Annotated in this window: 54 protein-coding genes and 1 other RNA gene (1 of these 55 cut by a window edge); 32 read left to right on the forward strand and 23 right to left on the reverse strand. The window is 60.7% G+C overall.

What is annotated here, in order from left to right; genetic code table 11:
- Both BLP82_RS17170 and BLP82_RS17175 read right to left on the reverse strand, forming a co-directional pair.
- The coding region (locus tag BLP82_RS17170) for a transposase (protein ID WP_139197872.1) at nt 1-220 on the reverse strand (220 nt) is incomplete at its 3' end.
- 460 nt (nt 221-680) lie between these two features.
- Nucleotides 681-1,658 (reverse strand): NADPH:quinone oxidoreductase family protein, encoded by a 978-nt coding sequence (locus BLP82_RS17175; protein WP_092170494.1) that lies wholly within the window; start codon nt 1,656-1,658, stop codon nt 681-683.
- 150 nt (nt 1,659-1,808) lie between these two features.
- Here BLP82_RS17175 and BLP82_RS17180 point away from each other — a divergent pair, with 150 nt between their 5' ends.
- Nucleotides 1,809-2,225, forward strand: a complete 417-nt coding sequence (locus BLP82_RS17180) for a flagellar basal body-associated protein FliL (protein WP_060743112.1) — start codon at nt 1,809-1,811, stop codon at nt 2,223-2,225.
- Between the two features lie 60 nt (nt 2,226-2,285).
- On the opposite strand, the gene BLP82_RS17185 is transcribed toward BLP82_RS17180, so the two are convergent.
- The 4 genes from BLP82_RS17185 to BLP82_RS17200 all read right to left on the reverse strand — a co-directional run bounded on the left by BLP82_RS17185 (nt 2,286) and on the right by BLP82_RS17200 (nt 7,616).
- Nucleotides 2,286-3,401 (reverse strand): ABC transporter permease, encoded by a 1,116-nt coding sequence (locus BLP82_RS17185; protein ID WP_092170497.1) that lies wholly within the window; start codon nt 3,399-3,401, stop codon nt 2,286-2,288.
- On the reverse strand, nt 3,401-6,124 hold the full coding sequence (rbbA, locus tag BLP82_RS17190) for a ribosome-associated ATPase/putative transporter RbbA (protein ID WP_092170501.1): 2,724 nt from the start codon (nt 6,122-6,124) through the stop codon (nt 3,401-3,403). The genes BLP82_RS17185 and rbbA overlap by 1 nt, the downstream gene beginning before the upstream one ends.
- Nucleotides 6,121-7,086, reverse strand: a complete 966-nt coding sequence (locus BLP82_RS17195; protein WP_060740131.1) for an HlyD family secretion protein — start codon at nt 7,084-7,086, stop codon at nt 6,121-6,123. The genes rbbA and BLP82_RS17195 overlap by 4 nt, the downstream gene beginning before the upstream one ends.
- An 80-nt stretch (nt 7,087-7,166) precedes the next feature.
- Nucleotides 7,167-7,616 carry an EVE domain-containing protein gene (locus tag BLP82_RS17200; RefSeq protein ID WP_092170504.1) on the reverse strand — a complete coding sequence of 150 codons (450 nt, stop codon included), beginning with the start codon at nt 7,614-7,616 and terminating at the stop codon, nt 7,167-7,169.
- A 195-nt stretch (nt 7,617-7,811) separates the two neighbouring features.
- On the opposite strand from BLP82_RS17200, the gene BLP82_RS31190 reads away from it, so the two are divergent.
- The gene (locus BLP82_RS31190) at nt 7,812-7,958 is read left to right on the forward strand and encodes a hypothetical protein (protein ID WP_092170509.1); all 147 of its coding nucleotides are present in this window, start codon (nt 7,812-7,814) and stop codon (nt 7,956-7,958) included.
- Between the two features lie 23 nt (nt 7,959-7,981).
- On the opposite strand, the gene BLP82_RS17210 is transcribed toward BLP82_RS31190, so the two are convergent.
- The 4 genes from BLP82_RS17210 to BLP82_RS17225 form a co-directional block, all read right to left on the reverse strand.
- Nucleotides 7,982-8,599 (reverse strand): 5-formyltetrahydrofolate cyclo-ligase, encoded by a 618-nt coding sequence (locus BLP82_RS17210; RefSeq protein ID WP_092170514.1) that lies wholly within the window; start codon nt 8,597-8,599, stop codon nt 7,982-7,984.
- A 117-nt stretch (nt 8,600-8,716) separates the two neighbouring features.
- A non-coding RNA gene (gene ssrS, locus BLP82_RS17215) (6S RNA) lies at nt 8,717-8,896 on the reverse strand.
- A 30-nt stretch (nt 8,897-8,926) separates the two neighbouring features.
- Complete coding sequence (locus tag BLP82_RS17220; RefSeq protein WP_039590276.1) at nt 8,927-9,244, reverse strand: cell division protein ZapA; 318 nt, start codon at nt 9,242-9,244, stop codon at nt 8,927-8,929.
- A complete protein-coding gene (locus tag BLP82_RS17225) occupies nt 9,241-9,450 on the reverse strand; it encodes a TIGR02449 family protein (protein ID WP_003177365.1) in 210 nt (69 codons plus the stop codon). Before BLP82_RS17225 ends, BLP82_RS17220 begins: the two co-directional genes overlap by 4 nt.
- A 130-nt stretch (nt 9,451-9,580) precedes the next feature.
- Between BLP82_RS17225 and BLP82_RS17230 the strand changes: the two genes are divergently transcribed.
- The 8 genes from BLP82_RS17230 (at nt 9,581) to gcvH (ending at nt 18,706) form a co-directional block, all read left to right on the forward strand.
- Nucleotides 9,581-10,135, forward strand: a complete 555-nt coding sequence (locus tag BLP82_RS17230; RefSeq protein ID WP_092170518.1) for a YecA/YgfB family protein — start codon at nt 9,581-9,583, stop codon at nt 10,133-10,135.
- 24 nt (nt 10,136-10,159) lie between these two features.
- Nucleotides 10,160-11,494, forward strand: coding sequence for a Xaa-Pro aminopeptidase (pepP, locus tag BLP82_RS17235; RefSeq protein ID WP_092170523.1), 1,335 nt, complete (start codon nt 10,160-10,162; stop codon nt 11,492-11,494).
- The gene (ubiH, locus tag BLP82_RS17240) at nt 11,491-12,678 is read left to right on the forward strand and encodes a 2-octaprenyl-6-methoxyphenyl hydroxylase (protein WP_092170527.1); all 1,188 of its coding nucleotides are present in this window, start codon (nt 11,491-11,493) and stop codon (nt 12,676-12,678) included. The genes pepP and ubiH overlap by 4 nt, the downstream gene beginning before the upstream one ends.
- 67 nt (nt 12,679-12,745) lie before the next feature.
- Nucleotides 12,746-13,963 (forward strand): 2-octaprenyl-3-methyl-6-methoxy-1,4-benzoquinol hydroxylase, encoded by a 1,218-nt coding sequence (locus BLP82_RS17245; protein WP_170842334.1) that lies wholly within the window; start codon nt 12,746-12,748, stop codon nt 13,961-13,963.
- 218 nt (nt 13,964-14,181) lie between these two features.
- Nucleotides 14,182-15,186 (forward strand): extracellular solute-binding protein, encoded by a 1,005-nt coding sequence (locus tag BLP82_RS17250; protein WP_092170535.1) that lies wholly within the window; start codon nt 14,182-14,184, stop codon nt 15,184-15,186.
- 229 nt (nt 15,187-15,415) lie between these two features.
- Nucleotides 15,416-17,032 carry an ABC transporter permease gene (locus BLP82_RS17255; RefSeq protein WP_092170540.1) on the forward strand — a complete coding sequence of 539 codons (1,617 nt, stop codon included), beginning with the start codon at nt 15,416-15,418 and terminating at the stop codon, nt 17,030-17,032.
- 155 nt (nt 17,033-17,187) lie between these two features.
- Nucleotides 17,188-18,270 (forward strand): glycine cleavage system aminomethyltransferase GcvT, encoded by a 1,083-nt coding sequence (gcvT, locus tag BLP82_RS17260; RefSeq protein WP_092170545.1) that lies wholly within the window; start codon nt 17,188-17,190, stop codon nt 18,268-18,270.
- A gap of 52 nt (nt 18,271-18,322) precedes the next feature.
- Nucleotides 18,323-18,706 carry a glycine cleavage system protein GcvH gene (gcvH, locus tag BLP82_RS17265; protein WP_092170549.1) on the forward strand — a complete coding sequence of 128 codons (384 nt, stop codon included), beginning with the start codon at nt 18,323-18,325 and terminating at the stop codon, nt 18,704-18,706.
- A 297-nt stretch (nt 18,707-19,003) separates the two neighbouring features.
- Here gcvH and BLP82_RS17270 read toward each other — a convergent pair whose 3' ends face one another.
- The 5 genes from BLP82_RS17270 to BLP82_RS17290 all read right to left on the reverse strand — a co-directional run bounded on the left by BLP82_RS17270 (nt 19,004) and on the right by BLP82_RS17290 (nt 23,163).
- Nucleotides 19,004-19,321 carry a DUF2388 domain-containing protein gene (locus tag BLP82_RS17270; protein ID WP_092170554.1) on the reverse strand — a complete coding sequence of 106 codons (318 nt, stop codon included), beginning with the start codon at nt 19,319-19,321 and terminating at the stop codon, nt 19,004-19,006.
- A 68-nt stretch (nt 19,322-19,389) separates the two neighbouring features.
- Nucleotides 19,390-19,839, reverse strand: a complete 450-nt coding sequence (locus BLP82_RS17275; protein ID WP_092170557.1) for an NfeD family protein — start codon at nt 19,837-19,839, stop codon at nt 19,390-19,392.
- Nucleotides 19,840-19,848: 9 nt separating this feature from the next.
- Complete coding sequence (locus BLP82_RS17280) at nt 19,849-20,769, reverse strand: SPFH domain-containing protein (RefSeq protein ID WP_014340768.1); 921 nt, start codon at nt 20,767-20,769, stop codon at nt 19,849-19,851.
- 125 nt (nt 20,770-20,894) lie between these two features.
- On the reverse strand, nt 20,895-22,679 hold the full coding sequence (locus BLP82_RS17285) for a type IV pilus assembly ATPase TfpB (protein ID WP_092170561.1): 1,785 nt from the start codon (nt 22,677-22,679) through the stop codon (nt 20,895-20,897).
- Between the two features lie 145 nt (nt 22,680-22,824).
- On the reverse strand, nt 22,825-23,163 hold the full coding sequence (locus BLP82_RS17290; RefSeq protein ID WP_060740145.1) for a hypothetical protein: 339 nt from the start codon (nt 23,161-23,163) through the stop codon (nt 22,825-22,827).
- A 126-nt stretch (nt 23,164-23,289) separates the two neighbouring features.
- On the opposite strand from BLP82_RS17290, the gene BLP82_RS17295 reads away from it, so the two are divergent.
- A complete protein-coding gene (locus BLP82_RS17295; RefSeq protein WP_060743113.1) occupies nt 23,290-23,760 on the forward strand; it encodes an Lrp/AsnC family transcriptional regulator in 471 nt (156 codons plus the stop codon).
- 128 nt (nt 23,761-23,888) lie between these two features.
- Here BLP82_RS17295 and BLP82_RS17300 read toward each other — a convergent pair whose 3' ends face one another.
- A complete protein-coding gene (locus tag BLP82_RS17300) occupies nt 23,889-25,256 on the reverse strand; it encodes a CYTH domain-containing protein (RefSeq protein ID WP_053189063.1) in 1,368 nt (455 codons plus the stop codon).
- Nucleotides 25,257-25,415: 159 nt separating this feature from the next.
- On the opposite strand from BLP82_RS17300, the gene argE reads away from it, so the two are divergent.
- The 3 genes from argE to BLP82_RS17315 all read left to right on the forward strand — a co-directional run bounded on the left by argE (nt 25,416) and on the right by BLP82_RS17315 (nt 29,797).
- Nucleotides 25,416-26,573 carry an acetylornithine deacetylase gene (gene argE, locus BLP82_RS17305; protein WP_072405960.1) on the forward strand — a complete coding sequence of 386 codons (1,158 nt, stop codon included), beginning with the start codon at nt 25,416-25,418 and terminating at the stop codon, nt 26,571-26,573.
- Between the two features lie 137 nt (nt 26,574-26,710).
- Entirely contained in the window at nt 26,711-28,009 is a 1,299-nt protein-coding gene (gene argA, locus BLP82_RS17310; RefSeq protein WP_053126389.1) for an amino-acid N-acetyltransferase, read from the forward strand.
- A 465-nt stretch (nt 28,010-28,474) separates the two neighbouring features.
- A complete protein-coding gene (locus BLP82_RS17315) occupies nt 28,475-29,797 on the forward strand; it encodes an OprD family porin (protein ID WP_092170566.1) in 1,323 nt (440 codons plus the stop codon).
- A 91-nt stretch (nt 29,798-29,888) separates the two neighbouring features.
- On the opposite strand, the gene BLP82_RS17320 is transcribed toward BLP82_RS17315, so the two are convergent.
- Both BLP82_RS17320 and BLP82_RS17325 read right to left on the reverse strand, forming a co-directional pair.
- Entirely contained in the window at nt 29,889-30,317 is a 429-nt protein-coding gene (locus BLP82_RS17320; RefSeq protein WP_092170570.1) for a type VII toxin-antitoxin system HepT family RNase toxin, read from the reverse strand.
- Nucleotides 30,307-30,702 (reverse strand): type VII toxin-antitoxin system MntA family adenylyltransferase antitoxin, encoded by a 396-nt coding sequence (locus BLP82_RS17325; RefSeq protein WP_092170576.1) that lies wholly within the window; start codon nt 30,700-30,702, stop codon nt 30,307-30,309. Before BLP82_RS17325 ends, BLP82_RS17320 begins: the two co-directional genes overlap by 11 nt.
- Nucleotides 30,703-31,037: 335 nt before the next feature.
- On the opposite strand from BLP82_RS17325, the gene BLP82_RS17330 reads away from it, so the two are divergent.
- From BLP82_RS17330 to BLP82_RS17360, 7 genes are all read left to right on the forward strand, one after another.
- Nucleotides 31,038-31,676 carry a peroxiredoxin gene (locus BLP82_RS17330; protein WP_024617266.1) on the forward strand — a complete coding sequence of 213 codons (639 nt, stop codon included), beginning with the start codon at nt 31,038-31,040 and terminating at the stop codon, nt 31,674-31,676.
- 329 nt (nt 31,677-32,005) lie between these two features.
- Nucleotides 32,006-32,599: an NADPH-dependent FMN reductase gene (gene ssuE / locus BLP82_RS17335; RefSeq protein WP_092170580.1), complete on the forward strand. Its 594-nt coding sequence runs from the start codon at nt 32,006-32,008 to the stop codon at nt 32,597-32,599.
- Nucleotides 32,600-32,689: 90 nt separating this feature from the next.
- Nucleotides 32,690-33,655, forward strand: a complete 966-nt coding sequence (locus BLP82_RS17340; protein WP_092170584.1) for a sulfonate ABC transporter substrate-binding protein — start codon at nt 32,690-32,692, stop codon at nt 33,653-33,655.
- Between the two features lie 25 nt (nt 33,656-33,680).
- Nucleotides 33,681-34,829 (forward strand): FMNH2-dependent alkanesulfonate monooxygenase, encoded by a 1,149-nt coding sequence (gene ssuD, locus BLP82_RS17345; protein ID WP_060740150.1) that lies wholly within the window; start codon nt 33,681-33,683, stop codon nt 34,827-34,829.
- 7 nt (nt 34,830-34,836) lie between these two features.
- Nucleotides 34,837-35,619, forward strand: coding sequence for an aliphatic sulfonate ABC transporter permease SsuC (ssuC, locus tag BLP82_RS17350; RefSeq protein ID WP_072405955.1), 783 nt, complete (start codon nt 34,837-34,839; stop codon nt 35,617-35,619).
- Nucleotides 35,616-36,422: an aliphatic sulfonates ABC transporter ATP-binding protein gene (gene ssuB / locus BLP82_RS17355; protein ID WP_092170588.1), complete on the forward strand. Its 807-nt coding sequence runs from the start codon at nt 35,616-35,618 to the stop codon at nt 36,420-36,422. Before ssuC ends, ssuB begins: the two co-directional genes overlap by 4 nt.
- 105 nt (nt 36,423-36,527) lie before the next feature.
- The gene (locus tag BLP82_RS17360) at nt 36,528-36,743 is read left to right on the forward strand and encodes a TOBE domain-containing protein (protein ID WP_003177394.1); all 216 of its coding nucleotides are present in this window, start codon (nt 36,528-36,530) and stop codon (nt 36,741-36,743) included.
- 186 nt (nt 36,744-36,929) lie between these two features.
- Here BLP82_RS17360 and BLP82_RS17365 read toward each other — a convergent pair whose 3' ends face one another.
- Nucleotides 36,930-37,562 (reverse strand): TetR/AcrR family transcriptional regulator, encoded by a 633-nt coding sequence (locus BLP82_RS17365; protein WP_092170591.1) that lies wholly within the window; start codon nt 37,560-37,562, stop codon nt 36,930-36,932.
- Nucleotides 37,563-37,844: 282 nt separating this feature from the next.
- Nucleotides 37,845-39,221 (reverse strand): glutamine synthetase family protein, encoded by a 1,377-nt coding sequence (locus BLP82_RS17370; RefSeq protein WP_025216023.1) that lies wholly within the window; start codon nt 39,219-39,221, stop codon nt 37,845-37,847.
- A gap of 278 nt (nt 39,222-39,499) precedes the next feature.
- On the opposite strand from BLP82_RS17370, the gene BLP82_RS17375 reads away from it, so the two are divergent.
- The 8 genes from BLP82_RS17375 (at nt 39,500) to BLP82_RS17410 (ending at nt 48,662) form a co-directional block, all read left to right on the forward strand.
- Nucleotides 39,500-40,276, forward strand: a complete 777-nt coding sequence (locus BLP82_RS17375; RefSeq protein ID WP_092170595.1) for a gamma-glutamyl-gamma-aminobutyrate hydrolase family protein — start codon at nt 39,500-39,502, stop codon at nt 40,274-40,276.
- 40 nt (nt 40,277-40,316) lie between these two features.
- Entirely contained in the window at nt 40,317-41,675 is a 1,359-nt protein-coding gene (locus BLP82_RS17380) for a glutamine synthetase family protein (RefSeq protein ID WP_060740155.1), read from the forward strand.
- Between the two features lie 58 nt (nt 41,676-41,733).
- The gene (locus tag BLP82_RS17385) at nt 41,734-43,098 is read left to right on the forward strand and encodes an aspartate aminotransferase family protein (RefSeq protein ID WP_092170600.1); all 1,365 of its coding nucleotides are present in this window, start codon (nt 41,734-41,736) and stop codon (nt 43,096-43,098) included.
- Between the two features lie 181 nt (nt 43,099-43,279).
- A complete protein-coding gene (locus tag BLP82_RS17390; protein ID WP_092170604.1) occupies nt 43,280-44,377 on the forward strand; it encodes a polyamine ABC transporter substrate-binding protein in 1,098 nt (365 codons plus the stop codon).
- A gap of 184 nt (nt 44,378-44,561) precedes the next feature.
- Nucleotides 44,562-45,659, forward strand: coding sequence for a polyamine ABC transporter substrate-binding protein (locus BLP82_RS17395; protein ID WP_072405949.1), 1,098 nt, complete (start codon nt 44,562-44,564; stop codon nt 45,657-45,659).
- Between the two features lie 59 nt (nt 45,660-45,718).
- Nucleotides 45,719-46,861 (forward strand): ABC transporter ATP-binding protein, encoded by a 1,143-nt coding sequence (locus BLP82_RS17400; RefSeq protein ID WP_060740159.1) that lies wholly within the window; start codon nt 45,719-45,721, stop codon nt 46,859-46,861.
- Nucleotides 46,858-47,778: an ABC transporter permease subunit gene (locus BLP82_RS17405; protein WP_092170607.1), complete on the forward strand. Its 921-nt coding sequence runs from the start codon at nt 46,858-46,860 to the stop codon at nt 47,776-47,778. The genes BLP82_RS17400 and BLP82_RS17405 overlap by 4 nt, the downstream gene beginning before the upstream one ends.
- Complete coding sequence (locus BLP82_RS17410; RefSeq protein ID WP_060740161.1) at nt 47,775-48,662, forward strand: ABC transporter permease subunit; 888 nt, start codon at nt 47,775-47,777, stop codon at nt 48,660-48,662. The genes BLP82_RS17405 and BLP82_RS17410 overlap by 4 nt, the downstream gene beginning before the upstream one ends.
- Nucleotides 48,663-48,881: 219 nt before the next feature.
- Here BLP82_RS17410 and BLP82_RS17415 read toward each other — a convergent pair whose 3' ends face one another.
- Together BLP82_RS17415 and BLP82_RS17420 are read right to left on the reverse strand one after the other, a co-directional pair.
- A complete protein-coding gene (locus BLP82_RS17415; protein ID WP_014340738.1) occupies nt 48,882-49,223 on the reverse strand; it encodes a carboxymuconolactone decarboxylase family protein in 342 nt (113 codons plus the stop codon).
- A 104-nt stretch (nt 49,224-49,327) separates the two neighbouring features.
- Nucleotides 49,328-51,733 carry a penicillin acylase family protein gene (locus tag BLP82_RS17420; RefSeq protein WP_092170611.1) on the reverse strand — a complete coding sequence of 802 codons (2,406 nt, stop codon included), beginning with the start codon at nt 51,731-51,733 and terminating at the stop codon, nt 49,328-49,330.
- 252 nt (nt 51,734-51,985) lie between these two features.
- Between BLP82_RS17420 and BLP82_RS17425 the strand changes: the two genes are divergently transcribed.
- From BLP82_RS17425 to BLP82_RS17435, 3 genes are all read left to right on the forward strand, one after another.
- A complete protein-coding gene (locus BLP82_RS17425; RefSeq protein WP_092170616.1) occupies nt 51,986-52,705 on the forward strand; it encodes a hypothetical protein in 720 nt (239 codons plus the stop codon).
- Nucleotides 52,695-53,684, forward strand: a complete 990-nt coding sequence (locus tag BLP82_RS17430) for a KpsF/GutQ family sugar-phosphate isomerase (protein WP_092170620.1) — start codon at nt 52,695-52,697, stop codon at nt 53,682-53,684. Before BLP82_RS17425 ends, BLP82_RS17430 begins: the two co-directional genes overlap by 11 nt.
- A gap of 78 nt (nt 53,685-53,762) precedes the next feature.
- Entirely contained in the window at nt 53,763-54,734 is a 972-nt protein-coding gene (locus BLP82_RS17435) for an AEC family transporter (RefSeq protein ID WP_092170623.1), read from the forward strand.
- Between the two features lie 108 nt (nt 54,735-54,842).
- Here BLP82_RS17435 and BLP82_RS17440 read toward each other — a convergent pair whose 3' ends face one another.
- On the reverse strand, nt 54,843-55,210 hold the 3' portion of the coding sequence (locus tag BLP82_RS17440) for a DUF6436 domain-containing protein (protein ID WP_092170628.1). It continues 208 nt past the right edge of the window; the window shows 368 of its 576 coding nt (coding positions 209-576); the start codon falls outside the window, past its right edge; its stop codon occupies nt 54,843-54,845.

The raw sequence follows: 55,210 nt of genomic DNA on the forward strand, positions 1-55,210 counted from the left end.
TTCCCTGATTTCGCCAGCCGCGAAACCGTTGATACACCGTTGACCATGGACCGAAGCGCTCCGGCATGTCTCGCCACGCAGCACCTGAGCAAAGCACCCAGAGCACACCATCGAGCATCAGGCGGTCGCTCAGGCGCGGCCGCCCTCGGCCATGAGTTTCGATGAAGAGGTCGGAGACCACACCCCAGGCCTCATCCGAGAGTTCGTAACGCTTTGCCATCACAGAATTCCTTTCCGTCGATGGCGGAGGACTCTACAAAATCTCAGCGTTTGAGGGGCGGCAATTGGGTTTCTCGGGATTTCGTACAGAACCTAGGAGGCCCCTCGTACGGACCCCAAGCGCCTTGGAAATATACCTCGGTAGAATTTTTACCTTTGATCGATATAGGACCTATCTCGTATGAGCCAGGCCCCAATTGTTTGTGAGGTCCTAAATAAGTATTCGCATCGCACATATGACTTATCCATGTCGGCTTGTCCGTAACTGAATGGCTCCCCGCTGCTATGGGGTGCTGTTGTGTACGAAGAAGGTTTGCGTATTTTTTCGGCGAGGGTGCGGTATATATCTACCGCCAAATCGGTATTTATTGACGGTTGCTGAGAATTCCAGTGCAGGGTAATAAGAAAGAAAAAGCCAGAACCACCTCATCAGTGGTTCTGGCCTTTCTGTCCGCTTGGTTTCAACGCACCTGCACAACCACCTTACCCACCGCCTTGCGTTGGCCAAGATCATTGATGGCTTGTGCCGCGTTGCTCAGCGGGTACACCTGCGACACCAGCGGCTTGAGCTTGCCCTCGGCGAACCAGCCGAACAATTGCTGGAAGTTGGCGGCGTTGTCCTGGGGGTGGCGTTGGGCGAAGGAGCCCCAGAATACGCCCACCACGGCGGCGCCCTTGAGCAGGGCCAGGTTCACCGGCAGTTCGGGAATGCGCCCGCTGGCAAAGCCCACCACCAGCAGCCGGCCGTTCCAGGCGATGGCGCGGATGGCCTGGTCGAACAGGTCGCCACCCACCGGGTCGTAGATCACATCGGCGCCTTGGCCGTCGGTGAGGCGCTTGATTTCATCCTTCAGGCTGGTTTCGCTGTAGTTGATCAGTTCGTCGGCGCCGGCTGCCTTGGCCACGGCAAGTTTTTCCGCGCTGCTGGCGGCGGCGATGACCCGGGCGCCCATGGCCTTGCCGATTTCCACGGCCGCCAGGCCAACGCCACCGGAGGCACCGAGCACCAGCAAGGTTTCTCCGGGTTGGAGGTTGGCCCGTTGCTTGAGGGCGTGCATCGAGGTGCCATACGTCATGCTGAAGGCGGCGGCGGTGTTGAAGTCCATGGACGCGGGAATCGGCAACACGTTGTAGCCCGGCACCGCCACTTGTTCGGCAAAGCTGCCCCAGCCGGTCAGCGCCATCACCCGGTCGCCGACCTTCAAGTGGCTGACCTTCTCACCCACCTCGCTGACCACGCCCGCCGCTTCGCCACCGGGGGAAAACGGGAAGGGGGGCTTGAATTGATATTTGCCCTCGATGATCAGCGTGTCAGGGAAATTCACCCCGGCGGCGTGCACGTCCAGCAGCACTTCGTTCTTCTTGGCGACGGGGCTGGCGACGTCTTCCAGCACCAGCGATTCGGCGGGGCCGAATTCTTTGCACAGCACGGCTTTCATCAGGGCTATTCCTTTGGGAGTGATGGCCGATAAGTGTAGGTGTGAGAGACAACGGGTCAACGAGCATGCCCCGCCCTGATAGCCGGCCATAAGCTTGTGCTTGAACGGTGGGGCGGTATGCTGGGCCGCAAACCGGATGAGGAGTCAATTGTGAAAGCGCGGATCATGTTGATGCTGGCCCTGTCGTTGCCTGTGGCGGCAATGGCCGAAGAGGCCAAGGAAGCGAAAGAGGGCGAGGCACCGAAAGTCAGTTACATCACCCTCAGCCCGCCATTCGTGGGCAACTATGGCTTGGATGGCACGGCGAAGCTGAAGGTCTACAAGGCCGATGTGGCCCTGCGCGTGACCGGTGACGCCGCCGCTGCGGCGGTCAAGGCCAACGAGCCGCTGATTCGTAACCAATTGGTGGCGTTGTTCGCCCAGCAGACCACCGAGACGATGAACAACCTCGAAGCCAAGGAAAAGCTGCGCCAGGAAGCCTTGAAGCAGACCCAGCAGGTCATGAACGACGAGACCGGCAAGCCGATGGTGGACGATCTGTTGTTCAACAACCTGATCATTCAATAAGCGCCGGCACCCAGCCTCGGGCAGGGCCTGGGTTTCCAGGGCCTGCCCGAGGCTTTTCTATCAAGAGGCCAGGCTTTTACGGAACCGCCCCAGGGCGATAGCGAAGAACGACAGCCCGATGGCCGCCAGTGCCAACAAGTCCGGCCAGACCACGCCAACCCCTGCGTCACGGAACAGGATCGCCGCGCTGAGGCTGACGAAATGGGTCGACGGCGAGCCTTGCATCACCCATTGCAACCATTGCGGCATGCTGTCCAGCGGAGTGCTGCCGCCAGACAACAGCAGCATCGGGATGATCACCGGGATCGACAGCAAGCCGAACTGCGGCGTCGAGCGCGCCAGGGTGGCGAGAAAGATACCCAGGGCGGTACTGGCGAACAGGTAGAGCGCCGTCACCAGCAGGAACAGCAGCATGGAGCCGGCGAGCGGCACGCCCAGGGCGAACTTGACGATGATTTCCAGCGACGCCCAGGTGCACAGCACGACCACCAGCATGTTGCTCCAGATTTTCGCCAGCATGATTTCCAGGGCCGTCAGTGGCAGCACCAACAGATGATCGAGGGTGCCGTGCTCGCGCTCGCGCAGCAGTGCGGTTCCCGTCAGGATGATGGCCAGGATTGTGATGTTGTTGACGATCTGGATCACCGCCAGAAACCATCCCCCCTCAAGGTTGGTGTTGAACAGCGCACGGGTGGTCAGCCTGATGGGCGTTTGCTCGCTCGCTTGCGCCTGGCCGCTGTAGGTCAGCAACTGTTGGAAAATCCGTCCGATGTAGCCGGCCCCCATGAACGCCTGGCTCATGGCCGTGGCATCGACGTTCAGTTGTAACGCCGGTTCGCGTCCGGCAAGCAGGTCGGCCTGGAAGTTGGCGGGCACGTTGATCACGAAGGTGTAGCGGCCACTGTCCATGACCTTGTCCAGTTCGGCATAGGGCAGCGCCATCGGGGTCTGGAACTCCGGTGGTTGCAGGGCCTGGGCCAGTTGGCGCGAGAGGAGGCTCTGGTCTTCATCCACCACCGCCACGCTGGCGTTGTGAACGCCAATCACCGAGCCTGCGGCCGGCATATAGATCGCCACGGTGAAGGCGTAAGCCAAAAACAGCAGCAGGACCGAGTCGTACCGCAAGCTGGTCAGTTCCTTGAGGCCCAGGCGCCAGATGTGTGAAAGGGTGCGCATCAGGCCTCCTGCTTCTTCAGCATGACCAGGCTGAGCCCGGTGAACCCCAGGAAGAACCCGAACAACGCCAGGCATTGCGGCCATAGCTGGCGCAGATCCAGGGCCTTGGTGAAGGTGCCGACGGCGATGTCCAGGAAATGGCCGGCGGGGAACAGTTGGCCCATCACCGATGCTGCGCCTTCCAGGGACGAGCGCGGCACGATCAGCCCGGAGAACTGGATGGTCGGCAGGCTGGTGATGATCATGGTGCCGAGGATCGCTGCGATCTGGGTGCGGGTGAACGCCGAGATCAACAAGCCCATGCTGGTGGTCGCCAGCACGTAGAGCAGGCCGCCCAGTGCCAGCGTCAGGCCGCTGCCCTTGAACGGCACGCCGAACAGCCAGCGATTCATGGCCGTCAGCAGGGCCAGGTTGACCAGGCTGATGACCAGGTAGGGGGCTTGTTTGCCCAACAGGAACTCCAGGCGGGTCAGCGGTGTGGCGTAGAAGTTGGTGATCGAGCCCAGTTCCTTCTCCCGCACGATGCCCAGGGCCGTCAACATGGCGGGAATGAACGCGAGGATCAGTGCCATGACCCCCGGTCCGATGGCATTCACACTGACCACGTCCTGGTTGTAGCGAAACCGGGTTTCCAGCTTGGCCGCGGTGTGCGGGGGGCGCGCCGGGCTGCTCTGTTCGGCCCATTGTTCGAGGTTGGCCAGGTGCACGGCCTCGACGTAGTTGCGACTGGTCTCGGCGCGGAACGGCATGCCGCCGTCCAGCCAGGCGCCGACGGTGGGTTGCCGGCCGGCGTACAGGTCGCGACCGAAACCGGGCGGTATTTCCAGGGCCAGCTTGATTTCCGAGCGTTGCAGGCGCCGATGCAGTTCGTTGGCGTCGCGGATAGCCGGTTGCTCCTCGAAATAGCGCGAGCTGCGAAAAGCTTCCAGGTAGGTGCGACTTTGGGGGCTCTGATCCTGGTCGAACACGGCGAAAGCGAGCTTTTCCACGTCCAGGGAGATGCCGTAGCCGAAGATCACCATCATGAACAAGGCACCGAGCAGGGCGAATGCCATTCGCACTTTGTCCCGCAGCAGTTCCTTGCCTTCCCGGCTGGCGACGGCCAACAGGCGACCGAGGCTGAGGCCGTGCCGGTCCCGTGGGGTGTCGGCCTGGTCGAGGGCCACGGGGGTGGAGTCTTGCTGCGCCTCGCCCTGGGCCTGTTCCAGGCAGGTGACGAACGCGGCTTCCAGGGTCTGGCCGTTGAACTGCGCCTGCAGGGCCGCTGGCGTGTCGCAGGCCAGGACCTTGCCGGCGTGCATCAGCGAAATACGGTCGCAGCGCTGGGCTTCGTTCATGAAGTGCGTGGAGAGGAAAATCGTCACGCCCTGTTCGCGAGACAACTCGATCAGCAGGCGCCAGAAGTCATCCCGGGCGGCGGGATCGACGCCGGAGGTCGGTTCGTCGAGGATCAGCACTTCCGGGCGATGCAGCACTGCCACCGCCAGGGACAAACGCTGGCGCAGGCCCAGGGGCAATGCCCCGGAAGGCTGGTCGGCGAGGTCCTGCAACTTGAAACGTTGGATCAAGTCTTCGATGCGGCTGGTGCTTTCGGTCTTGGGCAGGTCGAACAGTTTCGCGTGCAAGGTCAGGTTCTGGCGCACGCTCAGCTCGCCGTACAGCGAGAAACTCTGGGACATGAAACCCACCCGTTTGCGAGTGGCGAGGTCCTTGGCGTTGACCGGATTGCCCAGCAGGCGTGCGCTGCCTTCACTGGCAGGCATCAGCCCGGTCAGCACTTTCATGGTGGTGGTCTTGCCGCAACCGTTGGAGCCCAGGAAACCGAAAATCTCACCACGACCAATCGCGAAGCTGACGTGATCGACCGCAGTGAAATCACCGAAGCGCAAGGTGAGGTCATGGGCTTCGATGGCGATGTCGGCGGTGCTTTCGCCCCTGGGTGGGATCGTCAGCGGCTCGGCGTCGTGGCCGCTGTCGCCTTGGAAATGGGTGAAAGCCGAGTCGAGCTTGCCGTCTGGCGTGACAACGGCCAGGTCCGCGCTCAATCCCTGGGCGATCAAGCGACCGTTATCGAGCATCAGGCAATGCTCGAATTGTTCGGCTTCTTCCATGTAGGCCGTGGCGACCAGCAGGGTCAGTTGCGGTCGTTGGCGGCGCACGTCTTCTATCAGTTCCCAGAAGCGTCGCCGCGACAGCGGGTCCACGCCAGTGGTGGGTTCGTCGAGAATCAGCAGGTCCGGCTCGTGGATCAGAGCGCAACACAGGCCAAGCTTCTGTTTCATGCCACCGGACAACTTGCCCGCCGGGCGGTCGGCAAAACGCTGCAGGTCGGTCGCCAGCAGCAGCGTACCCATGCGTTGTTCGCATTCCGCCCGCGATAGTCCGAACAGCGTGCCGAAAAACCGGATGTTCTCGCGTATCGACAGATCAGGATAAAGGTTGCCCCCCAGTCCTTGAGGCATGAAGGCGATACGTCGGTAGAGCGTGTTGCGATGATGCCGGTCCTCGATCGATGCACCCAGTACGTCCAGTTCGCCGTGCTGGAGTTTTTTCACTCCGGCAATCAATCCCAGCAGGCTCGACTTGCCGGCCCCGTCCGGGCCGATCAGGCCGCAGCGAGTGCCGGCGGGCAGATGGAAAGCGATGTCGTCCAAGGCGACATGGGCGCCGTAGCGGTGCTTGAGGCCCGAGGCACGCAGCGCCGGTTCGCCACCGGTGCTCATTGCAGGTTGGCCGGCCAGTCGATGGGGGCGATGCGCAGGTAGCCGGCACCCGGCATGCCGGGTTTGGCCTGGGGCACCTCGCCGGGCCGGGTCAGGCGTACCTTGACGCGGAACACCAGCTTCTGGCGTTCGTCACGGGTTTCGACTTCCTTGGGGGTGAACTGGGATTTTGCCGCGACGAAGCTGATCGTGGCCGGCAGCGGTCGCTCGGGCAGGGCGTCGAGCAGCACTCGTGCTTCGTCGCCTACCGCCAGTTTCCCGGCCACGGAGGCCGGCAGGTAGAGGTTCATGTACTGGTCGTTCGGATCGATCATCAGCAGCACCCGTCCGCCAGCACCCAGCACTTCGCCCGGCTCGGCCAGGCGCAGTTGGATCACGCCGTCGATGGGCGCGCGCAAGCGGCTGTCGTCGATTTCGCTGGTCAGTTGCGCCACCTGGGCGAGGGTCGCGCCGATGGCGGCGTTTGCCGCCGATACCTGGGCCCGGGCCGCATTGACCGCGGCGTTGGCAGTGTCCATGCGGGCCTGCTGTTGGTCGATGACCTGGCCGCTGGCAAAACCACGCTTGAACAGTTCCCGGGTCCGCTGGAGTTCCTGGTGGGCGAGCAATTGTTCGCTCTGGCGCAGATGGACATTGGCCTCGGTGGCTGCGAGGTTTTCCCGGGCCCGCAGTACTTCGGCTTCGGCCTGGTTACGCTGGGCTTCCAGGGTTCGGGTGTCCATGCGCGCCAGTAACTGGCCTTTGACGACCTTGTCGCCCTCATTGGCAAGCACTTCGGCCAGGCGACCGGGGGTCTTGCTGGCGATCTGGACTTCGGTGGCCTCGAGGCGGCCGTTGCCCATGCTCAGGCCTTCCGGCAAACGGTCATGTCGGGACTTCCAGTAGCCGAACCCGCCGGCGGCCAACAAGACGGCCAGCAGGGCGAGGGCGAAGAAACGAGAGGTATGAGGGGGCGTCGACATGTCCGGCATCCTGCGGCTATAGCGTCCAGTTTGCTGGATCCGCTACCGCCCCAGCTTGATATCCATCAATACATGGATGTTCAGCGCAGGGCAATCACTGCCGCCCACTGCTCGGCGGTCACCGGCATCACCGACAAGCGCGAGCCTTTCTGCACCAGGGGCATCTCGGCCAGGGCGGCCTGTTGCTTGAGGTAGTCGAGCTTGAGGACGCGGGGGAAGGTCTCGACATGCGCCACGTCGATTGCGGTCCAGGGGTTTTTATCCGGGCCGGCCTTGGGGTCGAAATAATGGCTGTCCGGGTCCAGGGCCGTAGGGTCGGGATAGGCCGCCTGGATGATTTTGCCAATCCCGGCGATGCCTGGCTCGGGGCAACTGGAGTGGTAAAAAAAGAACGTGTCACCCACCGCCATGGCCCGCAGGAAATTGCGCGCCTGGTAGTTGCGAACGCCGTCCCAGCGGGCCTGGCCGAGCTTTTCCAGGCCCAGGATGGACAGTTCGTCGGGCTCGGACTTCATCAGCCAATAGGCCATGTTTTTTTCTCCTGGGCGGTGGTTATCAAAATAGTTCGACGATTTTATGACAAACCGACAGTCGGTTGACGCCAGCATTTGCGTGTCGCTGCAGCTTGCCGCAAAATGCCGGCCTTCCAAGCTTGACGCTGCTGCACGGCCAATAAGAAAACCGCTGCTGTCATCGTGTGTGATATGCCTTGAGGGGGGCAATCGATGAAACGCAAACCGGATTTGTTGTGGATCTTGGTCATTCTGTTCGGACTGGGTGTCGTGACCACGGGTTACGCCCAGAGCCTGTGGACCAACAAGACCGAGGCGCCGGTGGATATCACCCAGCCCGCGCCAACGCTCAAACGCTGAACCTGCTTTCCAGGCGCCGCCGATTACTGCGGCGTCAACCCCGCGATATACCATTGCCTGTCGCTGACCGTTCCCTGCAGCGGCACGTCCCAGCTTGCCTGCGCCAATCGTTCGACCTTCTGGCATTCATGGGCTAGCCCCAACAGCGTTGGCTTGCGCCACTGCTTGCGTCGCGCCAGGTACGCCAGGCTGCGGTCGTAAAAGCCGCCGCCCATGCCCAGTCGACCTCCCGCATCGTCAAACCCCACCAATGGCAACAACACCAGGTCCAACGTCCAGACCTTGCGTTGCCGGGCGATGTTCTTGCGTGGCTCGGGGATGCGAAACCGGTTGGGCTGCATTTTTTCGCCGGGGTGGATGCGCTGGAACACCATCTTGGTCTGCGGCCACGGGCTGAGCACCGGCAGATAGGTGGCCTTGCCCCGGCGCTGGGCCGCGCGCAGCAGCAGGCGCGGGTCGATCTCGCCATCGTTGGGCAGGTACAGGGCGATGTGCTTCGCACGGCGGAACAACGGATGCTGGGCCAGTTGTTTGTACAGTCCGCGGGCCGCTTGCCGTTGCTGGGCGGGCGTCAGGGCGCGACGGGCCTGGCGCAGCAGGCGGCGAAGTTGCGGGCGGGGCAGCGGCGCGGGTTCAGTCATGTCGAGGCTTCACGCAGTGGCGATGGCGCACAGCGTAACCGCAAAACAGGACGCTCAGAAATGCCAGCGCCCGGAAACGACAATGCCAGTCCGCATGGACTGGCATTGTCTGGAGTCAGGCTCCCCGGATGAACCGCTGTCGGCTTAGCCCTTGAACCCGAAAGTTCAAGGTGGAAGTTGCAGGAGGCGTTAAGGCTTTCCGTCAAGCGGACATGCACACCGGCCCCAACGTGCAACCCCCGTGGTTGTGCGTATCGGCTCAGGGACATCACCAACTGGCAAGCACCCCAGGGAGTGAGGCGAGTATACCCCAGGCAGCCTCGCGAATCAGCCCTTGCTGACGTCTGGATCGGTGGCGAGCACCAGATCCACCCGATCGAGCAGGTCGCGTACCTGCTCACGGGTCGAGCCACTGACCTGTACGTCCGGCGTATCCTGGCGATGCAGCAGGTCGTGGGTGATGTTCAAGGCGGCCATCACGGCGATGCGGTCGGCGCCGATGACTTTGCCGCTGCTGCGGATCTCGCGCATCTTGCCGTCCAGGTAACGGGCGGCGCTCACCAGGTTGCTGCGCTCTTCCTGGGGGCAGATGATCGAATATTCTTTGTCGAGGATCTGCACGGTAACGCTATTGCTTGAACTCATGAGTCTTGCTCCAGGGCCTTGAGGCGCGAAATCATCGATTCGACCTTACGCCGGGCGATTTCGTTTTTTTCAATGAGGTGCGCGCGTTCCTCGCGCCAGGTTTTTTCCTGAGCTAGTAGGAGTCCGTTTTGGCTCTTAAGTTGCTCGACCCGGTCAATTAGCAGTTCGAGTCTGGCCATCAGCGCTTGCAGGTCGGTGTCTTCCATTGTGTCCACTGAAGAATGTGTCTGATGGAGGGATGTGGGTCGCACAGCCTCTGATAGTCTTGGCGAGTCTGTCGATGTAGGATACAAGGCCTCCATTCTAGACATAGCGCCGTCTGGCGCCTAGCTGCCCATGCCCATTCAGAATTCCCCGTATCAAGCATTCGCCACCCTGCTGAGCACCAGCGGTCATCCTGTCTCGCCTGCCGAACTGCATGGCCTGTTGCTTGGCCGCAGTTGCGCCGGTGCCGGTTTCGATGCCGACGGCTGGTTGGCCGACGCCGCCGAGCTGCTGGAAGGCGAGCCGGCGGACAACGTCCGTAACGCGCTGATCGGCCTGCAGGAAATGGTCAAGGGCGAATTGACCAGCGATGACATGACCGTCGTCCTGCTGCTGCCCACTGACGACGCCCCCTTGGTCGAACGCGCCGCGGCGCTGGGCCAGTGGTGCCAGGGCTTCCTCGCTGGCTTCGGCCTGACCCGCCGCGAATACGCGCTGAGCGAAGAGGCCAAGGAAGTGCTGCAGGACTTGGCCGCGATCTCCCAGGTCCAGGATGCCCTGGAAGAGTCCGATGACGGCGAAAGCGACTACATGGAAGTGATGGAGTACCTGCGGGTCGCACCATTGCTACTGTTCACCGAGACCAAGAAAACCGATGCTGCGGCCCCCAAGCCGTCCTTGCATTAAATTCCAGAGGGACCCCGTCTGCCCATGATTCATATCCCGAAATCGGAATACAGCCGTCGCCGCAAGGCCCTGATGGCGCAGATGGAACCCAACAGCATCGCAATCCTGCCCGCCGCCGCCGTTGCGATCCGCAACCGCGACGTCGAGCATGTCTACCGCCAGGACAGTGACTTCCAGTACCTCAGCGGCTTTCCCGAGCCGCAAGCGGTGCTGGTGCTGATGCCCGGCCGCGCCCATGGCGAATACATCCTCTTTTGTCGTGAGCGCAACGCCGAACGTGAGTTGTGGGACGGCCTGCGCGCCGGCCAGGAAGGGGCGATCCGTGACTACGGTGCCGACGACGCGTTTCCCATTACCGACATCGACGACATTCTGCCGGGCCTGATCGAAGGCCGCGACCGGGTGTATTCGGCCATGGGCAGCAACCCTGAATTCGACCGGCACCTGATGGAGTGGATCAACGTGATTCGCTCCAAGGCTCACCTCGGCGCCCAGCCGCCGAACGAATTCGTTGCCCTGGATCACTTGCTGCACGATATGCGCCTGTATAAATCGGCGGCGGAACTGAAGGTCATGCGCGAAGCGGCGCGGATCTCCGCCCAGGCGCACATCCGGGCGATGCAGGCGGCGCGCCCGGGTTTGCATGAGTTCAGCCTGGAGGCCGAGCTCGATTATGAATTCCGCAAGGGTGGGGCGAAAATGCCGGCCTATGGCTCGATCGTCGCGGCGGGGCGCAACAGCTGCATCCTGCACTACCAGCAGAACGATGCGCTGCTCAAGGACGGCGACCTGGTGTTGATCGATGCCGGCTGTGAAATCGACTGCTACGCCAGCGACATCACCCGTACCTGGCCGGTCAGCGGCAAGTTTTCGCCCGAGCAGAAAGCGGTCTACGAAGTGGTGCTGGCCGCCCAGGAAGCTGCGTTTGCCCAGATCGCACCGGACAAACACTGGAACCAGGCCCACGAAGCGACGGTCCGGGTCATTACCGAAGGGTTGGTGCACCTGGGGCTGCTGGAGGGCGAGGTGGACGAGTTGATTGCCAGCGAGGCCTACCGGGCGTTCTACATGCACCGCGCCGGCCATTGGCTGGGCATGGACGTGCATGATGTGGGTGAATACCGGGTTGGCGGCGAGTGGCGGGTCCTGGAAATCGGCATGACGCTGACGGTGGAGCCGGGCATCTATATCGGCCCGGACAACCGCAGCGTCGCGAAAAAATGGCGCGGCATTGGCGTGCGCATCGAGGATGACGTGGTAGTGACCAAAACCGGTTGTGAAATCCTGAGCCGAGGCGTGCCGAAAACGGTCGCCGACATCGAGGCCCTGATGGCCGCCGCCCGGACGCAAGCGGCATGAGCCGGGTCAATCTGGCGATCATCGGCGGTGGCCTGGTCGGCGCGAGCCTGGCGCTGGCCCTGCAGGCCGGTGCCAAGGCCCGGGGCTGGAGGATCATCCTGATCGAGCCCTTCGCCCCCGGCGACGCCTGGCAGCCAAGCTACGATGCCCGGTCTTCGGCATTGTCCTACGGTGCCCGGCAGATTTATCAACGCTTGGGTGTCTGGCAGGAGATTTCCCGTCGCGCCGAACCGATCAAGCAGATCCATGTGTCCGATCGCGGACGGTTTTCCACGGCGCGGCTGTCGGCCATGGAAGAGGGGGTGCCGGCCCTGGGCTACGTGGTGGAAAACGCCTGGCTTGGCCAGTGCCTGTGGCAAGGCCTGGACCCGGAGGTGGTCAGTTGGCGCTGCCCGGCGCAGGTTACGCGTATGGAGCCATTGGTCGGCGGTTATCGCCTGACCCTCGACGACGAAACCACCCTGGAGTGCGACCTTGCCGTTCTGGCCGATGGCGGTCGCTCCAGCCTGCGCGAGCAGTTGGGCGTCGGGGTGCGCAGTCGTCCCTATGACCAGAGCGCCTTGATCGCCAACATCACCCCCAGCGAAGCCCACAATGGCATGGCCTTCGAGCGTTTCACCGATGACGGCCCGATGGCCTTGTTGCCGCTGCCGGAGAATCGTTGCGCGCTGGTCTGGACCCGACAGGGCATGGACGCGCAACGGTTGGCGGCCCTCGACGAGCGCAGCTTCCTCGCCGAATTGCAGGGTGTGTTCGGTTATCGCCTGGGGACGCTGAAGCAGGTGGGTGTACGGCACCTGTACCCGTTGGCGCTGGTGGAAGCCGAAGAGCAGGTCCGTCCGCACCTGGCGATCCTGGGCAATGCCGCCCACAGCCTGCATCCGATTGCCGGGCAGGGGTTCAACCTGTCCCTGCGCGATGCCCAGGCCCTGGCCGATGCCTTGCTCGACAGCGATCGCGCGCCGGGGGATTTTGCCGTATTGCAGGCCTACCGCGAGAGCCAGCGCATGGACCAGGCCCTGACCGTGGGCTTCTCCGACCAGGTCACGCGGCTGTTCGGCAGCAGCCTGCCGCTGGTGTCCCTGGGCCGTAACCTCGGCTTGCTGGGCCTCGACCTGCTGCCGCCGGCCAAGCGCTGGTTCGCCCGCCAGGCCATGGGGCTGGGGACGCGTCCCGATGCTTGAGGCTGGGGTGGTCATTTCTTTTCATGGGCGGCTGATGTCGCCCGCAAAACAGGCTTAGAGCATGGAATTGCGTGCAGATCTGCTGATTGTCGGCGCGGGTATGGTCGGCAGCGCCCTGGCGCTGGCGTTGCAGGACAGTGGCCTGCAAGTGTTGTTGCTCGACGGCAGTCCGATGAGCGTCAAGCCCTTCGATCCCCAGGCCGCGTTCGAGCCCCGGGTCAGTGCCTTGTCGACGGCCAGCCAGCGGATCCTTGATCGCCTGGGCGTCTGGGAGGGCATCACCACCCGGCGGGCCAGCCCTTACACCGACATGCACGTCTGGGACGGCAGTGGCACCGGGCAGATCCATTTTTCCGCGGCCAGCCTGCATGCCGAGACGCTTGGGCACATCGTTGAAAATCGCGTGGTGCAGGATGCCCTGCTGGACCGACTGCATGACTGCGACCTGGGCCTGTTGGCCAATGCCCGTCTGGAACAGATGCGTCGTTCCGGTGACGACTGGCTGCTGACCCTGGCCGATGGCCGCACGTTGCGGGCACCCCTGGTCATTGCCGCCGACGGCGCGAATTCCGCTGTGCGCCGCCTCACCGGCGTGGCGACGCGCGAATGGGATTACCTGCACCACGCCATCGTCACCAGCGTGCGCAGCACCCGGTCGCATCGGATGACGGCATGGCAGCGTTTCACCGACAACGGCCCGTTGGCGTTCCTGCCCCTTGAGCGTGACGGCCAGCACGACTGGTGCTCGATTGTCTGGTCCACCACCCCCGAAGACGCGCAGCGCTTGATGGCGCTCGATGACAGCGAATTTTGCAACGAACTGGAGCGTGCCTTCGAAGGCCAGCTTGGCCCGGTACTGAGCGCCGACCCGCGCCTGTGCGTGCCGCTGCGCCAGCGACATGCCAAGCGCTACGTGGCCGAAGGGCTGGCGTTGATCGGCGACGCGGCCCATACCATCCATCCGTTGGCCGGGCAGGGGGTGAACCTGGGTTTCCTCGACGCTGCCGTGCTGGCCGAAGTGCTGTTGCACGCGGCCGGCCGTGGCGAGCGGTTGGCGGACGTGAAGGTGCTGAGCCGCTACGAGCGCCGACGCATGCCCCACAACCTGGCGCTGATGGCGGCGATGGAGGGCTTCGAGCGGTTGTTCCAGGCCGATCCGCTGCCGGTGCGCTGGTTGCGCAACACCGGGCTGAAGCTGGTGGACCGCCTGCCTGAGGCCAAGGCCTTGTTCGTGCGCGAGGCGCTGGGGTTGAGTGGGGATTTGCCGGATTTGGCCAAGGCCTGAGATGTGGGTTGGGGCTTATGGCTTCATCGCGGGCAAGCCTCGCTCCCACAGTCGTCACCGGATCAAATGTGGGAGCGAGCTTGCTCGCGATGAGGCCGGCACAGCCACCTCAATCCATCTATGCAACATTTGGAAATGTGTCCACCCACTGTTCGATTGAGAAGCCAAATGTGAGTCCTTATCATTTGCGCCTCTTTCACCATCCAGAGACCGCTACCATGTTGGCAACCAAGCGCCTGCTGTCCGTCCTCGCCTTGACCCTGATCGGCACCACTGCCGCCCAGGCCGCCGATGAGGTGGTGGTCTACTCCTCGCGTATCGATGAACTGATCAAGCCGGTCTTTGATGCCTACACCAAGAAAACCGGCGTCCCGGTGAAGTTCATCACCGACAAGGAAGCGCCGTTGATGCAGCGGATCAAGGCCGAAGGCGAGAACGCCACCGCCGACCTGCTGCTCACCGTCGATGCCGGTAACCTCTGGCAGGCCGAGCAGATGGGCATTCTCCAGCCGTTCACCTCCCCGGTGATCGACGCCAACATCCCGTCCCAATACCGCGCCTCGTCCCACGCCTGGACCGGCTTGAGCCTGCGGGCGCGGACCATTGCCTATTCCACCGACCGGGTTAAACCGGGTGAATTGACCACCTATGAAGCGCTGGCCGGCAAGGAGTGGGAAGGCCGTCTGTGCCTGAGGACCTCGAAAAAGGTCTATAACCAGTCCCTGACCGCCACGCTGATCGAAACCCACGGTGCGGAAAAAACCGAAGAAATCCTCAAGGGTTGGGTCAGGAACCTGTCCACCGACGTGTTCTCCGATGACACCGCATTGCTTGAGGCGATCAATGCTGGCCAGTGCGATGTCGGTATCGTCAACACCTACTACTATGGCCGCCTGCACCAGCAGAAGCCGGACCTGAAGGTGAAGCTGTTCTGGCCGAACCAGGCTGATCGTGGCGTGCACATCAACCTCTCGGGCATTGGCTTGACCAAGCATGCGCCGCATCCGGATGCCGCCAAGAAACTGGTGGAGTGGATGACCACGCCGCAAGCGCAAAGCATCTTCGCCGACGTGAACCAGGAATTCCCGGCCAACCCGAAGGTCGAGCCGTCCAAGGAAGTGGCGGCCTGGGGGGCGTTCAAGGCCGATACCTTGCCGGTTGAAGTCGCGGGTAAACGCCAGGCCGAAGCCATTCGCATGATGGATCGCGCTGGCTGGAATTAACCCCCAGTCAGACACTATTCCTTGTGGCGAGGGGATTTATCCCCGCTGGGTTGCGAAGCAGCCCCCAAGCGGAGAGCGCGGCGTGTCAGACGGATTGAACTGTCTGTAATTGGGCTTGCTCCGCAAGCCAGCGGGGATAAATCCCCTCGCCACAGGTTTTCATGCGGCGGGTTATAAAATAGGTGCCCGCGCCAATGTGCGGGCATCATCATTTAAACGAGAGCTCCCCTTGGCCCACCCCGCCCAACGCCGCTGGTACCCCCTGGTCTTCGCCATTGCTGCGCTGGTCCTGTTGCCCTTGAGTGTCTTGCTGCTGTCCTGGCAGAGCATCGACCAGCAAATCTGGTCCCACTTATGGGATACACAGATGCCGCGCTTGTTGGGCAATACCCTCACCTTGATCCTTGGCGTGGGTGTCGGAGTGACCTTGCTGGGTGTCAGTCTCGCCTGGCTCACCAGTCTGTGTGAATTCCCGGGACGTCGCTGGCTCGATTGGGCATTGATGCTGCCGTTCGCGATTCCGGCCTACGTGTTGGCGTTTGTCTTCGTTGGCCTGCTGGATTTTGCCGGCCCCGTGCAGACGCTGATGCGTGAGTGGTTCGGCAGTGGCCTGCGCCTGCCCCGGGTTCGCTCCACCGGCGGGGTGATTCTCGTGTTGGTGCTGGTCTTTTATCCTTACGTCTACCTGTTGGCGCGCAGTGCCTTCCTGGCCCAGGGCAAGGGTTTGATGGAAGCTGCCCGGGTGCTGGGGCAGTCGCCATGGCAGGCGTTCTGGCGTGTGGCGCTGCCGATGGCCAGGCCAGCCATCGGTGCGGGCGTGGCGCTGGCGCTGATGGAAACCCTGGCGGATTTCGGCGCGGTGTCGGTGTTCAACTTCGACACCTTCACCACCGCCATCTACAAGACCTGGTACGGCTTCTTCAGCCTCTCCAGCGCCGCCCAACTGGCCAGCCTGCTGTTGCTGGCGGTGATGCTGGTGCTCTACGGCGAACGCCGGGCCCGCGGCGCTCACCGGGCCGGCAACGAGCGGCCCCGGGTCAAGGCGTTGTATACGTTGCGCGGCCTCAAGGCCGTGGCGGCCAGTGGCTGGTGCTTCCTGGTATTTGCCTGCGCGTTTGTCATCCCGGTGCTGCAGTTGGTGGTGTGGTTCTGGCAACGCGGTCGTTTCGACCTGGATGAGCGTTATGCCGGGCTGATCGTCCACACCCTCTACCTGGGCGGCCTGGCGGCGCTGGTCACCGTCTGTGTGGCCTTGCTGCTGGCGTTCGCCCGGCGGTTGGCGCCGACCCGTCCGATTCGTGCCGGCGTCGGCTTGGCGAACCTGGGGTATGCCTTGCCCGGTTCGGTGCTGGCGGTATCGATCATGCTTGCGTTCAGCTACCTGGACCGTGAGCTGGTCATCCCGCTGTCGACCTGGCTCGGCGGTGCCGGCAAGCCGTTGTTGCTGGGCAGCCTGTCGGCGCTGTTGCTGGCGTATCTGGTGCGTTTCCTGGCCGTGGCCTACGGCCCGTTGGAGAGCAGCCTGGCGCGCATTCGTCCGTCCTTGCCCGAAGCGGCACGCAGCCTTGGGGTCAGTGGGCCCCGACTGTTTTTCAAAGTGTATCTGCCGTTGCTGTTGCCCGGCACCTTGAGCGCCGCGTTGCTGGTGTTCGTCGATGTGCTCAAGGAAATGCCCGCGACGCTGCTGATGCGCCCGTTCGGCTGGGACACGCTGGCGGTGCGGATCTTCGAGATGACCAGCGAAGGGGAGTGGGCCCGGGCCGCGCTACCGGCGCTGACGTTGGTATTGGTGGGGCTGTTGCCGGTCATCGGATTGATACGACGTTCGGCCCATCGAAACAGCTAGGTGCCAGTCCTACCTCATGCGGCTACAATGCGCGGCATTCGGTGCGGTCCGTCTGTCGGACCGGGCAACTGAGAACGTCAGAAAACTCCTTTTTTCAGACGTTCGCGCTACGCAGTGCCCGTCCGCACCTTCGCCAAGCCCGGAAGGAGAAACCCATGGGACAGCGTACGCCTCTGTATGACCTTCATCTCGCCCTTGGCGCGAAGATGGTCGATTTTGGCGGTTGGGATATGCCTTTGCATTACGGCTCGCAGGTCGAAGAACACCATCAGGTGCGTCGCGACTGCGGTGTGTTCGATGTATCCCACATGACCGTGATCGACGTCGCCGGCCCCCAGGCCAAGGTCTGGCTGCAGCGCTTGCTGGCCAATGACGTCGACCGCTTGCAAGACACAGGCAGTGCCTTGTACAGCGCGATGCTCAATGAGCGCGGCGGCATCGTCGACGACATGATCATCTACCGTGTCGAAGATGGTTATCGTCTGGTCTTCAACGCCTCGACCCGTGATCAGGACCTGGCCTGGATGCAGGCACAGCTCGGTGACTATGACGCGCAACTGCATGAGCGCCCCGAGCTGGCGATGCTGGCGATCCAGGGCCCTCACGCCCGGCAGAAGATTGCCGAGCTGGTCACTCAATCCCGTGGGCAAATCATCCAGCAACTCAAGCCTTTCGAAGGGCGCGCCGACGGCGAATGGTTCATTGCCCGGACCGGCTACACCGGCGAAGATGGCCTGGAAATCGTCCTGCCCGCCCAGGAGGCCCCGAGTTTCTTCAATGACCTGGTCGGCGCTGGCATTTCGCCCATTGGCCTAGGCGCCCGCGATACCTTGCGCCTGGAGGCCGGCATGAACCTCTACGGCCAGGATATCCACCAGGATGTTTCCCCGCTGGCCTCGAACATGGCCTGGAGTATCGCCTGGGAACCGGCGAGCCGTCAGTTCATCGGGCGCAGCGCGCTGGAGACCGAGCTTGCCAGCGGTGTGCAGCACAAACTGGTCGGGCTGGTGCTGGAAGAACGGGGTGTTTTGCGCGCCCACCAGGGGGTTCGCATCGCCAATGTTGGCGAAGGGGAGATCACCAGTGGTAGTTTTTCTCCTACGCTTAGCAAGTCGATCGCCCTGGCACGTGTTCCGATGGCAACCGCCGACCGTGCCGAGGTAGAAATTCGTGGTAAGTGGTACCCGGTACGGGTGGTCAAACCGACCTTCGTCCGCCATGGCAAAACCCTGATCTAACCTTTTGCGGCGGGCCGCTGGCCGCTGACACTTTCTATTGAGGACACAGAATATGAGTGATATCCCTGCCGAACTGCGTTTCGCCGAAAGCCATGAGTGGGCACGTCTGGAGGCTGACGGTACCGTCACCGTGGGCATCAGCGATCATGCGCAGGAAGCCTTGGGCGACGTGGTCTTTGTCGAGCTGACTGAAGTCGGTAAGGTTTTTGCCGAAAATGACCAGGCCGGCGTGGTGGAGTCGGTCAAAGCCGCTTCCGATATCTATTCCCCGATTGCGGGTGAAGTGATCGCGATCAACGACGAGCTGAGTGGCGCGCCGGAGTTGCTCAACTCCAATCCTTACGGTGCCTGGATCTTCAAGCTCAAGCCGAGCAACACAGCTGATTTGGACAAGTTGCTTGATGCGGCAGGCTACAAGGCTGCCATCGGCGAATAAGGACGACTGCACCTGTGGGAGCGAGCTTGCTCGCGATAGCGGTGGATCGATCGTTCCCACGCTCCTGCGTGGGAATGCCGCCAGGGACGCGCCGCGTTCCGCTTCTGAAATGTGACGCAGAGCGTCACGGGATGCATCCCCACGCAGAGCGTGGGGACGATCAGCTTCAAGCCAATCCACGGGTTGTCTGGGCTGACGCCTTCGCGAGCAAGCTCGCTTCCACAGGGGGTAGCCTCGGGATGTTCGCCGGACAAAAAAATGCCGCTCAATGGAGCGGCATTTTTTATTGGCCGGGCATCAGTCCTGGGCGACGGCGTTTTTCGCCAGGATCGCGTTGGCCAGTTCCATGTCGGTGGCTTGCAGGCTTGGGTTGTCGGCACGCACTTTTTGCATCGCCGCTTCCAGGTAAGGACCACGGATACCGCCATCACTGGCGACGAAGCTGCCGGCATCGTCTTGGGCGGCGACGATCAGTTTGTGATCCTTGAAGGTCAGGTAGGTGGAACCGGTGGTCGCACCGGACGAGATGACGTTACGCCAAAACGTGTCGGCCATTGCCGAGCCGACAGGAAGAGACAGCAAGGCTACGGTAGCGACAGCAAGTTTGAGACGCATGATAGGTGACTCCACTGGGTTAACTATGACGTTGGATTACCTGCGTCTCGATTCAGTTCCATGACTTGTCAGTCAGCCCGCTCCACCTGCAGCACCGCCCCCTCCTGCGCCACCACCCTGACCCGCGTGCCAACGGACGATTCGGGCCCCTTGGCCAGCCAGACACTGTCGGCCACCTTGATCTTGCCACGGCCATCGACAATCGCTTCATGCACCAGGAAGACCTTGCCGATCAGTTCCTGCCCGCGCAGGTTCAGGTGCGGCTGATCGCTTTGGCGCACGGCGCTGCGCTGGCGTCGCCACCAGTACAGTGCCGTGGCGATGGCGAACAGGCCGAACAACAGGAACTGCAATTCCCACGGCATCTGCGGCAGGAAGAACGTGAGCACGCCGACTGCCGCGGCGGCCATGCCGATCCACAGCAGGTAACCACCGGCGCCGAACACTTCAAGGATCAGCAGGATGACGCCCAGCGCCAGCCAGTCCCAGTACGACATGTGTTGCAGGAACCCCCACATACGCGCGCCTCAGGCTTTCTTGCTGTCAAAGGTGGCCCTGACGATCTCGCCGATGCCACCGACCGCACCGATGACCTGGCTGGCTTCCAGCGGCATCAGGATCACCTTGCTGTTGTTGGCTGACGCCAGTTTGCCCAGTGCATCGATGTATTTCTGTGCGACGAAGTAGTTCACGGCCTGGACGTTACCGTCGGCAATGGCCTGGGACACCACTTGGGTGGCCAATGCTTCGGCTTGCGCCTGGCGCTCGCGGGCCTCGGATTCCAGGAACGCCGCCTGGCGGCTGCCCTCGGCCTCGAGGATCTGCGCCTGCTTCTTGCCTTCGGCGGTGAGAATCGCCGATGCGCGCAGGCCCTCGGCTTCGAGGATCTGGGCACGCTTGATACGTTCGGCTTTCATTTGCCCCGACATGGCGGCCATCAGGTCCGCCGGGGGGCTGATGTCCTTGATCTCGATCCGGGTGATCTTGATGCCCCACGGCGCCGTGGCTTCATCGACAGTGCGCAGCAGTTTTTCGTTGATGCCGTCGCGCTGGCTCAGCATCGCGTCCAGCTCCATGGACCCCAGCACGGTGCGGATATTGGTTTGCAGCAGGTTGCGGATGGCGTGTTCGAGGTTATTGACCTCGTAGGCTGCCTGGGCCGTATTGACCACCTGGAAGAAGCACACGGCGTCGATCTGTACCGTGGCGTTGTCGGCGGTAATCACTTCCTGGGGCGGGATGTCCAGTACGCTTTCCATGACATTGATCTTGCGCCCGATGCGATCCATCACCGGGATGATGATGTTCAGGCCGGGCTTGAGGGTGTTGGTGTAGCGCCCGAACCGCTCGACGGTCCATTGGTAGCCCTGGGGCACGACCTTGAAGCCCATGAAGAGAATGGCGACCACGAGGCCGATGAAAAGTAAAAGTACGCTACCGATCTGCATGACGGTTCCCTGTGCGAATTGAGATGGACCTGCGAGCCCTGAGTGTAGGGCACGCGGCCAGTATCTTCGCTATGGTCCGTTCCGCTTTGTTTGTGGGATCTTTCTGCCCCTGAGCCAGACAGTTCCTACTTCTGCTCGCTTTGCGGCGTCACCCGCAGCACTTCCTCGACCGTGGTCAAGCCCGCCGCCACCTTTTGCGCCCCCGACAGCCGCAGGCTGCGCATGCCTTCCTTGAAGGCCTGGCGGCGCACCGCCAGCAGGTCGGTGTCGGGGTGGATCAAGGCCTTGACGCGGTCGGTCAGTTGCATGATTTCGTAGACACCGGCGCGGCCGCGGTAACCGGTGTCGCGGCACTCCAGGCAGCCGACGGCCTGTTGGGCATTGCTTGGCAGCGGTGCCTGCCAGGGGCGCGTCAGGGTCTGCCAGTCGTCTTCGTCCAGGGCCAGCGGGGCCTTGCATTGCGGGCACAGGGTGCGCACCAGCCGCTGGGCCATGACCCCGAGCACGGTGGCCTTGATCAGATAATGGGGCACACCCAGCTCCAGCAGGCGGCTGATGGCGCTCGGCGCGTCGTTGGTGTGCAGCGTCGACAGCACCAGGTGCCCGGTCAGCGCCGCCTGGATCGCCATTTCAGCGGTTTCCAGGTCACGGATCTCACCGATCATGATGATGTCCGGGTCTTGCCGCATCAGTGCCCGTACCCCGGCGGCGAAGGTCAGGTCGATGTTGTGCTGGACCTGCATCTGGTTGAAGGAGGCCTCGACCATTTCAATTGGGTCCTCGATGGTGCAGAGGTTCACTTCCGGCGTCGCCAGTTTCTTGAGTGTGGTGTAGAGGGTGGTGGTCTTGCCGGAACCGGTAGGCCCGGTCACCAGGATGATGCCATTGGGCTGGCGGGTCATGTCCTGCCAGCGGCGCAGGTCGTCGGCGGAGAAGCCGAGCTGGTCGAAATCCTTGAGCAGCACTTCCGGGTCGAAGATCCGCATGACCATTTTCTCGCCGAACGCCGTGGGCAAGGTCGACAGGCGCAACTCCACTTCGCCGCCGTCCGGGGTCTTGGTCTTGACCCGGCCGTCCTGGGGTTTGCGTTTTTCCGCGACGTTCATCCGCCCCAGGCTCTTGAGGCGGCTGACGATCGCCATCGTGACCTGCGGCGGGAACTGATAGACGGTGTGCAGCACACCGTCGATGCGAAACCGTACGGTACCCTGCTCGCGGCGCGGTTCGATGTGGATATCGCTGGCCCGTTGTTGGAAGGCGTACTGGAACAGCCAGTCGACGATATTGACGATGTGAGCGTCGTTGGCGTCCGGTTCCTGGTCGCTGGCCCCCAGGTTGAGCAACTGTTCGAAATTGCTCAGGTTGCTCGGTTGCTGGTCGGTCGTGGTGGCGCCGCTGACCGATTTGGCCAGGCGATAGAACTCCACGCTCAAGCGCTGGATATCCACCGGGTTGGCGACCACCCGCTTGATCGGCAGCTTGAGCACGTGGGTCAGGTCGGCTTCCCAACTGCTGACGTAGGGCTGTGCACTGGCAACGGTGACGGCGTCACGATCGACCGCTACCGCGAGGATCTTGTGGCGTTGGGCAAAGGCATAGGACATCAAGGGCGTCACGGCCGCTACGTTGATTTTCAGCGGGTCGATGCGCATGTAGGGTTGGCCGGCCTGCTGGGACAACCACAGGGTCAGGTTCTCCAGGTCCAGGCGCTTGCCGGGTCGACTGAGGTCGTCCAGGTGCTGGTTGGCAATGAACTCCAGCGGATGCAGCTGGCTATTGGCGCTGTGGCGTCGGCGGGCGTTGAGCGCGGTTTCGGCTGAATCCTGGCTGATGAAGCCCTGGGTGACCAGTTGGCGCAGCAGATCATTGAGGTCCAGCCAGCGGTCCTGAGTGGCGTGTTTGGTGGACATGCGGGTTCCTATTGGACAATTGCAGCAAAGCCGCGATACAGACGCTTCGGCGTCCTCGCTCGGTCTGCAAAAGAATAGTCCCGACCCCGTGGTCCGTTGGGCCACTACCCGACCAATGCGTTACCAGGTCTTGCCCGTGGGGCGCTCAACCGGCCGCTTGGGTCGGCTCAACCCTCGTAAATTCAGCGCTTTGCAGGTCCACCGAGCACATGCCGATCAGGTTACGTAATTTTTCAGCGATCACCTGGGCCCGGTGCCAACTCAGCCCGTCCAGGCCGATGTCCAGGGAGAGCAGATCGTCGAGGCGCTCGACGCGCACGTGCCGTGGCGTCAGGCCCTGCAAGGCAAACAGGTTCAACGCCCGGCACAGCAGATCCGGTTCGGCCTCGGCCAGCATCTGGTACTGCACTCGGCAATGGGCATTGGCGGCGTGCCAGACGTCGGCGCGGGTCGTGGTTGTGGCAACGGCTTCGAGCGGGGGCATGGATGGTCTCCTGGAGTGCGGGAGAAATATTTACATGTGTCGCTGGGTATTTCTTATCTAAGATGAGTGGTTATGGCGTTTTTTCGAATCGTTTGATTCTCCAGATCATTTATCACGGGTTTATTTATGCAAAGTGAGCTGGATGGCTACGACCGCCGGATACTGGCGCTGCTGCAAGAGGATGCCTCGCTGTCCAGTGCGCAAATCGCCGAGCAGGTCGGCTTGTCTCAATCGCCGTGCTGGCGGCGGATCCAGCGGATGAAGGAGGAGGGCATCATCCGTGCTCAGGTGACTTTGCTGGATCGCAAGAAAATCGGCCTCAACACGCAGATCTTCGCCGAAGTGAAACTCAACGCCCATGGCCGTTCGAACTTCACCGAGTTCACCGAGGCGATTCGCGGCTTCCCCGAAGTGCTGGAGTGTTATGTGTTGATGGGGGCGGTGGATTTTCTGCTGCGCATCGTCACGGCGGACATCGAGGCGTATGAGCGATTCTTTTTCGAAAAGCTGTCGATGGTGCCGGGGATCCAGGAAGTGAATTCGATCGTGGCGCTGTCGGAGATCAAGTCGACGACGAGTTTGCCGGTGGTGCGCTGAGTTCTGTGGAGGATGTGCTGGCCCTATCGCGAGCAAGCTCGCTCCCACAGTTGATCTTCAGCGGCCACTACTAGATGTGGTTACAACGCTGAACCCCTGTGGGAGCGAGCTTGCTCGCGATGGCGGCATCACAGCCGCAGCAAAGTCTTCCAGGCCCGATTCTGGTACACCGCAATCGCCTGCTGCTTGCGCGCATCCAGCGTTTCGTCGGTGATGGGTTGGTTGGCCAGTTGCGCCAGCTTGTTCAGCTCGCCATAAAGGCGATCCATTTCCGGGATCTCCAGCACATGGCGGGCGTGGTGCAGCCAGGCCTGGATGCGTTCGATACGCGGCAGTTGCTCGGCGAGGTCTTCCGGCTGCTGCTGATAGCGTTGCAATTGCAGGGACGAGGATTCTTCCCCCAGCAGACGCGGCAGCCAGCTACCCAGTTGTGCCGCGCCCTGGCGATTGCCACGGGTGTTGCGCTCGGCGGCCCAGCTGCGGGCCAGCAGCCAGCGTGAAGTGTTGAGGGAGAACAGGCCCCAGCGCGGGTCTTGCAGCTCTTCAAGGAACTGTTCCGGCGCGGCCTTGCGCACGTCTTCGTCGTCCAGGCCAGCCTGGACCAGCGGACGCCAGTCTTCCAGCAACGCGTCCAGGGCCAGGCGCAGGTCATGGGTCGATTGGCGCGGCGCGGCCTGGCCGAGGCTGCTGAGCAGGGCGCGCAGTTCGGCGAGGTTTTCCACCCAGTCCTGCAGCAGGCGCCAGTGGCCGTTGAAACGGTATTGTTCGGCCAGGCGTTGGCTGCTGCCGAGCAAATGCCAGCTCAGTGCGGCAAAGGCGTCATCCAGCGGCGTCTCGGCGGTCAACTGCGGGGCCGGCAGGCTCAAGGCATAGCTGCCCGCGTCATGCAGACGATAGCCACGCTCGGCCTTGCTGATGTCGCAGGGCATCAAGGGCAGGGTCGCGGCCAGCTCGGCGGCCAGTTCCAGCAGGGCGGCGGGCTCGCCTTCGCGCAATTCCAGCTCCAGTTCGCAGATTTCTTCCTTCTGCTTGCCCACCACGACGTGGCCCAGGTCCAGGGCGGCTTCGATGACCACCTTGCTCTTGCCCCGGCCCCAGGCGATTTCGGCGCGTTCGCGGACGAAATCGGTGGTGAAGATGGCCTTGAGGGTTTTCTTGTCCAGTTCGGCCAGGGCCTCGGGCCAGCATTCGCCGTCGAGCTTCTTCAGGTCGAGCTTGGCCTTGGGCAGGTGCCAGTCGTATTCGTTGCGTTCGGACAGGCCGGCGACGCTCTGGCCGCGGGTCTTGAGGGTCTGGATCACCTCTTCACCGTCGCGACGCAGGCGCAGGGCCACCTTGGCCCGGGCCAGGTCGCGCTCTGGCGTGTCGAAATACTGGTTCATCAATTCGTGGCGTTCCCAGCCACTCTTGTTGCGTTTTTTCAGCAGCGGATGCTCGCGCAAGGCTGCCAGGGTCTCGCGGCTGACGCGGAGTTTGATTTCGGTTTCTTTCTGCATGGCCGGAAAATCCAGGGATCGGGTGCGCAGCCGGGGGAGGGGTGTGGCTGCCAAGGCCGTGCAGTGTACAGGACTCGCTCATCCTACGCGCCGCGACGGTTTATTCCTTGCGCCGGATGGTTCTATGATGGACATCAATCTGTAAGCCTGGAGTCAGCGATGCCTTTGCCGTCCATGAAAGATCAATTCGCTGCCCTGATCGCCACGCCTTCGGTCAGTTGTACCCAACCTGGGCTCGACCAGTCCAACAGCGCCGTGATCGAGCTGCTGGCAGGCTGGCTAACCGAGCTGGGATTCTCCTGCGATGTCCAGCAGGTCAGCCCCGGCAAATTCAATTTGCTGGCCAGTTTCGGCAGTGGTCCCGGCGGCCTGGTGTTGGCGGGTCACAGCGACACGGTGCCGTTCGACGGTGCGTTATGGCAGACCGATCCCTTGAAGCTCACCGAGGTCGATGGCCGTTGGGTGGGCCTGGGCAGTTGCGACATGAAGGGTTTTTTCGCCCTGGCCATCGAAGCGGTCAAGCCGCTGCTGGACCAACCGTTCAAGCAACCGCTGCTGATCCTCGCGACCTGTGACGAAGAAAGCTCCATGTCCGGCGCCCGAGCCCTGGCCGATGCCGGTCGACCGTTGGGGCGCGCGGCGGTGATCGGCGAGCCGACTGGTCTGCGCCCGATTCGCCTGCACAAAGGCGTGATGATGGAACGCATCGACATTCTCGGGCGCAGCGGCCATTCGTCCGATCCGCGCCTGGGCCACAGCGCCCTGGAGGCCATGCACGATGCCATGGGCGAACTGCGTGGCCTGCGCCTGCAATGGCAGCGTGAATTCCGTAATCCGCAGTTCAGCGTGCCACAACCGACCCTGAACTTCGGTTGCATCCACGGTGGCGACAACCCCAACCGGATCTGCGGCCAGTGCTCCATGGAATTCGACCTGCGCCCGTTGCCGGGCATGGACCCGCAAGTGCTGCGGGCGGCGATCCGGCAGAAGCTCGAGCCGATTGCCGAGCGACACCAGGTCAAGATCGACTATGCGCCGCTGTTCCCCGAAGTGCCGCCGTTCGAGCAGGCCGAGGACGCGGAGTTGGTCCGCGTGGCCGAACGACTGACCGGCCATCGTGCCGAAGCAGTGGCGTTCGGCACCGAAGCGCCTTATCTTCAGCGCCTTGGCTGCGAAACCCTGGTGCTCGGTCCTGGCGATATCGCCTGTGCCCACCAACCGGGCGAGTACCTTGAAATGTCACGTTTGCAACCTACCGTACAGCTGTTGCGGCAGTTGATCGGCCATTACTGCCTGACGCCGGCCACGGCCGGTTAAATTGTGCCCTTGCGGGCCCGTATTCATCACATGAGGAGAGCGCGCGTGTCGCCAAGCCTGTTCCGACGATAACCACCAGCCCGTTGTGCGTTCTGTTTCGTCTTTTTTTGGCTGTTATTTATTACAGGTCCAGGTTCATGCCCGAATACGTCAATTGGCTTCGTCACGCTTCGCCCTACATCAACGCCCACCGCGATTGCACCTTCATCGTCATGCTGCCCGGCGACGGGGTGGAACACCCCAATTTCGGCAACATCGTCCATGACCTGGTGCTGCTGCACAGCCTCGGTGTGCGCCTGGTACTGGTTCATGGCTCGCGCCCGCAGATCGAGACCCGCCTCGCGGCACGGGGCCTGACGCCCCATTACCACCACGGCATGCGTATCACCGATGCGGCGACCCTGGAGTGCGTGATCGACGCGGTCGGCCAGTTGCGCATCGCCATCGAGGCACGCCTGTCCATGGACATGGCCTCCTCGCCCATGCAGGGCTCGCGGCTGCGGGTCGCCAGCGGCAACCTGGTCACCGCGCGTCCCATCGGCGTGCTCGAAGGCGTGGATTACCACCACACCGGTGAAGTGCGCCGGGTCGATCGCAAGGGCATCAACCGCCTGCTGGACGAACGCTCCATTGTGTTGCTGTCGCCGCTGGGTTATTCGCCCACGGGAGAGATCTTCAACCTGGCCTGTGAAGACGTCGCCACCCGGGCGGCCATCGACCTGGCGGCCGACAAGCTGTTGCTGTTCGGCGCCGAGCAAGGGCTTATCGGCGAGGACGGACGGTTGGTTCGGGAATTGCGTCCGCAACAGGTTCCGGGCCACATGCAGCGCCTGGGCAGCGACTATCAGGCCGAGCTGCTGGATGCGGCGGCCCAGGCCTGTCGTGGCGGCGTCGCACGCAGCCATATCGTCAGCTATGCCGAGGATGGCGCGCTGCTGGCTGAACTGTTCACCCGCGATGGCAGCGGTACGCTGGTGGCCCAGGAGCAATTCGAGGTGGTGCGCGAGGCGGCCATCGAAGACGTCGGCGGCCTGCTGGACCTGATCAGCCCACTGGAAGAGCAGGGGATTCTGGTGCGTCGCTCCCGTGAAGTGCTGGAACGCGAGATCGAACAGTTCAGCGTGGTCGAGCGCGAAGGCATGATCATCGCCTGCGCGGCGCTGTACCAGATCGCCGATTCGGACGCCGGGGAACTGGCCTGCCTGGCGGTGAACCCGGAATACCGCCACGGTGGCCGGGGCGATGAACTGCTGGAGCGAATCGAAACCCGGGCCCGCGCCCAAGGGCTCAAGACGCTGTTCGTGCTGACGACCCGGACTGCCCACTGGTTCCGCGAACGCGGTTTCGAGCCCAGCAGCGTCGACCGTCTGCCGGCAGCGCGGGCCTCGCTCTACAACTATCAACGTAATTCGAAGATCTTCGAAAAAGCCCTGTAGAGCCGTCCTGAACCCTGCGCGACCGCGATCTTGATTTCAGACAATGAGCAGCTAGTCTGGAACGCTCAAGATCGCACCGCGCGCGCCGTCGTCGTGATCATGATCGAAGCCATTGGAGGCGCCGGAGCCTATTTCGCCGCAGGATGAGCGGCCCTCGCAAAAGCCCGACAAAACACCATTCAGTAATCCTCGATATCGCCGATAAGCCTTGTCGCGACTTGATGACGCTTTAATGGCACCTTTATGTCGAAACGAGCTGAAAACTAATGAAACAATTCTTTTTGGATTTATAGAGAATCCATTATCCTGCCGGCCGGTGTCGCAGGGTTAGACCATGGTCTTAGTCACAAATGGTTACGATTGACTTGTCAGTCACGGTCTGGCGCTAATCGCGCATCCGCGGATTCCGGGCGTTCGATTCGGAACCAAAGACACACAAGAATTAGAAAACGAGAGGAGCGAAGCATGAACAAGTCCACCTTGGCCCTGGCTGTGGCCGTTGGGGTTTTGGCGCAGCAGGCAGGCGCCGCCGGTTTTATCGAAGACAGCAAGGCGTCTGTCAGTTCTCGTACGTTGTATTTCAACAACGACAACCATGAAACGGGCAGCGAGGATCTGCGCGAAACGGGCACCGGCCTCAAGTTCGACTACAAGTCTGGCTTCACGCAAGGTGTTGTTGGTTTCGGTATCGACGCTCAGGCGCTGGTAGGTATTCGTCTCGATGGGGGTAGGGGCCGTAACAACGGTTCCTATATGCCAGCCGATACCGATGGTTCGGCGGTACATGATTGGAGCCGTTTGTCCGGCAACGTGAAGGCGCTTTTCTCCAAGACCGAGGCCCACCTGGGTGGTGCCCTGGCGCCTAACCTGCCGATCCTGGTTGCCAACGACAGCCGTCTGCTACCACAGACCTTTGAAGGTGGCACCATCACCTCCAAGGAAATCGACAATGTGACCTTCAACGCCGGCCAGCTGGAACATGCCACTGGCCGTGCGTCCAGCAACAGCACTGGTCTGGCCGTGGCGGGCGGTACCGAGGAAAGCAACCAGTTCCGTTTCGCTGGCGCTGATTGGAAAGTCACCAAAGACCTGACCCTGCAGTACTACTACGCCAACCTGCAAGACTATTACAAACAGCACTTCCTGGGCGCTGTGCACGTCTTCCCGATCAGCGAAGGCCAGTCGTTCAAGACTGACCTGCGTTACTTCGACAGCAGCTCGGATGGCCGTAACGGCGATGCTGGCTATCGCTTCAATAACAACGGTGGTTATGCCAAGACCCCGGGCGAGGTCGATAACAAGACCTGGAGCGCCATGTTCACTTACACCCTGGGCGGCAGTGCCTTCCTGCTGGGTCACCAACAGGTCGGCGATGACGGTGGCTTTGTCTACCTGAACCAGGGCAACGTGGTTGACGGCAACAACCGTCCTGAAGGTGCTGGTGGTGCGAGTTTCTACCTGTTCACCGACAGCATGATCAACGGATTTGTCCGTGCCGGTGAAAATACCACCTTCGGTCAGTATTCCTACGACTTCGCTTCCTTAGGCGTTCCAGGCCTGAAAGCTTCGGTTGCCTACCTGCGTGGTGACGACGTCAAATCCGCCACCGCTGGTGGAAGCGATTACTCCGAGTGGGAACGCGACATGCGTGTGGATTACGTCATCCAGCAAGGTGCATTGAAAGGCTTCGGCACCACCCTGCGTCAGGGTACTTACCGTAGCAGCGGTGCAGGCGACAGCCAGGATCAGACCCGCCTGATCTTCAACTACACTTACAACTTCATGTAAGACGTAGAAAAGTAGAAAAGCCCCGCCCGGCGCAGTGCGCCCGGCGGGGCTTTTACGTGTTGACCTGCGCATTTTCTACGCCAGCTGTCCGCTAAGGTGCGGACTGCGTCGCGTCTTTACGCAGGATGAATGCACTGAACGCCAGGAAATCGTCCAGGTGTTGGGTAATGATCGCGACCATGATCGGCAGTTGCAGGGCTTGATAGTCATGCACGGCGATGTTTCTGAAGCCAACCATGTTCTTCAGGTTTTTAACCAGGCCTTCCTCCGCCCAGCCCCCTTGAAAAAGCAACTCGAACACGTCCCGGGCACTTTGTGGGACGCCCAGTCGCTCACGGCGAATCAAATGCTGGCCCATATCCAATGCCGCTTCACATGCACGCTGAATGTTCAGAACTGCCGAATCCTGGCGAGTGAAGTCGGTGGCAAACGTAGCGGGATTCTTCTCATATTCCTCCCGTACCCTGGCGACGCAACGCTCGATACTCGCTGCTTTATTGATCAGTACATCATCGGCCATACACGCTGCCTTCTTCCTGAATATCCTTGAGCAAGCCTGCTCGAGCTTCGTCGAAGGCTGTTTTCTCGCTGAGAACAAAACTTTCGAATAACCCCGCCTGTACGTCTCTGGCCCAGAGTCTCTGGCCTCGGGTCACGATCTGATATTGCATGACGGTGGTTGCCGCACGTAGGTCAATCAGATCCACCGGACTGCCAGCGATATCCGCCAAATCCCCTGAAAGCTGCCATAACGCCACAGGGTCAACCTCGCCGGACAAGAGCACAGCCAAATCGACATCACTGTCAGGCCCGGCGGTGCCCTGTGCATGGCTACCAAACAGGTAAACCGCCAGCAGACCAGGGAGTTGGTTTTGCAGATGAGTCAACAAGGCTTGAGTGTTCATGTTGCCTATCCTAGCCGCTCGTCCTGAAATCGCGTCAATAATTTCCGTAGTGTGGGTACAAAACAAAAAAAAGCCCCGCCCGGCATCACGCCGGGCGGGGCTTTACGTTTTTCGAGTCAGGCCCACCCCTGTAGCCGTCCTCGAAACTTCTCCTCTTTCAGCAACTCGAGGCCTTCTCGAACCTCGATGGCGATCTTGGGCCGATAGGCGGAATGGCGCCAGTGAACAGTTTTTTATATTCGCTAATGATCTAGATAAATGGATATTTATTCTTTTTAAAACAATCGAAACCGGTGCAAAGTTGGGCTCACGACAACCTCATCAGGAGCCGCACCATGAGCCTCAGACTCGGCGACATCGCCCCCGACTTCGAGCAGGATTCCAGCGCCGGCAAGATTCGCTTCCATGAATGGCTCGGCGACAGCTGGGGTGTGCTGTTTTCCCACCCGGCGGACTTCACACCGGTATGCACCACCGAGTTGGGCCTCACCGCCAAGCTCAAGGACGAGTTCGCCCAGCGCGGGGTCAAGGCCATTGCCCTCTCGGTGGACCCGGTGGACTCGCACCACAAGTGGATCGAGGACATCAACGAGACCCAGAACGCCGTGGTCAATTTTCCGATCCTGGCCGATGCCGATCGCAAGGTCTCGGACCTGTACGACCTGATCCACCCCAATGCCAGCGACACCTTGACCGTGCGTTCACTGTTCGTGATCGACCCGAACAAGAAGATTCGCCTGACCATCACCTACCCGGCCAGCACCGGGCGCAATTTCAACGAGATCCTGCGGGTGATCGATTCCCTGCAGCTGACCGACAACTACAAAGTCGCCACCCCGGCCAACTGGCAGGACGGTGATGAAGTGGTGATCGTGCCGTCGCTCAAGGATGAAGAGGAGCTCAAGCAGCGCTTTCCCAAGGGTTACCGCGCCGTGAAGCCTTACCTGCGCCTCACCCCGCAGCCCAATCGCTGAGGCAACACCTGAACCTGATCTGATGATCGTTCCCACGCTCTGCGTGGGAACGCCTCAACGGACGCTCTGCGTTCGGCTTTTGGGACGCAGAGCGTCCCTGGCTGCATTCCCACGCAGAGCGTGGGAACGATCAGTACCTGTGCACCAAGGGTTTTGGCCGTTTCGACGGCCTTTTTTATTGCGGCAAGGAAAGGATATTAAATATGTCTAAATTGCATAACTAAATGAATAAATATGATTTAAAGATATATTAATCCCCTGTTATGGTTTGACCCATGCAGCGAGATCGCCCGCCGCGAATCGCACGTGACAGTTAAGGAAGGGTAGGCATGTTGGTCGTCTCACTCGGTGGCAGTCCCAGCCAACGCTCCCGCTCAGGGGTGCTGCTGGAACGTTCGCAACGCTGGTTGCAGCAGCAAGGTGTGGAAGTGGTGAGTTATCAGATACGCGACTTCCCGGCCGAAGATCTGCTCCATGCCCGTTTCGACAGCCCGAAGGTGGTCGACCTGCTCCAGCAGATCGAAAACGCCGATGGCCTGTTGATCGCCACGCCGGTGTACAAGGCGTCTTTTTCCGGCGCGCTGAAGACTGTGCTGGACCTGCTGCCTGAGCGCGCCCTGGCCCATAAAGTGGTGTTGCCGATGGCAACCGGCGGCAGCATCGCCCACATGCTGGCGGTGGACTACGCCCTCAAGCCGGTGTTGTCGGCGCTCAAGGCCCAGGAAATGCTCCACGGGATTTTTGCCGAAGACAGCCAGATCGCTTACGGCGAAGGCAGCGTTCAGGCGCAATTGACGCCGGCCCTGCAACAGCGCCTGGACGAGGCGCTGGAACAGTTTTTCAGTGCCATGGCCCGTCGGCCCAGGCCGCTGGACCCCAATGTACTGAACGAACGTTTGCTGAGTGCTCGCTGGAGCATTTAAACCCCGAACACCCTGATTCAACTCACCTTACTCAGCCGCCAACGGCCCAGCAGGTGCAGCCAAAACCCCACAGCAAAAAGGAGAGGCGCCATGCGCACTGTCATTTTGCGTCGCGGGCTGGTCGCTCTGTTTGCTGCGGCTGTGTCCCTCGGCGTCATCGCTCAAGCTCAAGCCGAGACCTTGCGGATCGGTTATCAGAAATACGGCACCCTGGTGCTGCTCAAGGCCAAGGGCTCGTTGGAGAAACGCCTGGCTGCCCAAGGCGTGGACGTGCAATGGACCGAGTTCCCCGGCGGCCCGCAACTGCTGGAAGGCTTGAACGTCGGCTCCATCGACTTTGGCGTGACCGGTGAAACCCCGCCGGTGTTTGCCCAGGCCGCGGGTGCCGATCTGCTCTACGTCGCTTATGAGCCACCGGCGCCCACCAGCGAAGCCATCCTCGTGCCCAAGGGGTCGCCCATCCAGTCGGTGCAAGACCTCAAAGGCAAGAAAGTCGTGCTGAACAAAGGCTCCAACGTCCACTACCTGCTGGTGCGGGCGCTGGAAGACGCCGGCCTCAAGTATTCCGATATCCAGACCGTGTTCCTGCCGCCGGCCGACGCCCGTGCCGCGTTCGAACGGGGCAGCGTGGACGCCTGGGTGATCTGGGACCCGTACCAGGCTGCCGCCGAACAGCAATTGCAGGCACGCACCCTGCGTGACGGCAAAGGTATCGTCGATAACCACCAGTTCTACCTCGCCACCAAACCCTATGCGCAAAAGAATCCCCAGGTCATTACCGCCCTGGTGGAAGAGGTGCGCGCAGTGGGGGAGTGGTCCAAGGCCAATCCTGAAGACGTGACCAAGCAGGTTTCTCCGCTGCTCGGCCTGCCGGCGGACATCACCCTGACGTCGGTGAAACGCCAAGGCTACGGGGCGCTGTTCCTCACGCCGGAAGTGGTGGCGGCACAACAGAAAATCGCCGACAGCTTCTACCAGCTCAAATTGATTCCCAAGCCCTTGAGCATCAAGGACGTGATCTGGACGCCGCCGGCGGCCGTTGCGACCGCGCAGTAATTCGATTCCTTTAGGAGACCACTCCATGAGCCTCAATATTTTCTGGTTCCTGCCTACCCACGGCGACGGCCATTACCTTGGCACTGCCGAAGGCGCCCGCGCCGTCGATCACGGTTACCTGCAGCAGGTCGCCCAAGCCGCGGATCGACTGGGTTTCGGCGGCGTGCTGATCCCCACCGGGCGTTCTTGCGAGGACTCCTGGCTGGTGGCCGCTTCGTTGATTCCCGTGACCCAGCGCCTGAAATTCCTGGTGGCCCTGCGTCCCGGGATCATTTCCCCGACGGTGGCGGCGCGTCAGGCCGCGACCCTCGACCGGTTGTCCGGCGGGCGGGCGTTGTTCAACCTGGTGACCGGCGGTGACCCGGACGAACTGGCCGGCGATGGCCTGTTCCTCGACCACGAGCAACGCTACCAGGCCTCGGTGGAATTCACCCGCATCTGGCGCCGGGTGCTGGAAGGCGAGACCGTGGATTACGACGGCGAGCACATCAGTGTGAAGGGCGCCAAGCTGCTCTATCCGCCGATCCAGCAACCGCGTCCGCCGCTGTATTTCGGCGGCTCGTCGGAAGCCGCCCAGGACCTGGCGGCCGAGCAAGTGGAAATGGTGCTGACCTGGGGTGAGCCGCCTGCGGCCGTGGCGGAAAAAATCGCCCAGGTACGGGCCAAGGCGGCGAAGCTGGGCCGTACCGTGCGCTTCGGTATTCGCCTGCATGTGATCGTGCGGGAAACCAACGCCGAAGCCTGGCAGGCGGCCGACCGGCTGATCTCCCACCTGGACGACGACACCATCGCCCGTGCCCAGGCCTCCCTGGCGCGCTTCGATTCGGTGGGCCAGCAACGCATGGCCGCCCTGCACGGTGGCCGTCGCGACAAGCTGGAAGTCAGCCCCAACCTCTGGGCCGGTGTCGGCCTGGTACGCGGCGGTGCCGGTACGGCGCTGGTGGGCGATGGCCCGACCGTGGCGGCACGGGTCAAGGAATACGCCGACCTGGGCATCGACACCTTTATCTTCTCCGGTTATCCACACCTGGAAGAGTCCTATCGCGTGGCGGAACTGTTGTTCCCGCACCTGGACGTGGAGCGCCCTGAGCTGCCGAAAAGCCAGGGTTATGTGAGCCCGTTCGGTGAAATGGTCGCCAACGACATCCTGCCCAAAGCCGCGTCCCAGAGCTGAGGCGGCCATGAAGAAAATTATCCACAACCTCGCGCCCTGGGCGGTGCCGCTGTTGTTGCTGGCGGTCTGGCAACTGTCGGTGTCGGCTGGCTGGTTGTCCACGCGGATCCTGCCGGCACCAGTGGCGGTGATCGAAGCCGGGGTCAGCCTGGTGCGCAGCGGCGAGATCTGGACGCACCTGGCGATCAGCGGTTGGCGCGCAGCGGTCGGTTTCCTGATCGGCGGCGGCATCGGCCTGGCCCTGGGCTTCATCACCGGTTTGTCGAAATGGGGCGAACGCCTGCTGGACAGCTCCGTGCAAATGGTCAGGAACGTCCCGCACCTGGCGCTGATTCCGCTGGTGATCCTGTGGTTCGGCATCGACGAGTCGGCGAAGATTTTCCTGGTGGCCTTGGGCACGCTGTTTCCCATCTACCTCAACACCTACCACGGGATTCGCAACGTCGACCCGGCGCTGGTGGAGATGTCCCGCAGCTACGGCCTGTCCGGCTTCAGCCTGTTTCGCCAGGTGATCCTGCCGGGGGCCTTGCCTTCGATCCTGGTGGGCGTGCGCTTTGCCCTAGGTTTCATGTGGCTGACGCTGATCGTGGCGGAAACCATCTCGGCCAGCTCCGGCATCGGTTACCTGGCGATGAATGCCCGGGAGTTCCTGCAGACCGATGTGGTGGTGCTGGCAATTCTCCTGTACGCCGTGCTGGGCAAATTGGCCGACCTGGCCGCTCGCGGGCTTGAGCGGGTCTGGCTGCGCTGGCACCCGGCGTACCAGGTGAACAAGGGCGGTGTGGCATGACCGCTCAACAACCTCCGCGTCTGCTGCGTGGCATCCCGCTGGCGGTGCGCAAGCTGCAAAAAGCTTTCGGCACGCGCCAGGTATTGCGCGACATCGACCTGCATATCCCGGCCGGGCAGTTCGTGGCCGTGGTCGGTCGCAGTGGCTGTGGCAAAAGTACCTTGCTGCGCTTGTTGGCTGGCCTCGATCAGCCCACCGGTGGACAGCTGTTGGCCGGTTCGGCGTCGTTGAGCGATGCACGGGAAGACACGCGGCTGATGTTTCAGGAGGCACGTTTGCTGCCCTGGAAAAAAATCATCGATAACGTCGGCCTCGGCCTCAAGGGCAATTGGCGCCCGCAAGCGTTGCAGGCACTGGAGGCGGTGGGCCTGGCCGACCGCGCCCATGAGTGGCCGGCGGCGCTGTCCGGCGGCCAGAAACAACGGGTGGCCCTGGCCCGCGCATTGATTCATCAGCCGCGGCTGTTGCTGCTCGACGAACCCTTGGGAGCGCTGGACGCCCTGACCCGTATCGAGATGCAGCAACTGATCGAAAACCTCTGGCGGCAGCACGGCTTCACGGTGTTGCTGGTGACCCACGACGTCAGCGAAGCGGTGGCGATTGCCGATAGGGTGATCCTGATCGAGGACGGCCAGATCGGCCTCGACCTGGCCATCGACCTGCCGCGTCCACGGGCTCGCGGCTCTCATCGCCTGGCGAGCCTGGAAACCGAAGTCCTCAACCGTGTGTTGTCCTTGCCCGGCCAACCGCCGGACCCCGAACCCGTTTCACCCTTGCCCACGCAGTTGCGGTGGGCGCAATGAAGCAGCTTCAAGCGGCAAGCTACAAGCTGCAAGAAGAGGCGCGTGCTTTTCCTTGCAGCTTGTAGCTCGAAGCTTGCAGCTCATTTCGACCCCAGGAGAAATCGTATGACTATCAAAGCCATCAACGTACGCAACCAGTTCAAAGGCACCATCAAGGAAATCGTCGAAGGCGACGTGCTGTCGGAAATCGACGTGCAAACCGCCTCCGGCATCGTCACCTCGGTCATCACCACCCGCTCGGTCAAGGAGCTGGAGCTGGCCATTGGCAGCGAAGTGATCGCCTTCGTGAAATCCACCGAAGTGTCTATCGCCAAGTTGTGAGCGATGGTTCACCCACAGCCCCGGACGGCGTAAGCCTTTCGGGGCTTTTCGGTTTTCTGGTGGCCTGTGAATACGCTTTGATCGTTCCCACGCTCTGCGTGGTAACGGCTCTACGGACGCTCCGCGTTCGGCTCTTGGGGACGCGGAACGTCCCTGGCTGCATTCCCACGCGGAGCGTGGGAACGATCAATCAGAACGCTTGGGCAAATACGGCGGCAGGTACAGCCCCAGGTACGCATCGAACACCCGCATGCCTTCTTCGGCCATGCGCGGGGTGATCTGGCCGTGCTGCTGTATCGAGCGGGCGTAGACGCGGTCGCCCAGCTCCATGGCCAGGGCGAACACATCGACGTCGCCGGGCAGGGGCGGCAGGGCGAAATGGTGGTCGAACACCTTGTGCATCAAGTCACTCAGCTCAAGGTCGTGTTGGCGGTCGGCCTGGGTAACTTCGGTCAGGCCGTGCTGGGCCAGGATCAACTGGCGCGCGGCGGCGTCCTGGTTGTAGATGGCGAGCATGCGCTGTTCCACCAGCCGTGACAGGTCGTGCCAATGGTTCAGCGCCGCATGATCGATCGGTGCTTGCAGGCCCGCGCGAAAAGCGGCGTGGACATCGGCAGTCAGGGCTTCGAGCAGGGCCGGGACGCTGGCGAAGAAGTGGTACACGGAAGAGGGCGGGATCCCGGCGCGCTCGGCGACGCTGTAGATCGACAGGCTGGCCACGCCTTCGGCGGCAAGCAGCGTACGGGCGGCATCGAGAATGGTGTCGATCCGGGCCTGGCTGCGTGCGCGGGGTTTGCGGGGTGTGGCGATGCGTGTCATGAAGCTCTCCTGCGGGGCTGCCGGGCATTGTACGCAGAGCGAGCGGAGGGTCCATAGCTGCACTTGGGAAGAAAGGAGTCCCTGTGGCGAGGGAGCTTGCTCCCGCTGGGCTGCGAAGCAGCCCTTAAGTCAGCCACTGCGGGGCTCCAAATTGTCCGCTTAAGCCTTTTTGGGCTGCTGCGCAGCCCAGCGGGAGCAAGCTCCCTCGCCACAATGATGGGTGAGTAGCCATAAAAAAACGCCGCAGCCCTGAGGCCTGCGGCGTCTTTTTACCGCAACCGCTTACACGGTATGCAGGTACCAGTTGTACTCGAGGTCGGAGATGGAGTGTTCGAACTCCTCCAGCTCACTCTCCTTGCAGGCCACGAAGATATCGATGTATTTCGGATCGATGTACTTGGCCATGACTTCGCTGTCGTCCAGTTCGCGCAGGGCATCGCGCAAGTTGTTCGGCAGGCTTTGCTCGTTTTGCTCGTAGCTGTTGCCTTCCACTGGCGCACCGGGCTCGATCTTGTTGACCAGGCCATGGTGCACGCCCGCCAACACGGCCGCCATCAGCAGGTAGGGGTTGGCATCGGCGCCGGCGACGCGGTGTTCCAGGCGCACGGCATCGGCCGAGCCGGTCGGCACGCGCAAGGCCACGGTGCGGTTGTCCAGGCCCCAGGTCGGCGAGTTCGGCACGTAGAACTGTGCGCCGAAACGACGGTAGGAGTTGACGTTCGGGCAGAGGAAAGCCATCTGCGCGGGCAGGGTCTCGAGCACACCGCCGATCGCGTGACGCAGTGCGGCGTTCTGCTCGGGATCCTCGCTGGCAAAGATATTCTTGCCGTCTTTATCCAGAATCGAAATGTGGACGTGCAACCCGTTGCCCGCCTGGCCCGGATACGGCTTGGCCATGAAGGTGGTATCCATTTCATGGTCGTAGGCGATGTTCTTGATCAGGCGCTTGAGCAGTACCGCGTAGTCGCAAGCCTTGATCGGATCGGCCACGTGGTGCAGGTTCACTTCGAACTGCGCCGGGGCACTTTCCTTGACGATGGCGTCGGCGGGAATGCCTTGCTCCTTGGCCCCTTCCAGAATGTCCTGGAGGCAATCGACGTATTCGTCGAGGTCATCGATCAGGTAGACCTGTGTCGAATGCGGGCGTTTGCCGGAAATCGGCGAGCGGGGCGGTTGTGGGCGTCCATTCACGTTCTCCTGGTCGATCAGGTAGAACTCCAGCTCGAATGCGGCGCAGATGGTCAGGCCCAGTTCATCGAACTTGGTCACGACTTGGCGCAGGACTTCACGGGGATCGGCGAAGAAAGGTTCGCCTTCGAGTTCGTGCATGGTCATCAACAGTTGCGCAGTCGGGCGCTTCTGCCAAGGCTCGTTGCACAGGGTGTCAGGGATTGGATAACAGATCCGGTCAGCATCACCGATATCCAGGCCCAGGCCGGTGCTTTCCACCGTAGAGCCATTGATATCCAGAGCAAATAAAGAGGCCGGCAGGTTGATGCCTTTCTCGTAAACCTTGTGGAGGCTGGTGCGTTCTATGCGCTTGCCGCGCACCACACCATTCATATCCGCAATCAGAAGGTCAACGTACAGAACCTCAGGATGTTCCTTAAGGAACGCGTTCGCTTCGTTAAGCTGAACGGCACGCGGGGGTACCGACATGATGCAACACCTTTGTTGTTAAAAATATCAATCATTGATCTCTTCGAAAGCCAGTCAACCCGAACGGCATGCCGAAGTCAAGCAGGGCCTTTTTTGCCCTAAAAAAGCACCTGCAGGGCTTTTTTGAGGCAATTTAGGGCGTTTTTTTCCCTTTAGGGGCCTTGGCGCCCGCAGGCTTGAGCGGGCCGTGTTGTATTTTTTACGGGGGTGTTGTGTAAAAAAATGAACAAGGCTAAGCTCGATTCAAACCCATAACAGCAATAATACCGGGGTGCTTCATGTCTCGCCTGCCGTTAATCGGCGTCACCACCTGCTCCAGGCAGATGGGTCTGCATGCTTATCACACCAGCGGCGATAAATATGCCCGGGCTGTCGCGACAGCTGCCAAGGGCTTGCCAGTGCTGCTTCCGTCCCTGGCGGATCTGTTCCCGCCGTCCGATATTCTGGACGCCCTGGACGGCATTCTTCTGACCGGCTCTCCTTCCAATGTAGAACCTTTTCACTATCAGGGCCCAGCCAGCGCGCCGGGCACTGCCCATGATCCTGCACGGGACGCCACCACCCTGCCGCTGATCCGCGCCGCTGTCGAGGCGGGCGTCCCGGTGCTGGGCATTTGTCGCGGTTTCCAGGAGATGAACGTAGCCTTTGGCGGCAGCCTGCATCAGAAAGTTCATGAAGTCGGAACGTTCATCGATCATCGTGAAGACGAGACGCAAGCGGTGGAGGTCCAATACGGTCCTGCCCACGCCGTGCACATCCAGCCTGGCGGCATACTGGCAGGCCTGGGGCTGCCCCGGTTGATTGAGGTCAACTCGATCCACAGCCAGGGCATCGAGCGCCTGGCGCCTGGGCTGCGGGCCGAAGCGGTGGCGCCGGATGGCCTGATCGAGGCTGTTTCGGTGCCAGAAGGCAAGGCTTTTGCTTTAGGTGTGCAATGGCACCCTGAATGGGAGGTAAGCTCTAACCCGCACTACCTTGCGATTTTCCAGGCATTTGGCGATGCCTGCCGAGCAAGGGCAACACAACGCGACGCAGATGCGTCAAACAACGCCTGACAACTAATAGCAGTCAGGAAACTCACGCCTAGAGGCATTTATGAGTAACAACCTCGACCAGCTCACCGATTGGTTGAAAGACCACAAGATCACAGAAGTCGAATGCATGATTGGCGACCTGACCGGTATCACCCGGGGCAAGATCTCGCCGACCAACAAGTTCATCGCCGAGAAAGGCATGCGCCTGCCCGAGAGCGTTCTGCTCCAGACCGTTACGGGCGACTATGTCGAAGACGACATCTATTACGAACTGCTCGACCCGGCTGACATCGACATGATCTGCCGCCCGGACGAGAACGCCGTGTTCCTTGTGCCGTGGGCCATCGAGCCCACCGCCCAGGTCATCCACGACGCCTACGACAAGCAGGGCAACCCCATCGAGCTGTCGCCGCGCAACGTGCTCAAGAAAGTGCTCAAGCTTTATGCCGACAAAGGTTGGCAGCCCATCGTCGCGCCGGAAATGGAGTTCTACCTGACCAAGCGCAGCGACGACCCGGACTTTCCGCTGCAACCGCCCATTGGCCGCTCTGGCCGCCCGGAAACCGGTCGCCAGTCTTTCTCGATCGAAGCGGCCAACGAATTCGATCCGCTGTTCGAAGACGTCTACGACTGGTGCGAACTGCAGGAGCTGGACCTCGATACCCTGATCCACGAGGACGGCACGGCGCAGATGGAAATCAATTTCCGTCACGGCGATGCCCTGTCCCTGGCCGACCAGATCCTGGTGTTCAAGCGCACCATGCGCGAGGCGGCACTCAAGCACGACGTGGCCGCCACCTTCATGGCCAAGCCCATGACCGGCGAGCCGGGCAGTGCGATGCACCTGCACCAGAGCATCATCGACAAGGAAACCGGCAAGAACGTCTTCTCCAATGAAGACGGGACCATGAGCGATCTGTTCCTGCACCACATCGGTGGCTTGCAGAAGTTCATCCCCGAGCTGTTGCCGCTGTTCGCCCCCAACGTCAACTCGTTCCGCCGCTTCCTGCCGGACACCTCGGCACCGGTGAACGTGGAGTGGGGCGAAGAGAACCGCACCGTCGGCCTGCGCGTGCCGGACGCCGGGCCGCAGAACCGTCGGGTGGAAAACCGCTTGCCGGGCGCCGACGCCAACCCGTACCTGGCGATTGCCGCCAGCCTGCTGTGTGGCTTCATCGGCATGGTCGAAGGCATCGACCCGAGCGCGCCGGTGGTGGGCCGTGGCTACGAGCGCCGCAACCTGCGTTTGCCGCTGACCATCGAAGACGCCCTGGAACGCATGGAAAACAGCACCACCATCGAGAAATACCTGGGCAAGAAATTCATCACAGGCTACGTCGCGGTCAAGCGGGCCGAGCATGAAAACTTCAAGCGCGTCATCAGTTCGTGGGAGCGGGAATTCCTGCTCTTTGCCGTCTGAAGCGCCGGGCGAGGCTGCTTCAGGCAGCTTCGCCTTCACCGATAACAGGAGAATTCGCATGACCCGCAATAACCCGCAAACCCGTGAATGGCAGGCCCTGAGCAACGATCATCACTTGGCGCCGTTCAGCGATTTCAAGCAGCTCAAAGAGAAAGGCCCGCGCATCATCACCCACGCCAAGGGTGTCTACCTCTGGGACAGTGAAGGCAACAAGATCCTCGACGGCATGGCCGGCCTCTGGTGCGTGGCCGTCGGTTATGGCCGCGAGGAACTGGCCGACGCCGCCAGCCAGCAGATGCGCGAACTGCCGTACTACAACCTGTTCTTCCAGACGGCCCACCCGCCGGTGCTGGAATTGTCCAAAGCCATCGCCGACATCGCCCCTGAAGGCATGAATCACGTGTTCTTCACCGGTTCCGGCTCCGAGGGCAACGACACCATGCTGCGCATGGTCCGCCACTATTGGGCGATCAAGGGCCAGCCGAACAAGAAAGTCATCATCAGCCGCAAGAACGGTTATCACGGTTCGACCGTCGCGGGCGCGAGCCTGGGCGGCATGACCTATATGCACGAGCAGGGCGACCTGCCGATCCCGGGCATTGTCCACATCGCCCAGCCTTACTGGTTCGGCGAAGGCGGCGACATGAGCCCCGAAGAGTTCGGCGTGTGGGCGGCCAACCAGTTGGAAGAAAAGATCCTGGAGATCGGCGTGGACAACGTCGGAGCCTTCATCGCCGAGCCGATCCAGGGCGCCGGTGGCGTGATCGTGCCGCCGGACAGCTACTGGCCGCGCATGAAGGAAATCCTCGCCAAGTACGACATTCTGTTCGTGGCCGACGAAGTGATCTGTGGCTTCGGCCGCACCGGTGAGTGGTTCGGTACCGACCATTACGGGTTGAAACCGCACATGATGACCATCGCCAAGGGCCTGACCTCCGGCTATATCCCCATGGGTGGGCTGATCGTGCGCGACGACGTGGTCGCGGTGCTCAATGAAGGCGGTGACTTCAACCACGGCTTTACCTACTCCGGTCACCCGGTGGCCGCGGCGGTGGCCCTGGAAAACATCCGCATCCTGCGCGACGAGAAGATCATCGAGCGTGTCCATGGCGAAACGGCACCCTATTTGCAGAAGCGTTTGCGGGAACTGAACGATCATCCGCTGGTGGGTGAAGTACGCGGGGTCGGTTTGCTGGGGGCGATCGAACTGGTCCAGGACAAGGCCACGCGCAAACGCTACGAAGGCAAGGGCGTGGGCATGATCTGCCGGCAGTTCTGCTTCGATAACGGGCTGATCATGCGCGCGGTGGGCGACACCATGATCATTGCGCCGCCGCTGGTGATCAGCAAGGCCGAGATCGATGAATTGGTGACCAAGGCGCGGCAGTGCCTGGACCTGACGCTCAGTGCGTTGCAGGGCTAAGTGCTAGGCTCTGAGCGAGGTGCCTGCAAGGGCCTCGCCCAGCGTGAACAAAAGGCTGGGCCTGTGTTGAAAGCCTGCCCTGTAACTTGCCAGACTACCGCCTGTTCAAGTTGCCCGCGAGCCGGCTACTGAACGTGGCTAAAAAGAATAACTGGAGCATCAATCCATGAAGGCATTAGGTATGAAGATAGCTGGCAAGACCCTCCTGGCCATGTCCCTGATGGGCGTGATGGCGGGCGCCGTCCAGGCGGACGACAAAGTGCTGCATGTCTACAACTGGTCCGACTACATTGCGCCGGACACCGTCGCCAAGTTCGAGAAAGAAACGGGGATCAAAGTCGTCTACGACGTGTTCGACAGCAACGAAACCCTGGAAGCCAAGTTGCTGGCCGGCAAGTCCGGTTATGACATCGTGGTGCCGTCGAACAACTTCCTGGCCAAGCAGATCAAGGCCGGGGTCTACCAGGAGCTGGACAAGTCCAAGCTGCCGAACTGGAAGAACCTGGACACCGACCTGCTCAAGGCTGTCGGCGATGCCAGCGACCAAGGCAACAAACACGCCTTCCCTTACATGTGGGGCACCATCGGCATCGGTTACAACCCCGAGAAGGTCAAGGCCGCATTGGGCGTCGACAAGATCGATTCCTGGGACACCCTGCTCAAGCCCGAGAACATCGCCAAGCTCAAGAGCTGCGGCGTGAGCTTCCTCGATTCGCCAACCGAAATGATTCCGGTGGCCCTGCATTACCTTGGCTACCCGACCGACAGCCAGGACAAGAAACAACTGGCCGAGGCCGAAGCGCTGTTCCTCAAGTTGCGTCCATCGATCGGTTACTTCCACTCTTCCAAATACATTTCCGACCTGGCCAACGGCAACATCTGCGTCGCCGTGGGCTACTCGGGTGATATCGAGCAATCCAAGAGCCGTGCTGCCGAGGCTGGCGGCAAAGTGAAAGTGGCCTACACCATTCCGAAGGAAGGTGCCGGTTCGTTCTATGACATGGTCGCCATTCCCAAGGATGCCGAAAATGTCGAGGCCGCTTATAAATGGATGAACTTCATCATGCAGCCGGAAATCATGGCGGAGATCACCGACAACGTGCGTTTCCCTAACGGCAACAAGGCCGCCACCGCTCTGGTGGACAAGGAAATCTCCGGTGACCCGAGCATTTACCCATCGGACGAAGTGAAGGCCAAGCTGTACGCCATCAGCGATCTGCCGCCGGCGACCCAGCGGATCCTGACCCGCAGCTGGACCAAGATCAAGTCCGGTAAATAAGCCGGTCTGAAGCATCCTCCTGTTGTCGCTGGCATTGCTGCGGCGGCAACAGGAGCAACTCAATAACTAAAAGTTTTGCTGGATCGGTTTATCGAGGGTAAGTTGCGCGCCGGTTTTGTTGCAGGGTCCATCGTGGCCAAGTAACGGGGGCAACTTGGGCCCAACTATTTAAGAGGACCTCCACGTGCCAGTCTTTTCTTTGTTACGCAACGCCTTGCTGGTCGGCGCCGGCCTGACGCTCGCCGTCAGTGTCCAGGCCGCTTCCACCGTGCATATTTATAATTGGTCGGACTACATTGGCGAGACCACCTTGGCGGATTTCGAAAAAGCCACTGGCATCAAGCCGGTGTATGACGTGTTCGACTCCAACGAAACCCTGGAAGGCAAGTTGCTGGCCGGACGTACCGGTTACGACGTGGTCGTGCCGTCCAACCACTTCCTGGGCAAGCAGATCAAGGCCGGGGCGTTCCAGAAGCTCGACAAGGCGCAGTTGCCCAACTACGCCAACCTCGACCCTGCGCTGCTCAAGCGCCTGGAAAAGAACGACCCGGGCAACCAGTACGCCGTGCCTTACCTATGGGGCACCAACGGCATCGGCTATAACGTCGAGAAGATCAAGGCGGTCCTGGGCGTCGAGAAGATCGATTCGTGGGCCATGCTGTTCGAACCGGAAAACATCAAGAAGCTCTCCAGCTGCGGTGTTTCGTTCCTCGACTCGGGCGACGAAATGATCCCGGCGATGCTCAATTACCTGGGCCTGAACCCCAACAGCGAAGACCCCGAAGACTACAAGAAGGCCGAGGCGCAGCTGCTCAAGATCCGGCCTTACGTGACCTACTTCAATTCCTCCAAGTACATCTCCGACCTGGCCAATGGCGAGATCTGCGTGGCGGCCGGTTTTTCCGGCGACATCTTCCAGGCCCGCGCTCGTGCCAGCGAGGCCGGCAAGGGCGTCAACATCGCCTACGTGATTCCCAAGGAAGGCGGCAATCTCTGGTTCGACATGTTGGCGATCCCGCGTGACGCCACCAACGTCAAGCAAGCGCATGCCTTCATCAACTATGTGCTCAAGCCTGAGGTCATCGCCCAGGTCAGCGACGTTGTCGGTTATGCCAACCCGAACCCGAAGGCCGGCGAACTGATGGACCAGAAAGTACGCACCGATGAAGCGGTTTACCCACCGCAAGCGGTCGTCGACAAGCTCTACGTCAACTCCGAGTTGCCGCCCAAGATCCAACGCCTCATGACCCGCAGCTGGACCAAGGTCAAGTCGGGTAAATAACCTCAACACTCTTGTTCGTCCGAGTAGGGCGAACTGCAAATTCTGTGGGAGTTTCGTAAATGGCAGTTGCCTCCGGCGCCTATAAGAAAGCCCTCGAGGGCGACCAGACACCCAAACAGGTGCTGGTCAAAATCGACCGGGTCACGAAGAAGTTCGACGAGACGATTGCCGTGGACGATGTGTCCCTGGAAATCAAGAAAGGCGAGATCTTCGCCTTGCTCGGCGGTTCGGGATCGGGCAAATCCACCTTGCTGCGCATGCTGGCCGGTTTCGAGCGGCCCACCGAGGGACGGATTTTCCTCGACGGTGTGGACATCACCGACATGCCGCCCTATGAGCGGCCGATCAATATGATGTTCCAGTCCTACGCCCTGTTCCCGCATATGACCGTGGCGCAGAACATCGCCTTCGGCCTGCAACAGGACAAGATCCCGAAGGCCGAGATCGATGCTCGCGTGGCGGAGATGCTCAAGCTGGTGCAGATGAGCCAGTACGCCAAGCGCAAGCCGCATCAGCTCTCCGGCGGCCAGCGCCAGCGTGTGGCCTTGGCCCGTTCCCTGGCCAAACGGCCGAAGCTGTTGCTGCTCGATGAGCCGATGGGCGCGCTGGATAAAAAACTGCGCTCGCAGATGCAACTGGAGCTGGTGGAGATCATCGAGCGGGTTGGCGTGACTTGCGTCATGGTGACCCACGACCAGGAAGAGGCCATGACCATGGCCGAACGTATCGCGATCATGCACCTGGGCTGGATCGCCCAGATCGGCAGCCCGATCGACATCTACGAGACCCCGACCAGCCGGCTGGTCTGCGAGTTCATCGGCAACGTCAACATCTTCGAGACCGAAGTGGTGGACGACGCCGAAGGCCACGCGGTGCTGACCTGCAAGGACCTGGACCGCAACATCTACGTCGGCCACGGCATCAGCACCTCGGTGCAGGACAAGTCCGTGACCTACGCCATTCGCCCGGAAAAACTGCTGGTCACTTCCGAGCCGCCGACCTGCGAGCACAACTGGTCCAGCGGCAAGGTCCATGACATCGCCTACCTGGGCGGCCACTCGGTGTTCTACGTCGAGCTGCCAAGTGGCAAACTGGTACAGTCCTTCGTGGCCAACGCCGAACGCCGTGGCCAGCGCCCGACCTGGGGCGACCAGGTGTTCGTCTGGTGGGAAGACGACAGCGGCGTGGTGCTTCGCTCATGAACATGCGCAAACTCAAACGCCGACTCGATCGAATAACGCCCGGTGGCCGCCAACTGGTCATCGGGGTGCCCTTCATCTGGCTGTTCCTGTTCTTCATGCTGCCGTTCTTCATCGTCCTGAAGATCAGCTTTGCCGAAGCCGACGTGGCCATCCCGCCATACACCGAGATCTACAGCTACGTCGACCAGAAGCTGCAGGTGCTGCTCAACCTTGCCAACTACGCGATGCTGAGCGAGGACGAGCTGTACATCGCCGCCTACCTCGGTTCGCTGAAAATGGCCCTGATCAGCACGCTCTTGTGCCTGGTGATCGGCTACCCGATGGCCTATGGCATCGCCAACGCTCGCAAAGAGATGCAGACGGTGCTGGTGCTGCTGATCATGATGCCGACCTGGACCGCGATCCTGATCCGCGTCTACGCGTGGATGGGCATCCTCAGCAACAACGGCTTGCTCAACGGCTTTTTGCTGAGCATGGGTTGGATCAGCGAACCGCTGCAGATCCTCAACACCAACCTGGCGGTGTATATCGGGGTCGTCTACTCCTATCTGCCGTTCATGATCCTGCCGCTGTACGCCAACTTGGTGAAACATGACGCCAGCCTGTTGGAAGCCGCGTCGGACCTGGGGTCGAGTACCTTCAACAGTTTCTGGAAAATCACTGTGCCGCTGTCCAAGAACGGCATCGTCGCCGGCTGCATGCTGGTGTTCATCCCGGTGGTGGGCGAGTTCGTGATCCCGGAACTGCTGGGCGGCCCCGAAACCCTGATGATCGGCAAAGTGCTGTGGCAGGAATTCTTCAATAACCGAGACTGGCCGGTGGCATCCGCCCTGGCGGTGGTGATGCTGGCGATCCTGATCGTGCCCATCATCCTGTTCAACCGCAGTCAGGCCAAAGAAATGGAGGGCAAGGAATGAAGCGCTTCAGTTTTTCAAGCCTGATGCTGGTGCTGGGTTTGCTGTTCATCTACGCACCGATGCTGATCCTGGTGATCTATTCGTTCAACGCCTCGAAACTGGTGACGGTGTGGGGCGGCTGGTCGATCAAGTGGTACGTCGGCCTGCTGGACAACAGTCAGTTGATGGGCTCGGTGGTGCGCTCGCTGGAAATCGCCTGCTACACGGCGATTGCCGCGGTGGCCCTGGGGACGCTGGCGGCCTTCGTGTTGACCCGCATCACCCACTTCAAGGGCCGCACGCTGTTCGGCGGCCTGGTCACCGCGCCGCTGGTGATGCCGGAAGTCATCACCGGTCTGTCGCTGTTGCTGCTGTTCGTCGCCATGGCGCAGATGATTGGCTGGCCCCAGGAGCGTGGCATCGTCACGATCTGGATCGCCCACACCACGTTCTGCGCGGCCTATGTGGCGGTGGTGGTCTCGGCACGTTTGCGTGAGCTGGACCTGTCCATCGAAGAGGCCGCCATGGACCTCGGTGCCCGGCCGTGGAAGGTGTTCTTTTTGATCACCATCCCGATGATCGCGCCGTCGCTGGCGGCGGGGGGCATGATGTCGTTCGCGTTGTCCCTGGATGACCTGGTGCTGGCGAGCTTCGTCTCCGGCCCTGGCTCGACGACCTTGCCGATGGAAGTCTTCTCGGCCGTGCGCCTGGGAGTAAAGCCGGAAATCAATGCTGTGGCGAGCCTGATCCTGCTGGCGGTGTCGCTGGTGACCTTCCTGGTCTGGTACTTCAGCCGCCGGGCCGAGGAGAATCGCAAGCGCGCGATCCAGCAAGCCATCGAAGAAAGCGCCGCCGACTCCTGGAAACAACCGGAAGTCCGCCGGGCCGAGACCGCACCGGTCTGAATGCGGGAGCGGGCTTGCTCGCGATAGCGGTACGACAGTCAATGCAGATGTCGATCGTTCCCACGCTCTGCGTGGGAATGCATCCCGTGACGCTCTGCGTCCCCTTCCAGAAGCGGAACGCGGAGCGTCCCTGGCGGCATTCCCACGCGGCGCGTGGGAACGATCGATACCTGTGGGAGCGAGCTTGCTCGCGATAGCGGCCGGCAGGTTATTGGCCGTTCACTTCTTCAACGCGTCATGGGCCTCCAGGGCTCGCAGGGAATAGATGTACGCCGCGCCGGCATTCAATGACACGGCGGTGGCCAGGGTCGCGGCGATTTCTTCACGGGTGGCGCCGGCCTTGATGGCGGCGTCGGTGTGAACGCCAATGCAGCCGTCGCAGCGTGTGGTGATGGCCACGGCGATGGAGATCAGCTCGCGGGTCTTGGCATCGAGCACGTTGTTTTCAGCCGCGGCTTCGTCCAGGGCCATGTAGGCCTTGACCATCTTCGGATTGCTCTTACCCAGGGCGCCAAAGGCGCTCTTGATGGTGGGCAGCAGTTCGGACCAGTTATTGAACATAGCGTTGACTCCTGTGAAAGAGGCGGGGAAGTGAGCCCCTGTAGTCTTGACCATCCGTGACGATCAAGCCCGGTTCAGCGGTGAAAAAGATCGGCACGCCGGGTTCAGGGCGCCCGGGTGGGCAGCAGCTTCAGGGTCGTGCGGGTATTGGCGACCACTTCTTCCTCGGCCAGGTGCGCCTGGTAATAGACCCCTTCCATATACGCCTCGGCCTGGTCCTCGTAATGCTTGTCGAACGGCACGCCGCTCTGGCCGACGGGGTTGATGGTGACGCTATGGCTCGGGTCGGCGAAGTCGATGATGCGCCGGGTCGAAGGCCCGTAGGTCACCGGCCACGGCGCCGGGCCGATTCTGGCGGAGAGGTTGTTGGGCACTTCATGGGTACCAGGGGCCGCAAACGGCCCCACGTTGAAGACACGGTCAAGCGGCTTTTGCTGGCCCAGCGGATGACCATGGGTCAGGGTGTGAGCCTTGCCCCATTGCCATTGCGTGGCATCGTCGCCCAGGGTGGCCCGCAGGTGCGCCAGGCTTTTCTTCCAGGCGACGCTCACCGTGTCGGCACGGGTTTCGGTGCCCAGCGTCGTGCGGTCATCCCACCACGGTGAATCCTTCGATGCCGCCAGGCGTGGCAGGGCCGCGTCGATCACCCGGGTCGACAGCGCGGTGTCGAAGAACCCATCGCCCAGTTCATCGTGCAGGGCGGCGTCGGCCAGGTTGAACAGGAACTGGTTGAACAGCGTGGCGTTGATGGAGTCCAGCGGGTAATCACCTTTCCATTGGGCCAGTTGTTCCACCCATTTGCGTTCCTGCGGGTCGCTGACCACTTCACGCAGCACCGGCAACAACGGCGCGAGCACGCGAGGGCCGTAGGCGGTGGTGGTGCCCAGTTGCAGCTTCTGGGTGGTTTGGATGTCCCATTTCGCCTGCTTGTCGCTGAGCTGCTGGTTGAGTTGCTGGCCGCGGTCGGCGGGATTGTAGTAACCGGGGATCTCGATACCGCTGGCCGGCACCGGTTGGAAGTTGGCCGAGACGATGTAGCCCCGCGCCGGGTTCTCTTCCTGGGGGTTGCTGCTGAACGGGTAGAAACCTTCCTTTTCCGACTCCGGGCTGCTGCCATCGAGGATGAACGCGGGTTTCACGCCGGCGGGGCGCTTGGGCAGTTGCGCGGCGGCCCACCAGCCGATATCGCCCTTGGCGTTGGCCCACACCACGTTCAGCCCAGGGGCATGGATCTCGGCCGAGGCGCCACGGGCCTTGGCCAGGGTATCGGCGCGGTTGAGCTGGTAAAAGGCGTCGAGGATCGGGTTGCGACTTTCCAGGAACCCCCACCACATGGCGACCGGGGTCTTGCCGGCGTTCGCACCGAGGACATCGTTGATGATCGGGCCGTGGGGCGACTGGCGCAGCACCAGCGTCACCGGCGCCTGGCCCTTGACCGCGATCTGCTGTTCGCTGCGGGTCATGTCCACCCATTGGCCGCGATACCAGACCTGCTCGGGATTGTCCGGGTTGACCTTCTCGGCGATCAGGTCCAGGTCGTCGTTCTGGAACATGGTGATGCTCCAGCCGAAATCCTTGTTCATGCCCAGCGTGGCGAAGGGCATCAAGGCCTGGTAGTGCCCGTAGAGCTCGAAACCCGGCGCGGACAGGTGCGCCTCGTACCACACCGACGGCGTGGAAAAGCGGATATGCGGGTCGCCCGCCAGCAATGGCTTGCCGCTGTGGGTACGGCTGCCGGCAAGCGCCCAGGCGTTGCTGCCCTCGAACTGCGGCAGGCCGTTTTCCGCCAGGGCCTGCTCGCTCAGGCGGGCCAGGGCATTGAGGTCTTTCCAGTCGGCGGCGGCCAGGGGCAGGCCGCGCTTGGGACCGTCGACCAGCACACCCTGGGGTTGCCAGTCGAGGTCGAAGACGTTCAGGTACTCGGCGCCCAGTTGATCGCGCACGTAGGTCAGCAGCGGTTCGGTACGGAACGCCGCCGCGAAGCTGTAGGCCATGTAGCCGGTAATGCTTACGGTGTCTTCCGCCGTAAAGGGGCGCTTGGGAATGCCCAGCACATCGAACTCCACGGGCCGGGTGTGGCTGTCCTGGTAGGCGTTGATCCCGTCCAGATAGGCCTGCATGGCGATCCAGGCCGGGGATTGCGGGTCTTGTTCGGTCACATAGGCCGCGGCGCGCTCGCGAATGCGCAGGCTGCGCATCAGTTTGTCGGTGTCCAGCAGCTTTGGCCCCAGCACCTCGGCCAGTTCGCCCCGGGCGAGACGACGCATGATCTCCATCTGGAACAGCCGGTCCTGGGCATGGACATAGCCGAGGGCGCGGTACAGGTCGGTTTCGTTCTCGGCGCGGATATGCGGCACACCACGCTCGTCGTAGCGCACCGTCACCGAGCCCTGCAGCCCTTGCACCTGCATCGTGCCCTGGCGGGTGGGCTGCTTGCTGTAGAGGTAGCCGCCCGCAACGATGATCGCGGTGACGACCAGTGACAGGAAGGCGATGAGGGTGCGTTTCATAAAAATCCTTTTCTAAGTGCCTATGGCTATCGATAAACAGCGTAGAGCATTGATCTTGAAAAAATAATAACCCGGCACCGAGTGTGATTCCTACTAAAACAAATTGTATGTAAGAAGCTTCCTTCGATTTTTTGGGAAATACACTACAAGAATTCCATTGCTGGAGGGCGTGGGCGAGACCTATAAAGATAGGAGGGATATAGGGTTGATTTATGTAGAGGCGGATCTTGAGAAGGCCGTAAGGAGGTGGGCATGTCCGGACTCATGGAATATATTTCAAAAAAAATAGCAGATGCTGATCTGGTGAGTAAACCGTTCAAGTTTTTTGAAGTGAGGGACTTTATTCCGGAGGGGTATTACAGCGCATTCGTTTCCAGCTTGCCAACGTTGGACCTGTATAAACCTTTAATGCATAGAAGCACTTTGAAAAATGGGCGTCCAACACGTTTTGAATTGCCTCTGTCTCTTGAAGGCTGTTCGGCTGATTTGGGTAATGTTTTTTTGGGGTCGAAGGTTTCTATCGATGTTGTTGAGTTTCTTCGTGGTGAAGAATTCAAGGGTCTTTTGCTAAGCAAGCTTGGTTCAAGTGTTGATGTCACTCCTTATCCGCATCTGTACAAGGATTTTGCCGGATTTGATTTGCCTCCGCATACGGATATTGTTGAAAAGGCAATAACCTTTGGATGGTATTTACCAATGAGTGATGAATATAAGGAGTCTGGGCTTGGGCTGTTCGTAAAAAACGAAGATGGGTTTGAGGAGTTCAGAAAAATTCCCTATGCACCTAATGTGGCATTTGCTTTTTTGAGGTCAAATAATAGCTGGCATGGTGCTACACACCATCCCAATGCTCCCTATGAGAGAAATAGTTTTTTTGTAACGTTCTATCGAAAAAATTATTATAGGGATGGGGCTCTGCTAGTAAATGATCCCAATGTCAGCCGTAAGGAGATAAGGATTTATGAAGGATGAATTGTCGTTGGATATAGGGTCTGATAAACATGTTCTAACTTTGGGGCGAGAGGTTTTGATCCGTGAGGGGCAGGCATTGATAAAACTTTCCAATGAGTTGGAGGGTAGCGGTTTTGTCGATGTCGTTAGACTTATATTGGCCTGCAAGGGACACGTGGTGATTTTAGGTGTTGGGAAAAGTGGCCATGTCGGTAAGAAAATTGCGGCAAGCCTAGCCTCCACTGGTACGCCTAGTTTTTTTATCCATCCGTCTGAGGCTAAACATGGGGACTTAGGTATGATTACGGCACGTGATCTCGCAGTGTTAATATCGTATAGCGGTAGAAGTGAAGAGATTTTGTCTCTGCTTCCATATCTTCATGATATAGGTGTAAGTACGGTAGCGTTGACAAATTTTTCAAACTCGGAATTGGCAAGTAAAACATGTGCGCACGTCGCGTTGAAAGTTGATAGGGAAGCATGCCCGTATAATCTCGCGCCAACGGTAAGCTCCAGCGCTACATTAGGTGTCGGAGACGCTATTGCTATGGCTCTTATGAGGATTAAGCGTTTCACGAAGGAAGAATTCTCAAAAAACCATCCCGCCGGTAATCTTGGAAAAGTGCTAACTGTGAAGATTCGTGACGTAATGGTGGCCGGGGATAAAGTCCCTGCGGTACCTCCTGGTACGTTGTTTTTAGATGCGATCAGTTATATGGCGAATAAGCGCCTTGGATTTGTCGTCGTGGTAGATACATTCTCACGACCCTTGGGTGTATTTACGGATGACGATATGGTTCGAGTACTCAAGGGGAGTGATAATATTTTTGACCTTAAAATCTCGGATGTTATGGCGGTGAATTTAAGGTGTGTGCATGAATATGAACTTATTGCAGACTGTGTAAGTATTGATGTGTCTGCAGTTTTGGTTGTTGACCATAAAGGAAAACTTGTAGGTGTGTCGCGCAAACATGATCTTGTAGCTTCCATTTTCTTATGAGTTGTCAGGAGGGGAACTCTCTGTTGTTGGTAAAGTACGGTCGGTTGACTGCTGGCTGATCGGCAAGGCGGACTGATTATGTTGATGCTGTCGTTGAATTCAACGTTGTCTATATTTGGTTTGATATTTTTGGGCTTTTTGCTTTCGTTGGCCGGCCTTATGCGTCGCGGTGCCGATGAGGTACTGAGTGACTATGTTTTTTATCTTGCTCTTCCGGTAGAGATTTTTTTAACAACGTTGAAATCCAATTATACATCAGGCGTTAATGTCAGCGCTTATGTGCAAGCGTATGGCGTTGGTGTTTCTATACTGTGGGTTGTGATATTTTTCGTGTATAGGATATTTCTGAGAAAGAGTCTGGTTGAGGTTGGTTTAAATTTTATTGCTATCGGGCAAACTAATACCGCATTCTTGGCGGTGCCTATCTTCATACTGCTGTTGGGTGATTCAGCTTTGGTTGTGCCAATAATTGTTTTCCAGTCCGTTGTTCTTACGGCTGTTGCAATACTTGTCATGGAGGTTTCTTCCATTTCGAAAGCTGGATCTTTAGGCGTTTTCTTAAAGAAAACTCTATGGGTGGTGTTCAAGAATCCACTGATCACTTCCGCGCTCACAGGGTCCCTCATTTCGCAGATTAAGCTCCCGCACATGATCGATACAGATTTTTTTATCATCGAAAGCATGGAGGTGATTGCTAGAACTGCGGCACCTATTGCTCTAATAGCACTGGGCGCTTCGTTTTATGCTGGTCGCGTAGCCTCCACTTTGAAAAACAACTGTAATGAAGTGGCGATGGGTGTGCTTATAAAGAATTTTTTACATCCGGCGATTTCTTTTGGGGTAGGGCATTATTTTTTTGGGCTGTCTGGCTTGTTGCTGTTCGCACTTATATTGATATCTGCAATGCCCTCTCCGAAAAACACCTTCATTTTTGCGCAGGTATATGGTGTGTCAGTGCAGAAATTCAATTTGATAGTTTTAGCTACCACTGGGGTTTCTTTTTTTGTAGTTAATGCGGCTTGTTATTTTTTTCTTCCTCATGTGGCATGAGATTTTGAATTTGTTTTTGTCAATTAGATCGGTACAACAATCGAGGTCGTGATGAAGACGACCGATGTAATTGCTCTTGGCGTTTTATTCGGCTTCTTCAGCCAAGCTTTATTTCGTCATTGGCCACGGACAATAACAACCCACCGCCATCGTATGGGTCGCATTGACCGCCCGGCCAGCGCTCAACGCCTCGAGAATCGGCTCGATGAAGCTGTTGCTCGAATTGCAGGTCAGGCCTTCACTGTAAGGGCCGAAGTACGCCAGCTGGCCGCTGCGATCCCAGATCGCCACCGCTGGGCTGGCAGGAATCTGGTTTGAGCCCGGGAGCGTCGGGAGGGTTTTCAGGCTGCTCAAGGTGGCAGGCAGTTGACCTTGGCTGGCCGTTTTTTGGACCGCATAGAACTCGACGCCTTGTGGTCCATATTTATCGACCAGCTCGGCCAGATGTTGCTGATTGCCGACGTTGCACGGGCACG

It is taken from the genome of Pseudomonas sp. NFACC37-1 (genome assembly GCF_900101575.1).
Lineage (GTDB): Bacteria > Pseudomonadota > Gammaproteobacteria > Pseudomonadales > Pseudomonadaceae > Aquipseudomonas > Aquipseudomonas fluorescens_AA.

What these genes read in the sequence shown, in the direction of transcription:
- BLP82_RS17275 (WP_092170557.1), bottom strand. Translation starts at nt 19,839, where the DNA reads ATGTGGGGGTTCCTGCAACACATGTCGTACTGGGACTGGCTGGCGCTG.
- BLP82_RS17230 (WP_092170518.1), top strand. Translation starts at nt 9,581, where the DNA reads ATGCCCATTCAGAATTCCCCGTATCAAGCATTCGCCACCCTGCTGAGC.
- BLP82_RS17410 (WP_060740161.1), top strand. Translation starts at nt 47,775, where the DNA reads ATGAAGCGCTTCAGTTTTTCAAGCCTGATGCTGGTGCTGGGTTTGCTG.
- ssuE (WP_092170580.1), top strand. Translation starts at nt 32,006, where the DNA reads ATGTTGGTCGTCTCACTCGGTGGCAGTCCCAGCCAACGCTCCCGCTCA.
- BLP82_RS17375 (WP_092170595.1), top strand. Translation starts at nt 39,500, where the DNA reads ATGTCTCGCCTGCCGTTAATCGGCGTCACCACCTGCTCCAGGCAGATG.
- BLP82_RS17210 (WP_092170514.1), bottom strand. Translation starts at nt 8,599, where the DNA reads ATGACTGAACCCGCGCCGCTGCCCCGCCCGCAACTTCGCCGCCTGCTG.
- BLP82_RS17425 (WP_092170616.1), top strand. Translation starts at nt 51,986, where the DNA reads ATGTCCGGACTCATGGAATATATTTCAAAAAAAATAGCAGATGCTGAT.
- BLP82_RS17385 (WP_092170600.1), top strand. Translation starts at nt 41,734, where the DNA reads ATGACCCGCAATAACCCGCAAACCCGTGAATGGCAGGCCCTGAGCAAC.
- BLP82_RS17290 (WP_060740145.1), bottom strand. Translation starts at nt 23,163, where the DNA reads ATGCCCCCGCTCGAAGCCGTTGCCACAACCACGACCCGCGCCGACGTC.
- BLP82_RS17200 (WP_092170504.1), bottom strand. Translation starts at nt 7,616, where the DNA reads ATGGCCTATTGGCTGATGAAGTCCGAGCCCGACGAACTGTCCATCCTG.
- ssuB (WP_092170588.1), top strand. Translation starts at nt 35,616, where the DNA reads ATGACCGCTCAACAACCTCCGCGTCTGCTGCGTGGCATCCCGCTGGCG.
- gcvH (WP_092170549.1), top strand. Translation starts at nt 18,323, where the DNA reads ATGAGTGATATCCCTGCCGAACTGCGTTTCGCCGAAAGCCATGAGTGG.
- BLP82_RS17370 (WP_025216023.1), bottom strand. Translation starts at nt 39,221, where the DNA reads ATGTCGGTACCCCCGCGTGCCGTTCAGCTTAACGAAGCGAACGCGTTC.
- BLP82_RS17400 (WP_060740159.1), top strand. Translation starts at nt 45,719, where the DNA reads ATGGCAGTTGCCTCCGGCGCCTATAAGAAAGCCCTCGAGGGCGACCAG.
- BLP82_RS17220 (WP_039590276.1), bottom strand. Translation starts at nt 9,244, where the DNA reads ATGAGTTCAAGCAATAGCGTTACCGTGCAGATCCTCGACAAAGAATAT.
- BLP82_RS17390 (WP_092170604.1), top strand. Translation starts at nt 43,280, where the DNA reads ATGAAGATAGCTGGCAAGACCCTCCTGGCCATGTCCCTGATGGGCGTG.
- argA (WP_053126389.1), top strand. Translation starts at nt 26,711, where the DNA reads ATGCCCGAATACGTCAATTGGCTTCGTCACGCTTCGCCCTACATCAAC.
- BLP82_RS17195 (WP_060740131.1), bottom strand. Translation starts at nt 7,086, where the DNA reads ATGTCGACGCCCCCTCATACCTCTCGTTTCTTCGCCCTCGCCCTGCTG.
- BLP82_RS17340 (WP_092170584.1), top strand. Translation starts at nt 32,690, where the DNA reads ATGCGCACTGTCATTTTGCGTCGCGGGCTGGTCGCTCTGTTTGCTGCG.
- gcvT (WP_092170545.1), top strand. Translation starts at nt 17,188, where the DNA reads ATGGGACAGCGTACGCCTCTGTATGACCTTCATCTCGCCCTTGGCGCG.
- BLP82_RS17405 (WP_092170607.1), top strand. Translation starts at nt 46,858, where the DNA reads ATGAACATGCGCAAACTCAAACGCCGACTCGATCGAATAACGCCCGGT.
- BLP82_RS17295 (WP_060743113.1), top strand. Translation starts at nt 23,290, where the DNA reads ATGCAAAGTGAGCTGGATGGCTACGACCGCCGGATACTGGCGCTGCTG.
- ssuD (WP_060740150.1), top strand. Translation starts at nt 33,681, where the DNA reads ATGAGCCTCAATATTTTCTGGTTCCTGCCTACCCACGGCGACGGCCAT.
- BLP82_RS17185 (WP_092170497.1), bottom strand. Translation starts at nt 3,401, where the DNA reads ATGCGCACCCTTTCACACATCTGGCGCCTGGGCCTCAAGGAACTGACC.
- BLP82_RS17430 (WP_092170620.1), top strand. Translation starts at nt 52,695, where the DNA reads ATGAAGGATGAATTGTCGTTGGATATAGGGTCTGATAAACATGTTCTA.
- BLP82_RS17330 (WP_024617266.1), top strand. Translation starts at nt 31,038, where the DNA reads ATGAGCCTCAGACTCGGCGACATCGCCCCCGACTTCGAGCAGGATTCC.
- BLP82_RS17250 (WP_092170535.1), top strand. Translation starts at nt 14,182, where the DNA reads ATGTTGGCAACCAAGCGCCTGCTGTCCGTCCTCGCCTTGACCCTGATC.
- BLP82_RS17270 (WP_092170554.1), bottom strand. Translation starts at nt 19,321, where the DNA reads ATGCGTCTCAAACTTGCTGTCGCTACCGTAGCCTTGCTGTCTCTTCCT.
- BLP82_RS17315 (WP_092170566.1), top strand. Translation starts at nt 28,475, where the DNA reads ATGAACAAGTCCACCTTGGCCCTGGCTGTGGCCGTTGGGGTTTTGGCG.
- BLP82_RS17415 (WP_014340738.1), bottom strand. Translation starts at nt 49,223, where the DNA reads ATGTTCAATAACTGGTCCGAACTGCTGCCCACCATCAAGAGCGCCTTT.
- BLP82_RS17300 (WP_053189063.1), bottom strand. Translation starts at nt 25,256, where the DNA reads ATGCAGAAAGAAACCGAAATCAAACTCCGCGTCAGCCGCGAGACCCTG.
- BLP82_RS17325 (WP_092170576.1), bottom strand. Translation starts at nt 30,702, where the DNA reads ATGAACACTCAAGCCTTGTTGACTCATCTGCAAAACCAACTCCCTGGT.
- BLP82_RS17365 (WP_092170591.1), bottom strand. Translation starts at nt 37,562, where the DNA reads ATGACACGCATCGCCACACCCCGCAAACCCCGCGCACGCAGCCAGGCC.
- BLP82_RS31190 (WP_092170509.1), top strand. Translation starts at nt 7,812, where the DNA reads ATGAAACGCAAACCGGATTTGTTGTGGATCTTGGTCATTCTGTTCGGA.
- BLP82_RS17435 (WP_092170623.1), top strand. Translation starts at nt 53,763, where the DNA reads ATGTTGATGCTGTCGTTGAATTCAACGTTGTCTATATTTGGTTTGATA.
- argE (WP_072405960.1), top strand. Translation starts at nt 25,416, where the DNA reads ATGCCTTTGCCGTCCATGAAAGATCAATTCGCTGCCCTGATCGCCACG.
- BLP82_RS17380 (WP_060740155.1), top strand. Translation starts at nt 40,317, where the DNA reads ATGAGTAACAACCTCGACCAGCTCACCGATTGGTTGAAAGACCACAAG.
- BLP82_RS17225 (WP_003177365.1), bottom strand. Translation starts at nt 9,450, where the DNA reads ATGGAAGACACCGACCTGCAAGCGCTGATGGCCAGACTCGAACTGCTA.
- pepP (WP_092170523.1), top strand. Translation starts at nt 10,160, where the DNA reads ATGATTCATATCCCGAAATCGGAATACAGCCGTCGCCGCAAGGCCCTG.
- rbbA (WP_092170501.1), bottom strand. Translation starts at nt 6,124, where the DNA reads ATGAGCACCGGTGGCGAACCGGCGCTGCGTGCCTCGGGCCTCAAGCAC.
- BLP82_RS17280 (WP_014340768.1), bottom strand. Translation starts at nt 20,769, where the DNA reads ATGCAGATCGGTAGCGTACTTTTACTTTTCATCGGCCTCGTGGTCGCC.
- ubiH (WP_092170527.1), top strand. Translation starts at nt 11,491, where the DNA reads ATGAGCCGGGTCAATCTGGCGATCATCGGCGGTGGCCTGGTCGGCGCG.
- BLP82_RS17420 (WP_092170611.1), bottom strand. Translation starts at nt 51,733, where the DNA reads ATGAAACGCACCCTCATCGCCTTCCTGTCACTGGTCGTCACCGCGATC.
- ssuC (WP_072405955.1), top strand. Translation starts at nt 34,837, where the DNA reads ATGAAGAAAATTATCCACAACCTCGCGCCCTGGGCGGTGCCGCTGTTG.
- BLP82_RS17360 (WP_003177394.1), top strand. Translation starts at nt 36,528, where the DNA reads ATGACTATCAAAGCCATCAACGTACGCAACCAGTTCAAAGGCACCATC.
- BLP82_RS17175 (WP_092170494.1), bottom strand. Translation starts at nt 1,658, where the DNA reads ATGAAAGCCGTGCTGTGCAAAGAATTCGGCCCCGCCGAATCGCTGGTG.
- BLP82_RS17285 (WP_092170561.1), bottom strand. Translation starts at nt 22,679, where the DNA reads ATGTCCACCAAACACGCCACTCAGGACCGCTGGCTGGACCTCAATGAT.
- BLP82_RS17320 (WP_092170570.1), bottom strand. Translation starts at nt 30,317, where the DNA reads ATGGCCGATGATGTACTGATCAATAAAGCAGCGAGTATCGAGCGTTGC.